Origin of the sequence: Agrococcus citreus, assembly GCF_039527715.1 — a bacterium.
Classification (GTDB): domain Bacteria; phylum Actinomycetota; class Actinomycetes; order Actinomycetales; family Microbacteriaceae; genus Agrococcus; species Agrococcus citreus.
Map to the genome: position 1 here is coordinate 82,801 of NZ_BAAAKK010000006.1, position 57,671 is coordinate 140,471.

Consider the following 57,671-nt stretch of genomic DNA (forward strand, 5'->3'; position numbering starts at 1 on the left):
GGTCGCGGCGTCCTTGCCGGTCGCGACGACGTGCACGTCGAACGGCGCGATCTCGCGCGGCCAGATGATGCCGCGCTCGTCGTGCGACTTCTCGACGATCGCCGCGAGGTTGCGCGTGACGCCGATGCCGTACGAGCCCATCGTCACGGTGACGAGCTTGCCGTTCTGGTCGAGCACCTTGAGCCCGAGCGCCTCGGCGTACTTGCGGCCGAGCTGGAAGACGTGGCCGACCTCCATGCCGCGGTCGAGCGTGACCGGGCCGGAGCCGTCGGGGGCGGGGTCGCCGTCGCGCACGTCGGCGGCCTCGACCCATCCGTCGCCGACGAAGTCGCGCCCGGCGACGAGGCCGAAGACGTGCTTGCCGGGCTCGTTCGCGCCGGTGAGCCAGGCGCTGCCGTCGACGACGCGCTTGTCGAGCAGGTAGCGGATGCCCGTCGCCGCCTCCTCGCCGAGCACGGCGCCGGCGGTCGACCACGGGCCGATGTAGCCCTTGACGAGTCCGGGGTTGGCCTTGAAGTCGTCGTCGTCGGCCGCGGTCACCTCGGCGGGCTGGAACGCGACCTCGACGCGCTTGGCGTCGACCTCGCGGTCGCCGGGCAGGCCGATCACCACGAGCTCGCGGCTGCCGTCGAGGTGCGTGAGGCGCAGCACGACGTTCTTGAGCGTGTCGGCGGCCGTCCAGGGGCGCCCGTCCTCGCGCGGGAAGCGCGCGTTCGCGTCGGCGACGAGCGTCTCGATCGTGGGCGTGTCGGGGGTGTCGCGCACGACCGCCTCGGGCTGGCCCTCGATCGCGATCGGCTCGGGAGCGACCGTCTCGAACGCCTCGACGTTGGCGGCGTAGCCGCTCGCCGAGCGCACGATCGTGTCCTCGCCGACGGGCGTCGGGTGCATGAACTCCTCCGACTTCGAGCCGCCCATCGCGCCGGCGTCGGCCGAGACGATGACGTACTCGAGGCCGAGCCGCTGGAAGATCCGCTCGTACGCGTCGCGCTGGCGCTGGTAGGAGGCCTCGAGGCCGGCGTCGTCGACGTCGAACGAGTAGGCGTCCTTCATCGAGAACTCGCGCGCACGCAGCAGCCCCGCCCGGGGCCGGGCCTCGTCGCGGTACTTGTCCTGGATCTGGAAGATCGTCAGCGGCAGCGCCTTGTAGCTCGAGACGAGGTCCTGCACGAGCAGCGTGAAGACCTCCTCGTGCGTCGGCGCGAGCAGGTGGTCGGCGCCCTTGCGGTCCTGGAGCCGGAAGATGCCGTCGCCGTACTCGGTCCAGCGGCCGGTGCGCTCGTAGGGCTCGCGCGGCAGGAGTCCCGGGAAGAGCACCTCCTGGGCGCCCGCAGCCGTCATCTCCTCGCGGATCACGCGCTCGATGTTGCGGCGCACCCGGAGACCGAGCGGCAGCCACGAGTAGAGCCCCGCGCCGGCGCGGCGGATGTAGCCGGCGCGCAGCAGCAGTCGGTGGCTCGCGACCTCGGCCTCGGCCGGGTCCTCGCGGAGCGTCGTGAAGAAGAGCTGGGAGAGGCGGATCACCCTGCGAGTCTAGGCACTCGCGAGTTCCCGGTCGTCACCAGGGCCGGTCGACGCCCGTGCCGCCGCTGCCGTCCTCGCCGCCCTGGTCGTACTGGTCCTGCTGCTGCTGCTCGCCCTGCGCCTCCTGGTTCTGCTCCTCGAGCTGCTCCTCGGGCGTCTGCGGCTCGCCCTCGCCCTCGCCGTCGCCGTCGCTCTCGTCGGTCGACTCGTCCTCGATCTTCTCCTCGATGCGCGGGGTCGCGGCCTCGAACTGCTCGGCGGTGTCGGCCTCGTCGGGCAGCGGCTCGTCGAGGCAGCCCTCGGGCAGCGCCTCGATGATCGCGAGCGCCTCGTTGTAGAACCCGTTGGCCGCCTGCGTGTCGTCGGCCTCGCGCGCGACGTCGCCCTGCTTCTCGATCGTCGTCACGAGCGACGCGACGATGACGCAGTGCTCGTGCACCTGCGTCGGCGTGACCGGCTCGCCGTGCAGCACGAGCGACTCCTCGAGCTTGGCCCTGCCCTCCTCGAGCGAGCCGGCCATGGTGAGGTTCACGCCGAGGCCGAACGGCCCCTTCCACGGCTCGACCCAGTTCCACAGCTCGAGCCCGCGAGCCGCCTCCGCGCCCTGCGAGTAGGCCCTGCCCTCGAAGCGGTCGATCGCGGTCTGCGAGAGCACGTTGACGCTGATGAGCTTCGTCGAGACGACGAGCACGGCGAGCGCGACGGGGATGAGCCCGAGCATGAGCCACCACCGCAGCGTGCGCCGCTGCCCGTCGGTGAGCACGCGCCGGCTCATCGTGCGCCCTCCCGGCGCAGGATGCCTCGGGTCGCGCGGAGCGACCGGGCGAGGCTGAGCGCCTCCCACGCGAGCAGCAGGGCGATCGGCACGCCGAGCACCCAGGCGATCTCGAGCCGCGCCTCCTCGGTGCGGTCGAGGTTCGCCTCGCCGTCGGCCGCCGCCATGGGCCCGAGCGCGTCGGCGAGCGGCAGCCCGGGGCCGCGGTGCAGGTAGGTGATGCCGAGCTGGTCGGCGATCGCGCCGAGCTGCGCCTCGTCGATCCTCGAGATCGCGTCGCCGCCCGCCGGGTCCTGCAGGTACTGCTCCTGCGCCGCCGGGTCGAAGCTCGACACGCGCATCCGCCCGCCCTGCTCCGTGCCGTAGCCGAGCACGAGCCCGCGATCGACGAGGCCCGCGACGTCGTCGAACGACTGCGGCGGCTCCTCGGCCGTGTGCTCGCCGTCGCCGAGGTAGAAGACGATCGCGGGCGAGTCCGGCTCGGCCGCCTCGCTGCGCTCGAGCTCGGTGCGCAGCAGGTCGTGCGCGACCGCGACCGAGGTGCCGCGCGACTGCTGCGCGATCTCCGGGCGGAGCGCCCGCACCATCTCGATCACCGCGGAGCCGTCGTCGGTGAGCGGCACGCGCAGGATGGGCTGCGAGTCGAACGAGATGACGGAGATGTCGGCGCCCGCGAAGGCGCGCGCGATCTCGACGACGTCCTCCTGCATGCCGGTCAGTCGCGGCTCGCTCCCCCAGTCCTCGGCCGCGATCGACTGCGACGTGTCGATCACGACGAACACGCGCGCCTGGATGGTCGCGGTCGGCACCTCGCCGCCGGGCACGGCGGGGCGGAAGGCCATCGCGACGGCGAGCACCACGAGGAGCGAGCGGCGCAGCCACGCGAGCCGACGGCCGCGCATGACGATGAGCTGCCAGACGCACAGCGCGAGCATCGCGGCGCCGAGCACGGCGACGACGACGGGGAGCGTCGGGTGGAAGGTGATCACAGTCGCACCCTCCAGGCGATCAGGCAGACGCCGGCGACGAGCAGCAGCACCATGAGCGGCAGCGAGCCCGGCCGGTCGATGATCTGCACCTGCGGGGGCGTCTCGATGTAGCCGGCCTCGATCGCGTTGACGCGGTCGACGATCTGCGGCACGGTCTGCGCGAAGTCGAGCGCGAAGTACGAGCCGCCGGTGCCCTCGGCCACGTCGCGCAGCTCCTGCGACGCCATGTCGCCGCCGAAGTCGAACGGGTTGATGGCGTACACGCGCACCTCGTTGTCGACCGCGAGCTGCCCGGCCTGCGGGAGCGAGAAGATCTGCTGCCCGTTCACGACGTTGTCGGTCGCGAGGATGATCGAGCGCGGGCGCTCGCTCGCCTCGAGGTCGGCGAAGTCGAGCACGCACGACGCGAGGCCGTCGCCGACGAGCGACGCGCCGAGCCCGCTCGCGGTGCCGGCGAGGTAGTTGAACTGCTCGTCGGGGCCGAGCGTGCCGCTGAGTGCGCGCTCGTAGCGGCCGAGCTGGCCGGCGATGTAGTCGTAGTCGCTCGTGAGCGGGAAGGCCATGACGCTCGAGGCGTCGAAGATGCGCATGCCGATGCGCTCGCCATCGAGCTCCGAGGCGATCTGCTGGTAGACGCCGAGGATCTCGGCGTCGACGTCGACCATCGAGCCGGAGACGTCGAGGCACAGCACGATGTCGCGCTTGTAGTCCTCCTCCTGGTTCGCGCTGATGCCCGAGGGCCTCGAGCCGATCGCGCCCGCGACGAGCACGCCGACGAGCGCCGCGAGCAGCGCCCCGCCGATCCACAGCCGGTAGCGCAGCAGCGCGCCGCGGAACGCGGCGAGCGACGTCATGCGGTCGACGTGCGCGACGGGCAGGCCGCGGTCGCGCCGGCGCCTCGGCAGCCACAGCCCGAGCGCGGCGAGCACGAACCCGACCGCGCCGACGATCGGCCACACCCACGGCCACAGCAGCGTCACATCCACGTGGCCACCACCTGCCGCGCGGCGGCGACGGCCGCATCCGGGTCGTGCTTCGCCGCGCGCCGGAACGACGACGGGTAGTACTGCTCGACCGCGCCGTGCACGCTCGGCAGGTCGGCCGCCTGCAGGTCGCGCAGCGTCATGACCTCGGCGACGACGCCGGTCGACTCGTGCGCGAAGAACCGCAGCACGAGGCTGAGCCGCTGCGCGAGGCCGCGCGCGTCGAGCTCGCCCTCGGCGTGCTCCTGCGCGACCTCGTCGATCATCCCGAGGTACTTCTCCTTCACGCTCCGCACGTCGATCGGCACCGGCGGCGGAGGCGGTGGCTCGAGGATGCCGCGCGGCCGCGTCCAGAGCCAGGCGAACGCGTAGGCGGCGAGCACGAGCAGCAGCGCGATCGCGCCGAGCAGCCACCACGGGCCGTAGCCGAAGGGTCCGTACGTGTCGGGTGCGGGCAGCAGCGCCAGGTCAGCGGCGCGCACGGCGGTGCCTCTCGAGCAGGCGGAAGAGGCCGCCGATCGCGGTGGCGCTGTCGCCGATGCGCACGGATGCGATGCCGAGCGTGCGCAGGCCCGTCTCGAGCCGCGCCCGGCGCTCGGCGGTCGCCTCGTCGAACGCCCTCCGTAGGCCGCGGTCGCGGCGCAGGAAGGGCGGCAGGCCGACGCCGGAGTCGACGCCCACGAGCTCGCGGTGGTCCCGCTGGCGCGACATGAGGTCGGCGTCGCCGATCGACACCCACAGCACCTCGTGGCGCGTGTGCAGGCGGCCGAGGTGCACGTCGAGGTCGTGCGTGTAGGCGATGTCGTCGGCGATCACGACGATGAGCGAGCGTCGGCGCATCCGCCGCACGGCCTGGCCGAGCACGCCCTCGAGGTCGGAGTGCGGGCCGTCGAGCCCGATCGCCTCATCCATGCGGCGCAGCATGCGCTCGAGGTGCGACTCGGAGCCGCCCTCGGGCATGCTCTCGAGCCGGTCGGCGTCGCCCATCAGCAGGCCGACGCGGTCGCCGTGGCGGGTCGCGAGGTAGCCGAGCACGCCGGCGACGAGGATGGCGATCTCGCGCTTCGTCTCGCCCGACTCCGCCGTGGCCGCCATGTTGCGGCCCGAGTCGACGACGAGCAGCACGTTGTGCTGCCGCGAGGCGATGTAGCGCTTCACGAGCGGCACGTGGCTGCGCGCGGTCGCCTTCCAGTCGATGTCCTTGACGTCGTCGCCCGGCTGGTACTCGCGCAGGTCGTCGAAGTCGTGGCTACGGCCGTGGTGGATCGAGGCGTACTCGCCGTCGAGCAGCTCGAGGGTACGACGGTGCGCGTGGATCGACATGGTCGTCTTCACCTTGCGCAGTCGTCGCTCCACGACAGGTCCTACGGGGTCCGCACAGCGGCGAAGATCGCGTCGATGATCTCCTCGCTCCTGACGCCGTCGGCCTCCGCCTCGTACCCGAGGATGAGGCGGTGCCGCAGCACGGCGTGCCGGAGGTCCTTGACGTCCTCCGGGATCACCCAGTCGCGGCCCTGCACGAGGGCGAGCGCGCGCGCGGCCTGCGCGAACGACAGCGAGCCTCGCGGGCTCGCGCCGTACTCGATGTAGCTCGCGAGCTGCGCGCCGATGTAGTCCTCGGCGTGCCGGGTCACGTACATGAGCTGCACGACGTAGTTCGTGATCGCCTGGTCGACGTAGACGCGCTTGACGAGCGACTGCAGGAACCGCACGTCGTCGAGCGACGCGACGGGCTCGTCGGGCTGCTCGAAGACGCCGCTCTCGGCGCGCCGCACGATCTCGGCCTCCTCCGTCGGCGACGGGTAGGTGAGGATCTCCTTGAGCAGGAAGCGGTCGAGCTGCGCCTCGGGCAGCGTGTACGTGCCCTCCTGCTCGATGGGGTTCTGCGTCGCGAGCACGAGGAACGGCTCGGGCAGCGGATGCGTCTCGCCGCCGATCGAGGTCTGCCGCTCCTGCATCGCCTCGAGCATCGCCGACTGCGTCTTCGCGCTCGAGCGGTTGATCTCGTCGAGCAGCACGAAGTTGGCGTGCACGGGGCCGAGCTGCGTGCGGAACTCGCCCGAGTGCTGGTCGTAGATCTGCGTGCCGACGATGTCGCTCGGCAGCAGGTCGGGCGTGCACTGGATGCGGTGGAACGACGCGGTGACGCTGCGCGCGAGCGTCGCGGCCGCCGTCGTCTTCGCGAGGCCGGGCACCGACTCCATGAGCACGTGGCCGCCGGTCAGCAGCGCCACGAGCAGCGAGCGCAGCAGCTGGTGCTGGCCCACGACCGTCGACTGGAACGACTGCTCCACGGAGCGGATGATGCGCTTCGCGCGCTCGAGCTCCTCGGGGGTGATGGGATCCCTGCCGGGGACTGCATTCGACACGCGGGCTCCTCGAGGCTGCTGACGGCTGGCGGTGGCGGCTGTCGCCTCGGTCACGGTACCCGGTGCGGGGCGGGTGTCGCTGAACGGCTGCGGGTCGCGAGCACCGCGGCGATCGCGACGGTCGCGATGACGGGCACCATCGCGAGGTTGAGGCCGCCGTAGCCGACGAGCCCGAGCACCGGCCCGGCCGACGCGCCCGCGGCCGCGCCGGCGAGCCCCATGATGAGGTCGCTCCGACCCTGCAGCACGGGTCGCAGCGGCTGCTCGACGGCGGCCGCGACGATCGTCGAGCCGGCGACGGTCGCGGCGCTCCAGCCGAGGCCGAGCAGCGCGAGGCCGACCGGCGAGAGGTCGGGACCGAGCAGGAGGTTCGCGAGGATCGCGGCGAGCAGGATGCCGGCGCCGAGCAGTACGGTCGATCGAGCGCCGACCCGGTCGGTGAGCCAGCCGAACAGCGGCGACAGCGCGTACATGCCCGCGGTGTGCGCGCTCATGGTGAAGCCGATGAGCGCGAGCGCGTGGCCGGCGTGCTCGAGGTGCACGGGGGTGAGCGCCATCACGCCGACCATGGTCGCGTGCGCCCCGGCGACCGCGACCACCGCGGCGATCGCGCGGGGATGGTCGCGCAGCCGCAGCGCGGGGCGCGCGCCCGACGACTCCGGCGCATCCGCCCGGCTCTCGAGCAGCGGGTCGGGCCGCAGCAGGAACCACAGCACCGCGGCCATGATCGCCGTGGCGGTGCCCGAGATGACGTAGGCGCCCACGAGGTGCGGCAGCCCGAGCGCCATGCCGAGCACGTCGCCGGGCGCGATGAGGTTGGGCCCGATGACGACGCCGATCGTCGTCATCCACACGACGACCGAGAGGTCGCGGCCGCGCCGCCGGGGCTGCGACAGGTCGGTCGCCGCGAACCGCGACTGCAGGTTGACCGCCGTCGCTCCGCCCAGCACGAGGAAGCCGGGCAGCACGATCCACGGCGAGCCGAGCGTGCCGCCGACGGCGAGCAGAACGGTGCCGAGCAGCGCGAGCATCGCGCCGGTCGTGAGCGCGACGCGGCGGCCTCGGTGGTGCGCGAGGCGCGCGAGCGGCACCGCGAGCCCCGCGCCGCCGAGCGTGAGCAGGGTCGCGGCGAGGCCGGCGAGCTCCGCCCGCCCGGTCACCTGCTCGACGAGCAGCGAGCCGACGCCGAGCGCGACGCCGTTCGCGACGCCGCCGAGCGCCTGCGCGGCGGAGAGCACCACGAGGGTGCGCCGCTGCGCCGGATGCGGGGGCGCCGGATGCTGTGACGCCGCGGGCGCGCCGGTCACCGCTGCCCGCGCATGTCAGGCGGTCGTGACGACCGTGGCCTCGCCCGAGGGCAGGCCCTGCTCGTCGGCGAGCTTGCGGGCCTCTTCGATGAGCGTCTGGACGATGTCGGCCTCCGGCACGGTCTTGACGACCTCGCCCTTGATGAAGATCTGGCCCTTGCCGTTGCCCGACGCGACGCCGAGGTCGGCCTCGCGCGCCTCGCCGGGGCCGTTGACGACGCATCCCATGACGGCGACGCGCAGCGGCACCTGCACGTCCTTGAGGCCCTCGGTGACCGCGTCGGCGAGCGAGTAGACGTCGACCTGCGCGCGACCGCACGAGGGGCACGAGACGATCTCGAGCTTGCGCTCGCGCAGGTTGAGCGACTGCAGGATCTGCATGCCGACCTTGATCTCCTCGACCGGCGGCGCCGAGAGCGAGACGCGGATCGTGTCGCCGATGCCCTCGGCGAGCAGGATGCCGAACGCCGTCGCCGACTTGATCGTGCCCTGGAACGCAGGGCCGGCCTCGGTGACGCCGAGGTGCAGGGGCCAGTCGCCGCGCTCGGCGAGCATCCGGTAGGTCTTGACCATGACGACGGGGTCGTTGTGCTTCACCGAGATCTTGAAGTCGTGGAAGTCGTGCTCCTCGAACAGGCTCGCCTCCCAGACGGCCGACTCGACGAGCGCCTCGGGCGTGGCCTTGCCGTACTTCTGCAGCAGTCGCGGGTCGAGCGAGCCGGCGTTGACGCCGATGCGGAGGCTCACCCCCGCCGCCTTCGCGCGCTTGGCGATCTCGCCGACCTGGTCGTCGAACTTGCGGATGTTGCCCGGGTTCACCCGCACCGCCGCGCAGCCCGCGTCGATCGCCTGGTAGACGTACTTCGGCTGGAAGTGGATGTCGGCGATCACCGGGATCTGGCTCTTCTTCGCGATGATGTGCAGCACATCCGCGTCGTCCTGGCTCGGCACCGCGACGCGCACGATGTCGCAGCCCGTCGCGGTGAGCTCGGCGATCTGCTGGAGCGTCGCGTTGATGTCGGTCGTCTTGGTCGTGGTCATCGACTGCACCGAGACCGGCGCGTCTCCCCCGACGAGCACCTTGCCGACCTTGATCTGCCGACTCTTGCGACGGGGCGCGAGCGTGAGCGGCGCGGGGCTCCCCAGGTTGATGGCTGCCATGCCGTCCAGCCTACGCGCCGCAGGTCGAGCGTCTCCTCGGCTGGCAGGATCGAGACCATGATCACCGCAGCGGCCGACGGCTCCTCCCTCGGCAATCCCGGTCCGACCGGCTGGGGCTGGTACATCGACGACGCGCGCTGGGCCGCGGGCGGGCAGCGGCTCGGCACGAACAACATCGGCGAGCTCTCCGCCGTCGTCGACCTGCTCCAGCAGACGGTCGGCGTCGACGAGCTGCTGATCCTGTGCGACAGCCAGTACGTCATCAAGTCGATCACGCAGTGGATGCCCGGGTGGAAGCGCAAGGGCTGGCGGAAGGCCGACGGCAAGCCCGTCATGAACCGCGAGCTGCTCGAGGAGCTCGACCGGCTGATGACCGAGCGCAAGGCGGCCGGCGGCGTCGTGCGCTTCGAGTGGGTGCGCGGCCACGCGGGCCATCCGCTCAACGAGGAGGCCGACCGGCTCGCGAACGGCGCGGCGACCGCGTTCCAGCGCGGCGCGGTGCCGGATGCGGGGCCGGGGTTCTCGGCGCCGAGGTCGACAGGGCCGGGGTCGACAGGGCCGGGATCCTCAGGTGGGACGCACGCTCCCGCAGCCGCCGACGCATCCGCGCCGGCCGCTTCCGCACCGGCGCCATCCGCACCGGCGCCGGCCGCGGCGGCGCCGGCCGCGGCATCCACGACCTCGGTGGGCCTGTTCGACGACCTCGACGGCTTCCTCGCCGACGACCCCGACGAGGCGACGGTCGTGCGGCTCGAGCGCGAGCTGCTGAGCGACCGGGTGCGCGCCGACCCGGCGAGCGTCGCCGCGATCCTGCACCCGGAGTGGGAGGAGATCGGCGCGTCGGGCCGCCGCTGGAGCCGCGACGAGCTGCTCGCCGAGATCGCGCCGCTCCCGTCGCCCGTCGAGCTCGAGCTGCTCGCGACGCACCGCGTCTCGGACGACGCGCAGCTGCTCGTGTGGCGCTCGGTCGGCGAGTCGAGCGCGCTGCGCAGCTCGCTCTGGGTGCGCAGCGGCGCCACCTGGCGGCAGCGCTTCCACCAGGGCACGCGCGAGGCCTGACGCCCCTCCGGCCCTTCTACGTCGCGGATGGTCGCTCGAGCGCTATATCGCGATGTCCGACCACCGGCGACGTTGAGGGTCAGTTGAAGAGGCTGACCGGCTTCACGATGTCGGCGTAGATGAGCAGCGCGCTCATGACCCCGAGCACGCCCGTCACGACGAGCGTCACGGGCACCCACTTCGCCGTGTCGAGCGGCGTCGCGACGGTGCCGCGAAGCTTCGCCCATCCGCGCCGCACCGCGTCGACGATCGCGCCGAGCACGTGGCCGCCGTCGAGCGGCATGAGCGGGATGAGGTTGAAGACGAAGAGCGCGACGTTGAGGCTCGCGAGCAGCTGCACCATGGCGCTCACGCGCTCGAGGATCGGCACCTGGTCTAGCGAGGCGATCTCGCCCGCCATGCGGCCGACGCCGACGACCGAGATGGGCCCGTCCGGGTCGCGCTCCCCCGGCCCGAAGGCGGCCTCCGCCACGGCGACGAGGCGCTGCGGCAGGTTGAGGATGAGCTCCCCCACCCGCAGGACGTTGTCGCCGACCGCGGGCAGCACGGCCGACGCGGGCTGCTGCTCGACCACGTACTGCGGCCCGACCCCGACGAAGCCGATCGTCTCGGTCACGGGCTCGCCGCCCGACTCGACCTGTCGCCCGCGGTCGTCGAAGACGTAGCGCTCGGTCGCGAGCGGCGTCACCTCGAGCGTGAGCGTCTCGCCGTCGCGCTCGACCTCGAACGGCGTCGGCACCGCCGCGCGGTCGCGGATGGCCGCCTGCACGTCGGCCCAGCCCTCGACCGGCTCGCCGGCGATGCCGATGATCGTGTCGCCCGGCAGCATCCCGGCGGCGGCGCCCGGCGCCTCGGGATCGTCGGCCGCGCACTCGCTGCGCTCCTCGGTCGCCGAGATCACGCACTCCGAGACGGTCGAGACCGTCGTCGAGGGCACCGCGATGCCGAAGGTGCACAGCACGATCGCGTAGAGCACGATCGCGAGCAGCAGGTTCATGGACGGCCCGCCGAGCATGATGACGATCCGCTTCCAGGTCGCGAGCCGCCAGAACGCGCGGTGCTCCTCGCCCTCCTGGATCGACTCCGCGCTCACCGTGCGCGCATCCGACACGAGCGTGTCGAGGAAGCCCGTCGACGCGTCCCGCGACTCCCCGCCGGGCTTGAGCGGCGGGAACATCCCCGACATCGAGATGTAGCCGCCGAGCGGGATGGCCTTCACGCCGTACTCGGTCTCGCCCTTGCGGAACGAGAGCAGCGTCGGGCCGAAGCCGATCATCCACTGGCCGACGCGCACGCCGAAGGCCTTCGCGGGCCACAGGTGGCCCAGCTCGTGCAGGCCGATCGAGACGGCGAGGCCGATGACGACGACGAGCACGCCGACGATGTAGAGCAGGACGGGTTCCATCGCCGCTCAGGCTAGTCGCACAGACCAGGTGCCTACGCTGTCGAGCATGGCAGCCGGCCCAGGATCGAGAGGCGCCGCGACCGTCGCCGAGCGCGTCCCGCGGTCGCAGTCCGATGGGCGCGGCATCGTGCTCGGCGTCATCGGGCTCGCGCTCGTGCTGCTGCTCGCGTGGATCCTCACGCGGCCCGCTCCCGATCCCGTGCAGCAGACGGCGACCGTCGAGGGGGAGCTGCCCCGCTCGGTGGGCGGCTGGAGCGGCGAGCAGCTCGAGCACGCCGCGATCGTCATGCGCGCCGGCCGCGACCTCGGGATGGCCGAGCGCGACGTGCGGGTCGCGGTGATGACCGCGATGGGCGAGTCGAGCCTGCGGGTGCTCGATCGCGGCGATCGCGCCGGCCCCGACTCGCGCGGCCTGTTCCAGCAGCGCGATCCGTGGGGACCGTACGAGGTGCGCATGGACGCCTACGGCTCGGCCGTGCTCTTCTACCGGGCGCTCGCCCGCATCGACGGCCGCGACGCGATGGCGCCGACGCTCGTCGCGCACGCGGTGCAGATCAATCGCGATCCCAACCACTACGAGCGCTGGTGGGACGACGCCGGCGAGGTCGTCGCGGCGATCGACCGGGCCGCCCCGGTCGTGGTGGTCACCCCGAGCTAGCGGCCGCGAGGGCTACCGGGCCCATGTGCACGCTACTGTCGCCCGCGCGCCCGCTGGGCCGCAACAGCGTGCACACCCGACGCGCACGCTGGCGGTGGTGTGCACACTCTTGTCGCCCGCGCCCCCGCCAGGCCGCAACAGCGTGCACACGCGTCAGCGGATCGCTAGCGGTTCACCCGGCATACCTCGTCGGCGATGCGGCGCGCCCACGCCTCCGCCTGCAGCACCCGCTCGAGGGTCAGCTCGCCCGGCTCGTGCAGCTCGAGCACGCGCTCGATCGCCGGGATGATGTCGAGGAACCCGATCTCGCCGAGGTGGAACGCCCGCACGGCCTGCTCGTTCGCGGCGTTGAAGACCGCAGGGTAGGTGGACCCCAGCCGCCCGACGCGCTTCGCGAGCGCCACGGCCGGGAAGGCGGCCTCGTCGAGCGGCTCGAACGTCCACGCGGATGCCGTGGTCCAGTCGAGCGGCGCACCGACGCCGTGCACGCGGTGCGGCCAGTCGAGCCCGAGCGACAGCGGCAGCCGCATGTCGGGCGGCGAGGCCTGCGCGATCGTCGAGCCGTCGACGAACTCGACCATCGAGTGCACGATCGACTGCGGGTGGACGGTGACGTCGATGCGATCGAGCGGGATGTCGAACAGCAGGTGCGCCTCGATCACCTCGAGGCCCTTGTTGACGAGCGTCGCGGAGTTCGTCGTGACCATCGGGCCCATGTCCCACGTCGGGTGCGCGAGCGCATCCGCAGGGCTCACGTCGGCCATCCGCTGCCGCGACCAGCCGCGGAACGGCCCGCCCGAGGCGGTGAGCACGAGCCGGCGCACCTCGCCGTGCTCGCCCGCGCGCAAGCACTGCGCGATCGCGGAGTGCTCGGAGTCGACCGGCACGATCTGCCCCGGCTTCGCGCGCCGCATCACGAGATCGCCGCCGGCGATGAGCGACTCCTTGTTGGCGAGCGCGAGCGAGCGGCCCGCGTCGAGCGCCGCGAGCGTCGGAGCGAGCCCGACCGAGCCGGTGATGCCGTTCACGACCACGTCGCACTCGACCGACTCGATCATCGTGACGGCGGCGTCGGCGCCGAGCGCCGCCTCGCCGCCGAACTCCGCCTGCTGCGCCTCGAGCCCGGCGCGGTCGCTGCCGGCGACGAGGCCGGCGACGCGGAACCGGCCGGGGTTCGCGCGGATGACGTCGAGCGTCTGCGTGCCGATCGAGCCCGTCGAGCCGAGGATGATGACGCTGCGCATCAGTGCTCCCCTCCCGCGTGGCCGCCGGCGACGACGGCGCCCGCGACGACGATCGTCGGCTCGTGCAGCACGGGGAACGCGACCGACGAGGCGATGAAGCAGTCGCGGTTCGCCTGGGCGTGCGCGTCGAGCGCGTCGGCCGCTCGCGACGCATCCGTGATCGTCACGACCGGGCGCAGCACGGCCTCGGTGAAGCGCCCGCCGGTGCCCGACGTCTCCATCGTGCCGCTCGCCGCGTCGCGGTAGTCGGTGACGACGATGCCGCGCGAGGCCGCTTGGTGCAGGTACGAGAGCATGTGGCACTGCGCGAGCGACGCGAGCAGCAGCTGCTCCGGGTTGTGGCGCGAGCGATCGCCGCGGAAGGTCGGGTCGGAGGAGCCCAGGATGTCGGGCAGCCCGTCGATCCGGATGACGTGGTCGCGGGTGTAGGAGCGGTAGGTGCGCGTGCCCTCGGCACCCGCTCCGGTCCATTCCACCTCGACGGCGTAGGCGTGGCGCATCGGCATGGCCTCAGCGTAGGCCGCCCGCTCTCGGCGCACGCTGCGCGGCGTAGGATCGGAGCATGACCGACACCGCCGTTTCCGCGCCGTCCCGCTCCGTCGTCACCGAGATCCCTGGCCCGAACAGCCGCGCGCTGCTCGAGCGCAAGGCGAAGGCGGTGCCCCAGGGGATCCCCCACCAGCTGCCCGTGTTCATCGAGTCGGCGCACGACGCGATCATCACCGACGTCGATGGCAACCGCTTCATCGACCTCGGCTGCGGCATCGGCGTCACGACCGTCGGCCACACGAACGACGCGGTCGTCGCGGCCGTCCGCGAGCAGGTCGGCAAGCTCACCCACTCGCTCTTCGGCACGACGCCGTACGAGCCGTACGTGCGCGTCGCCGAGTACCTCGCGAAGCACACCCCCGGCGACCACGAGAAGAAGACGTTCTTCGTCAACTCCGGATCCGAGGCCGTCGAGAACGGCGTCAAGGTCGCCCGCCGGCACACCGGCCGCCGCGCGGTCGCCGTCGTGGAGCACGGCTACCACGGCCGCACGAACCTGACGATGACGATGAACTACAAGCCGGCGCCGTACGCCACCGGCATGGGCCCGCTCGCCTCCGACATCTTCCACGCGCCGGGCTCCTACCCGCTGCAGGACGGCCTCAACGGCGCCGAGGCGGCCGAGCGCACCCAGTACTACCTCGAGAAGCACGTCGGCGTCACCGACCTCTCGTGCCTCGTCATCGAGCCCATCCAGGGCGAGGGCGGCTTCATCGTGCCCGCCGAGGGCTACCTCGCGGCCATGCAGGAGTGGTGCACCGAGCACGGCGTCGTCATGATCGCCGACGAGGTGCAGTCGGGCATCTGCCGCACCGGCACGACCTTCGCGTCGGAGCAGCTCGGCTGGGTGCCCGACATGGTGCTCTCGGCCAAGGGCATCGCCGGCGGCATGCCGCTCGCGGGCGTCACGGGCCGTGCCGAGATCATGGACTCCGTGCACGTCGGCGGCATCGGCGGCACCTTCGGCGGCAACCCGGTCTCGTGCGCGGCCGCGGTCGCGGTCTTCGAGCAGATCGAGGCCGACGACCTGAACGGCGAGGCCAAGCGCATCGAGCGCGTGCTGCGCCCGCTGCTCGACGCCCTGGCCGAGGAGCACCCGGAGATCATCGAGGTGCGCGGCCGCGGTGCGATGCTCGCGATCGAGTTCATCGACCCGTCCTCCGGCGCGCCCATCCCGACCGCGCCCATCGCGCAGGCGGCCGGCCTCGACGGCGTGCTCGTGCTGACGGCGGGCACCGACTACAACGTGCTGCGCTTCCTGCCGAGCCTCGCCATCACCGACGACCAGCTGCGCGAGGCCGTCGAGGTCATCGGGCGCGCGATCGCGTCGACGAAGACCGCGTAGATGCTCGTCGGGGTCCCGCACGAGATCAAGGCCGACGAGGCGCGGGTCGCCCTGACGCCGGCCGGCGCGGCCGAGCTCGTCGCGCGCGGGCACGAGGTCGTCATCGAGGCCGGCGCGGGCGTCGGCAGCGGGATCCCCGACGAGGCATACGTGGCGGCGGGTGCGCGCACCGTCGCGACGGCGGAGGAGGCGTGGGACTCCGAGCTCGTGCTCAAGGTGAAGGAGCCGGTCGACGGCGAGCTCGACCTGCTGCGCGACGACCTCACCCTGTTCGCCTACCTGCACCTGGCTGCCGCGCCCGAGCTCGCGCACGCGCTGCTCGAGCGAGGCACGACGGCGATCGCCTACGAGACGGTGCGCGCCGCCGACGGCTCGCTGCCGCTGCTCGCGCCGATGAGCGAGGTCGCCGGCCGCCTCTCGGTCGTGCAGGGCGCCTCGCTGCTCACCGCTCCCGCGGGCGGTGCCGGGCTGCTGCTCGGCGGCGTGCCGGGCACGCACGCCGGCCACACGGTCGTGCTGGGCGGCGGCGTCGCGGGCACCGCGGCGGTCGAGATGGCGGTGGGCCTCGGCTCGCGCGTGACGGTGCTCGACGTCTCGCTCCCCCGCTTGCGGCAGTTCGACACCGTCTACGGCGGGCGCGTGCAGACCCTGCACTCGAACCTCGTGACGGTCGCGGGCGCGGTGGCGGACGCCGACCTCGTGATCGGCTCCGTGCTCATCCCCGGCGCGAAGGCTCCGAAGCTCGTCACGAGCGCCATGGTCGAGGGCATGCGCCCCGGCTCGGTGCTCGTCGACATCGCGATCGACCAGGGCGGGTGCTTCGCCGACTCTCGGCCGACGACCCACCGCGAGCCGACCTTCCGCGTGCACGACGCGGTCTTCGCGTGCGTCGCGAACCTGCCGGGCGCCGTGCCGCGCACGTCGACGTCGGCGCTCACGAACGCCACCCTGTCGGCGACGACGCGCATCGCCGACCTCGGCTGGCGCGAGGCGCTGCGGGCGGATGCCGGGCTCGCGGAGGGCCTCAACACGTCCGGCGGCGCGGTCGTGCACCCGGGCGTCGCGTCGTCGCTCGGCGTTCAGGCCGTGCCCCCCGCCTCGCTGCTGGGGTAGCGCAGCCGCTCGAAGCGACCGCCCTCGAGCACCCACGCGGGCTCGCCGCGCATGGGCGGCACGGGCGGCGCGTGCCGCAGCAGCTGCCGCAGCGGCCGCTCGTCGACGCCGAGCGCGACGACGGGCCGGTCGGCGCGGAGCCGATCGAGCTCGCCCCATGCCGCCTCCCACTCGGCGACCGTGCCCGCGACGACGTCGCCCGGCTGCCCCGGGCGTGCGGCCGCGCGCGCGAGCGCGGGCAGCGGCACGCTCGGACCGAGCACGATCGCGGCGCGGCCTGTCGGCATCGCGACCGAGCGCGGCTCCCGCCGCGCTGCGCTCGCCCCCGGCAGCGCGAGCTGGATCCGCTCGTCGCGCGACCAGCCGGCTCCCGGCGGCAGCGACGCGTCGTGCAGCTGGCCCGTGCCGCCCGCGACGAGGTGCTCCTGCCGGCTCGCGATGCGCAGCAGGATGCGCAGCTCGGCGAGCGGCGCGAGCTGCCCCATCGCGCTCGAGACGCGACGCGCGGTGAGCGCGACGGGCGCGCCCTCCCGCATCCGCCTCGCGAGCAGCTGCGCGACGATCCCCTGCTGCTCCTCCCCCAGCCGCGCGAGCTGCAGGTCGACGTCGTCGACGACGAGCGGCGCGCGCTGCCGCGCGTCCTGCAGCGCATCCCACAGGGCGTCCTCGCGGTCGACGACCTCGCAGCCGAGCTGTCCCGCGACGAGGTCGGCGAGGCTCGAGCGCCCGCTCGCGGCACCGCCGATCGCGAGCAGCGGGCCGTCGAGGGCGGGTCGCCACTCGAGCGGCGCGACCCGCTGCTCGGCGGGCAGGTCGACGAGCCCGAGCCGCACGAGCGGCGCGGGGCCGAGCGGTGCCGTCGACCCGCCAGCCGTCGGCACCGCGGCGAGCGGCAGTCGGACGGGCAGCGGCTCGCACCAGGGCCGCGGCGGCCGCGGCTGACCCGCGGCGCCGGCGACGAGGCGCGCGAGGTGCGCGGGCGAGGCGACCGCCGCTTGGGCGGTGAGCGTCGCACCGCCGCTGATGCGGACGACGCACCGGCCGCGCGCGGCGAGCGGGATGGCCGCCGCCTCGGGCGTGCCGGTGATCGCGACCGCGTCGTGCTCGTGGGTGACGCGCAGCGAGATGCGGATGCCGCAGTTCGCGAGCAGCGCGTCGCGCACCGCCTCGGCCGGTCGCTGCGTGCACAGCACGAGGTGCACCCCGAGGGAGCGACCGCGCGCCGCGAGGTCGACGAAGAGGCGATGGAGGTCGGGCAGCTCCTGCAGCATCGCCGCGAACTCGTCGACGACGATCACGAGTCGCGCGATCCCGGTCGCGGCATCGATCGCGCGCACACCCTGCGCGGCGAGCAGCCGCTCGCGACGCCGCAGCTCGGCCCGCAGGCTCTCGATCGCGCGGCGGGCGCCGCCCTCGTCGAGGTCGGTCATGACGCCGACGCAGTGCGCGAGCGCGACGAGCGGCGCGAACGCGGCGCCTCCCTTGAAGTCGACGAGCAGGAAGGCGACCTCGTCGGTGGAGCGGCCTGCGGCGATCGCCGCGACCCACGCGAGCAGCAGCTCGCTCTTGCCCGATCCGGTCGTGCCGCCGACGACGGCGTGCGGCCCGTCGCGCACGAGGTCGAGCTCGATCGGCTCGTCGCCGACGAGGAAGACGGCCGCGAGCCCGCCCGCCGCCCCCGGCAGCGCGTCGAGGTCGACGTGCGCTGGCAGCCCACCCGCACGTCGGATGCCCGCGTGCTCGGCGGCGAGCGCGAGCGTGGCCGCGGCGGAGGCCGCCTCGCGCTCGGCGATCGCCTCGGGCCCGCACGAGCGCGCGCCCGCCGTCGCCTCGTCGAGCGCGATCCGCACGACGACGCGGCACTCGCGCGGCAGCGACGACGCGTGCTCCGCGACGGCGACGGTCACCTCGAGCCCGTCGCCGACGACCCGCACGGCCGACGCCGGTTCGCGGTGCAGCGGATGCGGCACGGCCTCGAGCCAGTCCCACGCGTCGTCGTCGGGCGCGATCACGTCGGCCGCGTCGGGCGGCACCGCGTCGAGCACCTGGACGACCGCCGAGCGCGCGGCCGCGAGCGCCAGGGGCCCCGGACCGACGAGTCCGATCCCCTCTCGCGCGTCGACGACGACCGGGCCGCGGAGCACGGCGGCGAAGGAGCGGAGCCGCTCGGCCTCGGCGGCGATGCCGAACGGGTCGGCGGCCGGCACCTCGCCCTCCACGACGATGCCGGAGGGCAGCGCCCCGGTGCCGAGCACGACCTCGACGGGATCGCCCCGCGCTCGACGCCAGCGATGCGGATCGTGCGGCGGTCGAGCGGCGAGCGCGCGCGGCCCGGGGTGGTCGGCCGCGAGGGCGAGCCGCCGCTCGTCGAGCGCGGCGTCGATCCTGTCGGCGACCCGTGCGAGCTCGGACTGCCAGCGCTCCTGCTCCTGCCGTCGTCGGCGCCGGCGCACCCGCTTGCCGTCGCCGACGCTCGCGAGCGCGATGAGCGGGCCGAGCAGCGCGAAGACGAGCACCGTGGGCGTCTGGAGCAGCAGCCACAGCGCACCGGCGCCGAGCACGGGCGCGAGGCTCGCGAGCAGCGGGAACGATGGCGGATCCGGCTCGGTCGGCGGCCGCGGCAGGGCGATCCGGGTCTCCATGCGGCGAGCATGCGCTGCTCCGCCCCCGACGCGTCGGCTCGGGCGCTCGCCCTGTGGAGAGCGCTCTCCCCGACGAGAGCGGTCAGCGGCCGACGAGCGACGCCGGGTTGAGGCTCGCGAGCGCGGGCCGCAGCCTGCCGTGACCGGCGTCGCGCGCGGCGAGCACGTCGTCGCTCAGCCGCCACGCATCCGCCACCTCGTCGTCCGTCGGCGGCGCGGCGGCGAACACCGCGCGATCGACGCGGTCGGCGAGCACGCGCATCCGCTCGTCGTCCCCCGCCTGCTCGAGCCGCGTGCCCTGCGGCTCGGGCGCCTCGCCGCGGTCGCGCAAGCGGTCGACGAGCTCGGTCCACGCGCCCTCGGCACGATCGCGCGGCGCGTCGGCGGCGCGGCGGCGACGACGCCGGATGACCTTGGCGACCACGAGCCCGACGGGCAGCGCCGCGACGAGGGCGACGAGGCCGAGCACGGCCGCTGTCGCTCCCAGCACGGCGAGCAGTCGCGACGCCGGGTCGGCGGCGTCCCGCGGCGCGCTCGGCGCTGCGGGGTCGGCGCCCTGCTGCTGCCCTCCGGGCGGCGGTGCGGGCGCCTGCTGGGCGGGCGGCGCCTCGACCACCGACGGCGCCCCGTCCTCCTCCTCGGGGATGGGCCGCGGCTCCGGCACGACGTCGATGCCCACCCAGCCGGCGCCGGTGCGCACCTCGACCCACGCGTCCGCGTCGCCGCCGAACACGGGCGTCGGGCTGCCGGGCACGATCGGGTCGGGCGTGTAGCCGACCACGACGCGGGCGTCGAAGCCGAGCTGACGGGCGAGGAGCATCGCGGCGGTCGCGTACTGCTCCGCGTCGCCGACCATCGGCTCGCGGAAGAGCTCGTCGAGCCGCTCGAGCGAGTGCCCGGCGCGCGAGGGCGCCTCGTCGTCGAGCACCCCGTGGCTGACGTAGCCCTGCGCCCGGAGTCCCTCGACCATGGCCGCGAGCCGCTCGCCCGCGGTGCTCGCCTCCCCGGTCCACGACGCGAGCGCGCTGAGCATCGAGTCGGGCAGCGTCTCGGATCCCTGCAGCGGCTCTGCCGGCTCGAGCGCTGCGATGCGCTCCCCGGCGGCGGTGGGCGTGCCCGGCTGCACGAGCAGCTGGTAGCCGTCGCCCGCCCCGATGCCCGGCGTCACGACCAGCGCGTTCAGCGCCTCGTCGCGATGCAGCCCGGAGGCGAGCGCCTCGGACCGGGGTCCGACGAAGCGGATGGCCGAGGCCTCCCCGACGCTCGGCAGCCACGGGCTCGACAGCCCCGCGACCGTGATGCCGACGACGCGGCCCTCCCCGGCCTCCGCGCCGGCGACGCGCTCGAACGCCGCACGCCCGACGCCGAGCACCTCGCCGTCGTAGTCGTCGAGGGCGGCGAGCCGGATGCGGTCGCCCGGCTCGAGGCCCGTGACCGTCAGCAGCGTGGCGTCGCGGGTGTCGAGCGCCCAGTTGGCTCGATAGGCCGACAGCGGCGATGCGCCCTCGAGCGCGATCGACGAGGGGCTGGCGCCGCGCAGCACGACGCGATCCGGCAGCTGCAGCAGCGCACCTGCAGCGGCCGCAGCGCCACCGGCGAGAAGGGCGACGAGCGTGCCGGCGCCGACGCGGCGCGCGAGCGACGAGAGCGCTCGGGGGGCGCGGCTGCGGCGGCGCGCCTGGCGCACGGTCGTCACGTAGGCGGCGAGCGGCACGAGCGCGACGACGCCCGACAGCCACGGCGAGGGCAGGTCTTGCGGACCCCAGAGGATCGACCAGCTCGCGAGCGCCGCCGGCACGAGCGCCGCGGTCTCGGCCCGGCGGGAGCGCAGCGCGAGCGTCACGCCGATGATCGTGCCGGCGAGCACGAGCACGACGGGCGCCATGAGCAGCGAGTCGCCCGTGCCGACGGGCAGGCCGATCGTCAGCAGCCGCCGCCACGCGAGCACGATCGCGGCGCCCGCATCGAGCAGGCCCGGCAGCCACTCCCCGCGCGGTATGCGCTGCGGCGCCGTGAGCGGCACGGCGAGCAGCGCGAGCGCGACGATGCCCATGAGCAGCAGGAGCAGCCCGCTCCAGCGCCGCCACGCGCCGAGCACGGCGATCGCGGCACCGACGAGGATCGAGACGGTGAGCGCGACGACGAGCTGCGCGGTGCCGAAGATCCACCACATCGGCACGCACGCGCTCGCGATCGCGAGCAGCAGCAGCCCGGCGCCGGGCGCGCGGCGCGCGATCACGCCGGCCTCGACTGGCGGATGCCGCGCGCGAGATCCTCGATCGCGCCGACCGTGACGACATCGGCGTCGCCGAGCCGCGAGCGCGCCGGCACGGCGCCGACCGCTGCGCGCACGACGACCGGGACGACGCCCGCGGGCATGCCGTTCGCCGCGGTGCGCAGCGTGCGCGCCGGCACGACCGAACCGGTGATGAGCCACGCGACGCTCCCCGGCGCGCCGCCGCGCGACGCGCGGGACGCCTGCGCGATGCCGTGGGCGCTGCGCGGCTCGACCACCGCGAGCGCGTCGAGCAGCCGCTCGCGCGTGGCCGAGTCGAGCGGCGGTGCGGCGCCGCGCTCGCTCGTCGGGCTCTCGACGACGCGCAGGGTGCGGCGGTCGGCGATCGCCGCGAGGCCGAGCGTGCCGACGATCGACAGCGCGAGCTCGAAGTCGTCGCCGTCGTACTCCGAGGGGTCGGTCGAGACGACGATGAGCGTGTCGGCGCGGCGCGAGGGCTCGAACTGCCGCACGAGCAGCGTGCCGTGGCGCGCGCTCGAGCGCCAGTGGACGAGCCGGCGGTCGTCGCCCGGCGAGTACTCGCGGAGGCTGTGGAACGAGACGTCCTCGGCCGTGCGCTCGGCGGCCGCCTCGCCGTCGAGGTCGCGGACGATGCCGCCAGCGCCACCGGGCAGCCGCACGACCCTGGGGTGGACGACGAGCGAGCGCGTCTCCGTCAGCTGGTGGCGCCGCTCGAGCACGCCGAACGGGTCGGTGCGCATGATCGTGGCGGGCCCGATCGTGCGCACGCCGCGCCGCGAGGTGTCGAGCGGCACGCTGCGCAGCACGCTCGCGCCCACCTCGAGCGGCGGGATCTCGAGCACGACCTCCTCGTCGCCGAGGCCGAGGTCGACCTGCCTCGGCGTGCCGGCCCGCGAGGGGCGCGCGACCTCGATGAGGGCGAGCGCGTCGGCGCCGACCGGCACCCGCTCGGCGCTCAGGCCGATGCGGGCGCGCGCCCAGCGCTCGCCGACGACCCACGGGATCGCCCCCAGGATGAGGGCCGCGGCCGCGACGGCGGCGACGACGGCCTCGCTCCAGCCGAGCGTGCGCGCGAGCACGACGCCCATGACGACGACCGCGAGCAGCGTCCACCCCCACGGGGTGAGCGCTCGCAGGGCCGCGTCCAGCCAGCGCACGTCAGCGCCTGGGCGGGGCCACGGTCAGCATGAGCTGCTGCACGACGCTCTCCGGCCGCACGTCGTCGAACTCGGCCTCCGGCTGCAGCACGAGCCGGTGCGCGAGCGCCGAGACCGCGAGCGCCTTCACGTCGTCAGGGGTCACGTAGTCGCGGCCGTGGATCGCAGCCCACGCGCGAGCGGTGCGCACGAGCGCGAGCGCCCCGCGCACCGAGACGCCCAGCCGCACCTCGTCGGCCTCGCGGGTCGCCTCGACGAGCCGGGCGACGTAGTCGACGATCGACGGCTCGACGTGCACGCCCCGGATGGTGGCCGCCATCGCCTGCACGGTCAACGCATCCGTCACCGGGGTGATGGCCTCGGGCGAGACCTCGTCGCCCGAGTCGGCGAGGATGCGCAGGGTCGACGCGTGATCGGGGTAGCCGATCGACGCCTTGAGCGCGAAGCGGTCGAGCTGCGCCTCCGGCAGCTCGTAGGTGCCGGCGTGTTCGATCGGGTTCTGGGTCGCGATCACCATGAACGGCTGCGGCACGGCGTGCGGCACGCCGTCGACGGTGACCCTCCCCTCCTGCATGACCTCGAGCAGCGCCGACTGCGTCTTGGGGCTCGCGCGGTTGATCTCGTCGGCCAGCACGACGTTCGAGAACACGGGTCCGGGCCGGTACTCGAACTCGCCTGCGCTCTGGCTCCAGACGCTCACGCCCGTGATGTCGCCGGGCAGCAGGTCGGGGGTGAACTGGATGCGCGTGGATGTCCCCGAGATCGACGCGGCGAGCGCGCGCGCGAGCGACGTCTTGCCGGTGCCGGGATTGTCCTCGATGAGCAGGTGCCCGTGGCTCAGCATCGCGGTGAGCGAGAGCTGCACGACGTGCGGCTTGCCGACGAGGACCCGCTCGACGCCCTCGACGACTCGCTCGGACAGCTCCTGGATGCTCGCGACGTCGACGCCCACGGGCGGCTCCCCTCTGTTCACAGCCCGCAGCTCGCCACGGTGGGCGACGGGTCCCGGATGGGACCGGACTCCAAGTAGGTTACGACGCCCCAGGCCTCCACCCGCGTCGCCCCGGCGGGGACGCGCGCGGTCGAGGGCTGCTCCTCGGTCCACGCGCCTCCCACGAGGTAGCGCGCGACCACGCTCCCCTGCGCCTCTGCGGTCGCGTTCGCGGGCGGCGTCGCCTCGAGCGGCACGAGCGGCCGGCAGGCGACGACGGTCGCGAGCAGGCTGAGCGGCATGCCGCTGCCGACGCGCGTCGGCCCCGAGCACACCGAGCTCGTGCCCGCCCCGGACGGCGCGCACACCCGGACGTCGACGGTCGCCTCGCGCCCGTACGTGAACGACGTCGTCGTCGGCGTGAGCCACGAGCCGACGCGCACCCGCTGCCACACGGGCTCCGTCGCCTGCGGCGACTGGCTCACGCGCGCCTCGAACCAGATGCCGTCGCTCGCGGCGGGGAGGGCGATCACCTGGAGGTCGAGCGCGTCGTCGCGCAGCTGTCCGGGGCTGCCTGCGGCGATCGTCACCTGGTCGGCGGTGATCGGCGCGGGCGTGCCGAAGACCGGGTCGGAGATCGACACCGAGCAGTGCCAGCCGTTGTCGGCCGTGACGGCGACCACCGCGCGCGAGCCGTCGGCGATCGAGAGCGTCGCGGTCGTGGCGGCCGAGCCGGCCGGGCTGCCCGTGCCCGCGCTCGAGCAGCCGAGCGTCGGCACGTCGGCGACCGGCACGATCCTGGCCGTGTAGCGCACGCCCGTGGCGCCGCCCGCGTCGACGCTCGACCATCGCGCCGTCACGGTGCCGCTGCCGCGGTCGGTGATGAGCACGGGTGTCGTGGCGGGCTGGCCGACGGCGGTGAACGGCACGGGCGCGGTTGGCCATCGCCACGCCGCGTCGGGCACGCCCGCGTCGTTCGCAGCCGCGACCTCGATCGCGTAGGCCCGGCCGGGCGTGAGGTCGGCGATCACGGCGGAGCGCTCGGCGGGGCCGACCCGGACGAGCCGGTCGGTGCCGCTGCCCGTGATGCGCAGGAGGTACGCCTCGATGGGCGTGCCGCCCTGCGGCTGCGGCACGGCGCGCCACGAGACCCGGGCGGCGCCCGGCTCGGTCGCCGGCACCGCGGTCACGCCCTGCACGAGCGCCGGCAGGCGGTCGGCGTGCACGGGCTCCGAGGGCTCGGATGCGGCGCTCTCGCCGAGCGCGTTGGTCGCGATGGCGCGCAGCCGCAGCTCGACGCCCGCCGCGAGCCCCTCGATCCTGCAGCGCGGCTCGGCACCGCACGCGACGTCGATGCCGGCGCCGGTGCCGGTGCCGACGATGCGATAGCCCGTGATGGGGCTGCCGTTGTCGGCGGGCGGCTCGATCGCCATGCTCACGACCCCGTCGACGTGCTCGTCGAAGATCTGCACGGGGGGTGCGGGGGCATCCGGCACGTCCTGCACGGTGATGGTGATGGGGCTCCACACGCCGCGGCGCGGATCGCCGGTGATGTCGAGCACGAGCGCCTGCACGATCGTCGCGCCGATCTGCGCGCTCGCGCTCGCGCTGAGCGTCACGGCGCCATCGCGGAGGCCCGCGTCGATGCCGCGGGCCGCGGCACCCGTCGCGCGCAGCGCACCGATCCGCAGCGGCGAACCGGGGAACGGGTTCGACGCCTCGTCGTTAGCGAGCGGCAGCACCTCGGCGCTCGTGCCGCGCTGCATCGTGATGGCGTCGGGCAGCGGCGCGACGAGCGGCTTCGTCGTCGAGATGACCGAGAGCACGACGGCGCCGGGCTCGCCCGCGCCGGCGGCGTCGCGGACGCCGATCTGCAGCTCCGCCATCGTGCCCGGGTCGGTGTCGGGCAGGGCGCGGACGGTGAGCTCGGAGCCGCTGATCGAGGCCTCGAAGCCCGCAGGCACGCCGTCGACCACCGACCACGTCGCACCCGCGAGCCTCGACGCATCCGGCGCTCGAGTGACGCGCGCGAGGTCGATCGTGCGCGCCGCGTCGGGCTCGAGCTGCACGAACGAGCCGAGCACGGTGAGCGGCACGTCGTCGCCCGCCGTCACCTCGATGGGCAGCACGATCGTGCCGACCCTGCCGTCCGGATCGGTGGGGCTGTCGCCGTCGGTGACCTCGAACGTGAGGCTCGCGGGACCGAAGTATCCGGCCGGCGGCACGTAGCGGAGCGTGCGCTCGTCGATGACGGGGTTCGCGCCGTCCGTCGGCGCAGCGACGACGGCGCTCGCATCGGTGAGCAGCGCGCCCTCCCCCTCGACGGTCGTGACGACGCTGTCGATCGGGATCTCGAGCGTCTCGCCCGCGCGCACCGTGAGCGGCGCGACGCCGGGCTTGAGCTGCGGGAGGGCGTCGAGGCGACCGGGCACCGCGATCACGGCGGTCGTGACGGTGCCGGGGGCGTCGGTGCGGGTGATCGAGAACGGCACGAAGCGCGTGCGGTCGCCGACGGCGACCTCAATCGAGCCGTCGTCGCGCAGCGCGACGCCCTCGGCCGGCATCGGCAGGCTCGCCTCGAGCACGTCGGTCCGGCCGTCGCGCACCGAGGCGTGGGCGAGCGGCGAGATGCGCACGGCGTCGGCCTCGGCGATCGACTCGATGGGGACCTGCACGTCGTCGACGTCGGCGGCCGGCGGGGGCGCATCCGGGTCGACGTCGACGCGGAGCCAGCTCGACGCGGTCGTGCCGGCGGCGTTCTCGACCGTCACGACGACGCCGATCTCGGTCGCGTCGGGGCTCGCGGTCACGAGCACGGCCCCGTCGCGCACCTCGGCTGCTGCGCCGGGCGACGACGTCTCGACGCGGACGATCTCGAGCGGCAGCCCCGCGGGATCGCTGTCGTTGTCGAGCACCGGCACGACGAGCGTCGAGTCGGGGCGCATGACCGCCTCGTCGGGGCGCAGCACGGGCGGCGCGGACTGGCCGGGCTCGACGACCGCGACGCGCACGGTGCCCTCGCTCACCGCGCCGAGGTCGTCGACGACGCGGTAGCGGAACTCGTCGGTGCCGAAGGAGTAGTCGCCCGCCTGGTAGCGCAGCGTCGACCTGCCCGACTGCGTGACGAAGCCGAGCGCCGGCGCGGTCGAGGGCCCGAGGAGCTGCACGGGGTCGCCGTTCGGGTCGGCGTCGGAGAGCGGCAGCGCGAGGTCGATCGACGCTCCCGCGACGACGCGCGCCTCGATCGACGGCGCGTCCGGTGCGGCGTTCGTCGTGCGGGCCTGGGCGGCGACGCGCAGCGTGAGGTCGGCCGTGGCGGTCTGCCCGTCGGGTCCGCGCACGCCGTAGGTCGCGGAGAACGTGCCCGGCTCGTCACCCGCGACGTAGCGCAACCGGTCGCCGTCGACGAACAGGAGCCCGGCATCGGGCGTCGCGACGATCTGCGGGTCGAGCGCGAGCGGCAGCCCGTCGGGCTGCTCGTCGTTCACGAGCACGGGGATCTCGACCAGGCCACCAGGGCGCAGCGTGACCTCGTCGTCGCGCGCGATCGGCGCCTGGACGGAGGCTGCGGCCGCCGACGACACGAGCAGCTCGCCCGTCGAGGTCGCGACGCCGTTCGTGACCGTGTAGCGCACGCTCGCCTGACCCTCGAGATCGTCGGTGAGGGTGAGCCGCACGCGATCCGCGTCGACGACCTCGACGCGCACGGCGTCGGTGTCGCTCTCGGCGGTGCGCACCGCGACCACCCCGCCGGCGGGGTCGTGCGCGAGGTCGTCGACGTGGAGCTCGACCGCGCCGATCGCCGGCAGCGCCGCGCGCTCGGGCATCGTGACGGGCGCGGAGGAGGCGTCGGCGCCCTCGAGCACGCGCACCGCGATCGGGCCGCTCTGCGTCGACCGGCCGTCGGTGACGACGTAGTCGAACCGCAGCAGCCCGGGCTCGGTGGGCGTGACGACGATCGTGTCGTCGGCGAAGCTCGGCTGGACCGGCTGCGCGCCCGCGACGACGTTGTGGAGGCTCAGCCCGCCGGCGCCGCCCTGCGCGGTCAGCAGCGGCTCGAGCACGAGCCGCTGGCCGACGCGCGTGACGGCGGTGATCGGCTGCGCCGTGATGGGCACCGCGCCCGCGTGCGCGGTGACGGCGAGCACGGCTGTCTCGGTCGTCTGCCCGTCCGTCACCGTCACCTCGATCTCGCGCTGCGCGCCGGCGCGGCCGTCGCGGAACTCGAGCCGTCCGTCCGGCCGCACGCTCACGCGATCGGGCGCCTCGGCGGTCGCGGCGACGACCGCGAGCGGGTCGCCGTCCGGGTCGATCCAGCCGTCGAGCGCGTCGAGCGCGAGCGTGCCGCCCGCCTCGATGACCGCTTGCGGCGGTCGCACGAGCACGGGCGGCTCGTTGCCGGTGCCGACGGTCACGGTCGCGAGCGCCTCGGCCGACGCCGTGCCGTCCGAGATCCGGTAGCGGATGCTCGTCACGCCCTGCTCCTGCGCCTCGAGCCGGATGGTGCGCCCATCCGGGGAGATCGACGCGGGCGCGTCGGCCCGGTCGGACTCGGCCTCGGTGATGACGATCGGGTCTCCGTTGACGTCGGAGTCGTTGAGCAGCACGGGCAGCAGCGTCACCGCGCCCGGTCGGGCGCCGAGCACGTCGTCCTCCGCGACCGGCGGCGCGGGCGCCGCCTCGACGACCTCCTCGACGGTCTCGCCCTCGGCGGGCTCCTCGGGGGCGGGCTCCTCCCCCTCGGTCTCCCAGCCGACGATGCGGTCGCCGTCGTGGTCGATCGCCCACGCGTCGCCCGTGCCGGCGTCGACGAGCGCGGTCGCGCTGCCGCGCTGCAGGATGCGGAGCTCGGGGTCGAGGCCGACGTCGGCGAGGCTCAGCACGACCGGCTCGGCGGCGGCGCAGTCGCGCCAGCCGACGCCGTCGCTCCATGCCGCGAACGTGCAGCCGCCCGCGACGACCGGCCGCGCCGGGTCACCGCCCGAGCCGGAGGCGAGGATCTGCTCGGCGCCGACGCCGAGCGACTGCCGCACGAGGGCGTCCGAGGTCGCGTAGAGCACTCCCGACGCGCTCGGCCCCGGCTCCTGCAGCTGCACGCCCTGCCCATCGACCGAGGTCTGCCACGTGCTCGTCGAGAGCACCCCGGAGCCGGCGTCGTAGAGCACCCAGTCGTCGCCGAGCGCGGTCAGCTGGAGGTCGGGCGCAGCGGGCGAGACGGGCGCGCGGTCGCTCCCGATCGTCTCGCCGGTCGCGTCGACGCGCAGCACGCGGCCGAGCCCGGGCGAGGCGGCGAGCAGGCTGCGCTCGCCGAGCACCGCGACGCCGCCGCGACCCAATGCGACGACCGGCTCGTCGAGCCGGGTGCCCTCCGCGAGCGCGCCCGTCGTCGTGCGCCACACGTCGCCGGTCTCGGGCGAGGTGACGACGATGCGGTCGTCGCGCACGCCGACGACGGCGCCCGCGACGATCGGCACCGCCGGCCCGGGCTGCGTCGCGCCCTCGAGCACGACCCTGACGGTGGAGGCGTCGCGGTCGACCACGACCGTGCCGCTCGGGGTGGCGTGCGCCTCGTCGACGTCGCCGACCCGCACGATCCGCTCGATGCTGCCGTTCGCCGTGTTCGCGAGGCCGATCGCCCCGGCCGCGCCGTTCGCGACCCAGACGCTCGAGCCGTCGAGCTCCGGCTGGACGGCGACGTAGCCGGGGCTCAGCACCGCCCCCGCGACGACGCCGGCGACGAGCAGGGTGCCGAGCGCCATCCCGGTCCGGCGGGTCACGGCACGGGCTCCCCGCACGCCGTCGTGACCTCGCCGGTGGCGCCGTCGCGGTTCACCGCGATGTCGATGCAGAGCCGGTCGCCCGGCGCGCCCGTCATCGCGAACTCCCGGCCGCCCTGGATGAGCGCGTCGCCCGTGGAGGTGCGCACGAGGTACGTGTCGGCACCGACGAGGCCGGGATCGGTCCAGGCGAACTCGACGCGGCCGGACTCCTCGGTGACCGCGACCTCGCTGACGACCGGGATGCGCTGCGACACGCTCGAGAGCGCGACCGCGGCGACGGCCACGATGGCGAGCACCACCACGCTCGCGACGCCGATGCCGAGGCCGACGGCGACGCGCTTCGGCGGCTGCGGCTGCCGCCTGCCCGTCGACGCGGAGATGTCGATGCGGCTGCCGGTGATGCCCGGCGACCGACGCGACCGCTTCTGCCGCAGCCGCAGCGCATCCGAGTCCTCGACGACCTCGGGCTCGGGCTGCGGTGCGGCGGCCCACGCGTCGACCTCGACCTCGATCGGCGTCTCGTCGAAGCCGAGCTCGCGCTGCACGCCCTGCAGCTCGAGCAGCATCTGCTCGACGCTCTCGAAGCGGTCGTCGGGCTTCGCCGCGAGCGCGCGGTCGAGCACGCGGCGCAGCGGCGCGGGGATCGCGCGCGAGGGCAGCAGGTCGTGCGCGATGATCCGCTCGGTGAGGGCCGCGTGGTCGTTGGCGCGACCCGGCTGCTCGGCGGGGCTGCGGCCGGCGATGAGCGAGAAGAGGGTCGCGCCGAGCGACCACACCTCGGTCGCGATCGTGCCGCCGGTCTCGCCGCGCAGCACCTCGGGCGCAGCCCACGGCACCGAGACGCCCGCCGCCTCGGTCGCGTCGTGCTGGAGGCCGGCGATGCCGAAGTCGCTCAGCACCGGGTGCCCGAACGCGGTCGTGAGGATGTTCGCGGGCTTGATGTCGCGGTGCAGCACGCCTGCGCGGTGCGCCGTCTCGATCGCGGCGCCCACCCGGATGCCGACGCGCAGCGCCGCCTCGGGCGCGAGCGGCTCGGTGCGGAAGCGCTCCCCCAGCTCGGGGCTCGCGAGCTCCATCACGAGGTAGGGTCGGCCGTCGCTCGCGACGCTCGCGCCGAAGACCGTGAGGATGCCCGGGTGCGACGACAGCCGACCCATGAGGTTGACCTCGCTGCGGAAGGAGCGGCGGACGTCCTCGTCGACGAGCTCGGCGAGCAGCACCTTGACCGCGACCGGGCGGCGCGGGAGCGCCTGCTCGTAGAGGAACACGTCGGCGTAGCCGCCCGTGCCCAGCACGTGCAGGTGCGAGTAGCCGGGCAGGACCGGCGGCGCTGAGGGGAGCCGCCTCGCCATCAGGACCGCCTGGTCTCCTCGTCGCGCAGCGTCGTCCGAGGCACGGTGCGGTCGACGTCGTCGACGGTCGGTGCCCTCGTGACGTCGACGACGATGACGGTCACGTTGTCGCGGCCGCCGTTGTCGAGCGCGGCAGCGACGAGCGCCGAGGCTGCGGCAGCCGGCTCGTCGTGCTCCCACAGGATGCGCTCGATGTCGATGTCGTGCACCTCCTTGGTGAGCCCGTCGGAGCACACCAGCAGGCGCAGCTGCGGCATGATCGGCAGCAGGAAGTAGTCGGGCACGGGGTCGATGCCGGCGCCCACGCCGCGCGTGACGACGTTCGCCTCCGGGTGCGTCTCGGCCTCCTCCTCGGTGAGGAGCCCGGCGTCGATGAGCTCCTGCACGACGGAGTGGTCGATCGTGATGCGCGTGAGCCGCTCGCCGAGCATCGCGTACGTGCGCGAGTCGCCCACGTTGAAGACGGCGAAGTGCGGCGCGCCCTCGTGCATCGCGAACGCGCAGCCCGTGACCGTCGTGCCCGCGGCGCCCTCGCCGTCGCCGAGCTTCTCGATCTCGTCGGTCGCGCGCCGGAGCGCCTCGACGACATCGATCGGCTCGACCGTCTCGAGCGAGCCGAGGGTGCCGAGCTGATCGGCGACGGCCTTGCTCGCGAGGTCGCCGTGCGAGTGCCCGCCCATGCCGTCGGCCACCGCGAAGACCGGCGGCAGCGTCACGAGCGAGTCCTCGTTGTGCTGGCGGCGGAAGCCGGTGTCGGTCAATCCTGCCCAGCGCACTGCGAACTGGCGGCCCTCAGGCCCCTGGGTGGCATGCTCGCCGGTCGCCGCTCCGATGTGGGTCACATCCTCCAGTGTTCCACGTCGCGCCCGCTCCGCTCGCATCGCGCGGCGATGCGTTCGCTAGAGGCGGCCCTTGAGGATCCGATGCCAGTACACCTGCGGCAGCCCGAACCGGTCGAGCACGAACCACACGGGGCTCGAGCGGATCTGGTCCGGCACGGGCACGCTGTGCCGCACGCGCAGCTCGCGGTCGTACTCGCCGAACGACAGGCTGCGCCGCGAGGTCGCGATCGGCGCGACGGTGTAGCCGTCGTAGCGCTGCAGCTCCTCGCCGCCGCGGGCGCGCCGGATGTTCTCGACCGCGATCTTCACCTGCTTGCGCAAGCCGCCGCCCGTGCGCGCCTCGCCGAGGTCGGCGGCGTCGCCGACCGCCCAGATCCGCGGATGCGCGACGTGCTGCAGCGTCTCGGGGTCGACGGCGACGAAGCCGCCCGTTCCCTCGGCGTCGAGGCCCGACTCGGCGATGAGCTGCGGTGCCGCATAGGGGGCGTGGAGCACGAGCAGGTCGGCGTGCTCGGTGACGGAGCCGTAGGGACCGACGAGCGAGACCGCGTCGCCCTCGATGGTCTGGATGCGCGTGCCCATGCGCACGTCGACGCCGTACCCGTCGAGGTGCCGACGGATCTCCTGCTCGATCGCCTCGACCTGGTGGAGCCTGCCGCCCTCGTGCACGAGCACGACGTCGATGCGGTCGAGCACACCCGCCTTGCGCCACGCGTCGCACGCCATGAACAGCGGCTTGAACGCGGTCTCGAGGCCCGACGCCGGCTGGGCGTGCACGTGGAAGACGGCGCGACCGCTCGTCATGGCGGCGATGCGGGAGCGCGCTCGATCGAGCTCGCTGTCGAGCCAGGTCGTGATGGCCGTGCCGTCGGCGAGCGCGCGCTCGGCGCCGGGCAGGAGCGACCAGTCGATGGTGGCGCCGGGTGCGAGCACGAGGTCGCGCCCGCGCACGACGCTGCCGTCGGCGCACCGGACGGACCGCCGCACGGGGTCGATCGAGACCGCGGCCGTGCGGTGCCACTCGACGCCCTTCGGGATGAGCGATGCCTGCGGCCGCACCATCTCGTCGGCGCTCGCGACGCCGAGCCCGACGTAGTGCTGGAGCGGCTTGTAGACGTGGCGCTCGGCTGGCTCGATGAGGCCGACGTCCTTGCAGCCCTTGCGGAGCAGGTGGGCGGCCGCCGACAGTCCACCGTTGCCGCCGCCGACCACCAGCACGTCGTGCACGCGTTCGCTCGTCATGCCGCGACGCTACTCCCTGTCCCCCGGACGGAGCCGGGAATCCGGTCGGACGTGGAGCACCCAGTCGGGCGCGCCCTTGGCGTCGACGATGTCGCGCAGCAGCGGGGCCATCGTGAGGTCCGGATCGACGGCCATCGCGAGCTCGGCGCAGCGCCCCGCCGTGCGTCCGCGGCCGACGAAGAAGTGCAGGAAGCCGACGATGACGAGCAGCGGCCCCCTCGCCTCGAGCGGGGCGACCTCGGCGATCGCGGTCCAGCGTCGCAAGCGGTCGTGGAGCCGTTCCGGATCAGGTTCGGGGCCGCAGCCGAGGAACCGCTCGGCGGCGGTGTCGCCGGCGAGCGAGCCGTGCTCGTCGATCGCCGCGAGGGTCGCCGCGGCCGTGTCGACCCCGTCGATCGCGAGCTCGATCGCGAGGTCGCGCAGCATGGGGTGGGCGACGAGGGCGATCGCGAGCGCCGCCTCCCTCGCCGGGTCGATCCCGAGCGGCCCCGGGCCGTCGTCGAGCCGGGATGCGAGCTCGACGGCGCGCTCGAGCGCCGGGATCGGCGCGTCGACCGCGGCCTCCAGGTGGACGGGATCGATCGAGTCGAGCCACCGCTCGACCGCGCGAGCCGCGGGCACGTCGCTGAAGACCGGGACGCCGGGGATCGCCGGCAGCGCCGGCACGCCAGGCGCGGGATCGTCGAGCAGGTCGAGCTCGGCGAGCGGTCCGCGGGCGCCCTCCGGCGAGGCGTAGTCGCCCCACGCGTCGGGCGCGAGCGCGAGCACCTCGAGGCAGCGCAGTCGCACGCTCGCGAGCCGGTCGACGAGGCGGTCGAGCTCGGAGCGCAGCGGGAGTGGCGCGGCGCCGATCGGTGCCTCGAGGCACGCGACGAGCACGACCGCGTCGGCGCCGCGGCTGCCGGCGCGGATCGCGCGCGCGATCGCCGCGATCGAGCGATCGTGCGGGAGGTCGAGCACCATCGGCATGCCCGACCTGCCGCGCTCGAAGGGCAGCGCGATGAGCGAGGGTGCCTCGGTCGGGCCGATGAGGCGCGGCAGCAGCCGGAGGAGCGATTGCGGGGTGCGGATGCGGACGGTCTCCATGGCGCGCACTGTGCGGCATGCCGACGGTGCCCCGTGCCGCGCGAGCGGACGGGTGTGGAGAACCGGCGCCCGCGACCCCTTGCTCGATACCCCCAGGGGGTATATGGTCGGGGCCATGTCGAGCACTCGCGAGTCCACCCACGGCGAGCACGAGCACACCGTCCACGCCGATCACGACGCGCACGCCGGGCACGCCGATCACGCCGGGCACGACGCGCACGCCGGCCACGGCGGCCACACCGCCCACGTGGCGCAGTACCGCCGCCTGTTCTGGTGGATGCTCGCGCTCGCGGTGCCCACCGTGCTCGCGAGCGACATGTTCGCCTCGATCGTGGGGTACCGGCTGCCCGACTGGCCGGGGCTCGACTGGGTCTCCCCCGTGCTCGGCTCGGTCATGTTCGTCGTCGGCGGCCGGCCGTTCCTGACCGGCGCCGCGGGCGAGCTGCGCGCGCGGAAGCCCGGCATGATGCTGCTCATCGGCCTCGCGATCACCGTCGCGTTCGTGGCGTCGTGGGCGGCGTCGCTCGGCATCGCCGACCACGAGCTCGACTTCTGGTGGGAGCTCGCGCTCCTCGTCGTGATCATGCTGCTCGGCCACTGGCTCGAGATGCGCTCGCTCGCGCAGACCTCGTCGGCGCTCGACTCCCTCGCCGCGCTCCTGCCCGACGAGGCGGAGCGCGAGGTCGACGGCCGCATCGAGATCGTCGCCCCCGACGACCTCCGCGTCGGCGACGTGCTGGTCGTGCGGCCGGGCGCCCGCGTTGCAGCCGACGGCGGCATCGTCGCCGGCAGCGCGAGCTTCGACGAGTCGATGATCACCGGTGAGTCCCGACCCGTCGTCCGCGGTGTCGGCGACCGCGTCGTCGCCGGCACCGTCGCGACCGACTCCGGCGTGCGCGTGCGCGTCGACGCGACGGGCGACGACACGGCGATCGCAGGCATCCGCCGGCTCGTCGCCGACGCGCAGGCCTCGACCTCGAAGGCGCAGCGGCTCGCCGACCGCGCCGCCGGCTGGCTGTTCTGGTTCGCGCTCGTCGCCGCCGCCATCACCGCGATCGCGTGGACGGCGCTCGGGATGCCCGACGATGCCGTCGTGCGGGCGGTCACCGTGCTCGTGATCGCGTGCCCGCACGCGCTCGGCCTCGCGATCCCGCTCGTCGTGTCGATCGCGACCGAGCGCGCGGCCCGCGCGGGCGTGCTCGTCGCCGACCGGCTCGCGCTCGAGACGATGCGCCGGGTCGACATCGTGCTCTTCGACAAGACCGGCACGCTCACCGAGGGCGAGCCGGCGGTCGTCGAGTCGATCGCCGTCGACGGCGACACCGACCGCCTGCTCGCGGTCGCGGCCGCCGCCGAGGCGCAGAGCGAGCACCCGCTCGCCCGCGCGATCGTGCGCGCGGCCGAGACGGCGTCGCTCATCGTGCCCGACGCATCCGACTTCGCCTCCTCCCCCGCCGTCGGCGTCTCCGCGGCGGTCGACGGGCACCGCGTGCGCGTCGGCGGCCCGCACCTGCTCGACGAGGAGGGCGCCCGCGAGCTGCCGCAGGTCGAGCCGTGGCGCGCGGAGGGCGCGATCATCCTGCACGTCGTCATCGACGGCGCGGTCGCCGGCGCCCTGCGGCTCGCCGACGGCATCCGCGACGAGTCGCGGCACGCGGTGGATGCGCTGCACGCGCTCGGCATCGAGGTCGCGATGATCACGGGCGACGCCGACGCGGTCGCGCGCTCGGTCGCGGCCGAGCTGGGCATCGACCGGGTTGCCGCGAACGTGCGACCCGAGCACAAGGAGCACGAGGTCGCGCGGCTGCAGGCCGAGGGCCGCACCGTCGCGTTCGTCGGCGACGGCGTCAACGACGCGCCCGCGCTCGCGCGCGCCGACGTCGGGCTCGCGATCGGCGCCGGCACCGATGTCGCGATCGCCTCGGCCGACGTCATCCTCGCGAGCTCCGACCCGCGCAGCGTGCTGTCGGTCATCGAGCTCTCGCGGCAGAGCGCGAGGAAGATGGTGCAGAACCTGTGGTGGGCCGCCGGCTACAACCTGCTGTCGGTGCCGCTCGCCGCCGGCGTGCTCGCACCGATCGGCTTCGTGCTGCCGATGTCGATCGGCGCGCTGCTCATGTCGGCATCGACGATCGTCGTGGCGCTCAACGCGCAGCTGCTGCGGCGGCTCGACCTCGACCCCGCCCGCTGGAGCTGACGCCCCAGCCGCGGTCGCTAGCCTGGCCCGCATGATGCGCACCAGACCGCCGCTGCAGGGTTCGTTCGGAGCGGTCGCGTCGACGCACTGGCTCGCCACCTCGAGCGGCATGGCCGTGCTCGAGCGCGGCGGGAACGCCGCCGACGCGGCCGCCGCCGCCGGCTTCGTGCTGCACGTCGTCGAGCCGCACCTCAACGGCCCCGGCGGCGACCTGCCCGCGATCGTGCGGCTGCCGGGCGAGGCGCCCCGCGTGCTCGGCGGGCAGGGCCCGACGCCCGCGCACGCCACGATCGAGCGGATGCGTGCGGAGGGCATCGAGCACATCCCCGGCACCGGCCTGCTCGCCGCCGTCGTGCCCGGTGCGGTGCCCGCGTGGCTCACGCTCGTGCGCGATCACGGCTCGTGGGCGCCCGCCGACGTGCTCGCGTTCGCGATCGAGCTCGCCGATCGCGGCCACCGCGTGCTGCCACGTGTCGCGAGGACGATCGGCGCGCGCGCCGACTTCTTCCGCGAGCACTGGACCGCCTCCGCCGCGCTCTGGGCCGACCCCGCCCCCGGCGACTGGGACGTGATCCGCAACCCCGCGCTCGCCGCGACGTACCGGCGGCTCGCCGACGCCGGCCGAGGCAAGGAGCGCGAGGCCGCGTGCGACGCGGCGATCGCGGCCTGGAGCGAGGGCTTCGTCGCCGAGGCCGTCGACCGGCACGCCAGGCAGCCCGCGATGGACTCGTCCGGTGCCGCCCATGCGGGCCTGCTGACGGGCGACGACCTCGCCGGGTGGCGGCCGGCCTGGGAGGACACGGTCTCGATGCCGTGGCGCGGCACGACGGTGCACAAGGCAGGCGCGTGGTCGCAGGGACCGGCACTGCTGGCCGCGCTCGGCATCCTCGACCCGCTGCTGCCGCAGCGCGCCGCGTCGTCCAGCACCGCGTCGTTCGACGCCGAGCTCGTGCACCTCGCCGCCGAGGCGATGAAGCTCGCGCTCGCCGACCGCGACGCGTGGTTCGGCGACGGCGCCGACCTCTCGCGGCTGCTCGACGGCGCCTACCTCGCCGAGCGGCGGGCGCTCATCGGCGAGACCGCCTCGCTCGAGCTGCGACCCGGCGCGCTGCGCGGCGAGCCGCGGATGCCGCGACTGCCCGAGGGCGCGCCCGCTGCCCGGCCGGCCGGCACGGGCGAGCCGACGCGCGGCGACACGTGCCACATCGACGTCGTCGACCGCTGGGGCTGCGTCATCTCCGCGACGCCGTCGGGCGGCTGGCTGCAGTCGAGCCCGGCGATCGCCGAGCTCGGCTTCTGCCTCGGCACGCGCGCGCAGATGCTGTGGCTCGAGGAGGGGCTGCCCACGAGCCTCGCCCCGCGCATCCGCCCCCGCACGACGCTCTCGCCCACGATGCTCGTCGACGACGACGGCGCCACCGCGGCGCTCGGCACGCCCGGCGGCGACCAGCAGGACCAGTGGCAGTACGCGATGCTGCTCGGGATGCGCGTGCTCGGCCTCGACGCGCAGGCCGCGATCGATGCGCCGTCGTGGCACGTGACGCACCTCGTGTCGTCGTTCGAGCCGCGCGTGTGGGAGCCGGGCGGGCTGCACGTCGAGTCGCGCCTCGGCGAGGCGACGATCGACGAGCTGCGGCGCCGCGGGCACGTCGTGACCGACGCGGGCCCGTGGTCGCTCGGCCGGCTCTCGTACGCGGCGCGCGACGCCGACGGCACGATCCGGGCGGCGTCGAACGCGCGCGACGAGCAGGGCTACGCGGCGCTGCGCTGAGCGCGCGGGCTCAGGCGAACAGCTCCGAGATCTCCTCGACCGTCGCCGCGTCGAGCTCGCCGCGGCCCGCCGCGGCGTTCTGCGCGACCTGCTCGGGGCGCGTCGCGCCCGCGATGACGCTCGTCACCGCGGGCTGCGCGAGCAGCCACTGGAAGGTCGCTGCGAGCATCGTCGTGTCGGCGCGCCGCACGATGCGCTCGTACTCGGCGATGCGCGACCAGTCCGTCTCCTCGAGCAGCTGCGGCTTGAGCGCCGTGAGGCGCGCATCCGCCGGCCCGGTGCCCTGCGAGTACTTGCCCGACAGCAGGCCGTTCGCGAGCGGGAAGTAGGGCAGGAAGCCGATGCCGATCTCGAGCACCGCCGGGAGCACCTCGCGCTCGACGTCGCGGGCGACGAGCGAGTACTCGTCCTGCGCCGAGACGAAGCCGTTCGGGGTCTCGACCTCCGCGGCCGCGGCGATCTGCTCGGGCGAGAAGTTGGAGTGGCCGTACGCGCGGATCTTGCCCTCGGCGACGAGCTCGTCGAGCGCGCGGACCGTCTCGTCGATCGGCGTCTGCTCGTCGGGCGTGTGCAGCTGGTAGAGGTCGATGCGGTCGGTCTGCAGGCGGCGGAGCGATGCCTCGACGGCCTTGCGGATGTAGGCGCGGGCGCCCTTGGGGCCCCAGTCCTCGGTGCCCTCGATCGCGAGGCCCGAGTGGCCCCACTTCGTCGCGAGCACCACCTTGTCGCGCGCCGCGCTGCCGGCCTTCGCGAGCGCGACCCCCATGAGGGTCTCGGAGGTCGTGGCCGGGTTGCCGTAGATGTCGGCGGTGTCGAAGAGCGTGATGCCCTGATCGATCGCCGCGTGGATGACCGCGTCGGTGCCCGACTGGTCCTCCGTCACGGTGCCCCTGCGGCCGAAGTTGTTGCAGCCGAGGCCGATGGGTGAGACCTGGATGCCACTGGTTCCGAGCGTGCGCGTCATGCCTCCACGCTATCGGCGCTGCTTGGGAGGCTTCGGTGCCTGCGTCGCCGCGATCGTCTGGGCGACCTCGTGCAGCCAGTCGATGTCGCGCAGCCGATCGTCGTCGACGATCCCGTAGGGCTTCGAGCCCGGATAGGCCTCGCCGCGCGGCAGCTCGGCCGTGAGCTCCTCGGCCTCGGGCACGAGCTTCAGGAGCAGCACGTCGTCGCAGACGAAGCCGAAGATCCGGTCGTCGCAGTAGATGCCGTGCTCGCCGAACATGGCTCGCAGGTCGACGGGGAGCGGCTCGAACGACTCCCGCAAGCGGTCGAGGGTCTCCGGCCGGTTGGGCATGCGTCGATGCTAGGCGGTCACCGCGGCTGCAGCACCCCCGAGCGCTCGACGGCCTCGAGGGCGAGCGTCTTGTAGCCCTCCTCGTCGAAGAGCACCGTGATGCGGTCGCCGTCCTCGCTGACGATGCTGCCGTCGCCCCACGCCTCGTGCCGCACGTCGAGCCCGACTGGCCAGTTCGCATCCGCCTCGCTCGCGCCGCGGGCCTCCTCGACGCGAGCCGCGGAGCCGCTGACGCACGTGTCGCACGCGCCGCACAGCTCGGGCAGGTCCTCGCCGAAGTAGCCGAGCAGGAAGCGCCGCCGGCAGCCGCCGGTCTCGGCGTAGCCGCGCATCATGTCGGAGCGCGATCGGTCGACGCGGCGACGCGCCTCGGCGAGCCGTGCGGCCTCGTCGACCGCGGGCTTCACGGTGCCCTCCCGCCAGACGAGGTCGCCGTCGCCGTTCGTCTCGACGGCCCCCGCTTGCTCGAGCAGGTTCACGGCCGACGTCAAGCGGCTCGCGCCCACGTCGAGCCGCTCCCGCAGCTGCTCGGGCGGCACGGGCTCCTTCGCCCGCCGGATGCGCGTCGCGACCTTCGAGAGCATGTCGGTGTCTGCGGATCCGCCGGTGCGGAAGCGATGCACGCCGAAGTCCTCCTGGCGGAAGTAGAGTGCGGCGAGCGCGGGCTCGCCGTCGCGGCCCGCGCGGCCGATCTCCTGGTAGTACGAGTCGGGCGAATCGGGGGCCGCGGCGTGCAGCACGAAGCGCACGTCGGCCTTGTCGATGCCCATGCCGAACGCCGAGGTCGCCGCGACGACGTCCGCGTCGCCGTCGGTGAACGCGTCGTGCACCCGGTCGCGCTCCGCACGCGCCATGCCGGCGTGATAGGCCTCGGCGCGCATGCCGGCGGCGCGCAGCTCGTCGGCGAGCTGCTCCGCCTGCTTGCGGGTCGCGACGTAGACGAGGCCCGGCTTCTGCTCGGCGGCCGCGCGCTCGACGACCGCCGCGCGCTGGTCGTCCTCGTCGGCGACGCGGTGCGACTCGAGGTAGATGTTCGGGCGGTCGAAGCCGCGCACGACCTGGAGCGCGTCGCGCATCCGCAGCCGCTCCACGATCTCGTCGCGCACCGGCGGGGCGGCCGTCGCCGTGAGCGCGAGCGTCGTCGGATGCCCGAGCGCGTCGATGACGTGACCGAGCCGCAGGTAGTCAGGCCGGAAGTCGTGGCCCCACGCCGAGACGCAGTGCGCCTCGTCGACGACGAAGAGCGTCGGCTCGAGCGCGCGCACGCGCTCGATGACCTCGTCGCGCGCGAGCTGCTCGGGCGCGAGGAAGAGGAAGCCCGCCTCCTCGGCCTCGAGCTCCTCCCAGGCCTCGCGGGTCTCGCTCGCGCGCTGCGAGGAGTTCAGCGCGACGGCCGGGTCGGCGCCGAGCTCCTCGAGCCGCTCGACCTGGTCGCGCTGCAGCGCGATGAGGGGCGAGACGACGACGGTGAGCCCGTCGGTGAGGCCTGCGGCGAGCTGGTAGATCGCCGACTTGCCGTGCCCCGTGGGCATGACGGCGAGCACGTCGCGGCCGTCGAGCACGCCCTGCACCGCCTCGCGCTGCCCGGGCCGCAGCTGCGGCCAGCCGAGCTCCGCAGCGGCGTCGGCGATGGCGTCGGACTGGGGTACATCGGGCATGCGTCGATGCTAGGACCGCTTGCCCGAGCAGAGGCTGGTCAGCGCGCCGCGACCAGCCGCGGGTCCCGCACCGTGAGGCGGAGACCCTCGTCGGTGCCCTCGAGCGGCACGCCGGCCGACGACGCCCACGCGAGGAGCGCATCCGCCGACGCGACCTCGACCCGGGCCTCGGCGAGCGCGCGCACGAGCGCACCCTTGCCGGCCTTGTTCCAGTGGTTGAGCGCCTTGCCCTCGGGCGAGACGATCTCCACGGGCACCGCCCCCGCGACGGGCGCGAGCGCGGCGTACGCCTTCGAGCGCAGGTCGAGCGCGAAGCCGGGGATCTCATCGCCGGCGTCCACCCAGAGGTCGCGCATGCGCTCCCCCGGCAGCCGCGTGCCGCTCGACACCTTGTAGGCCGGGATCAGGTCGCCCGCGCGCACGAAGCCGAGCAGCGCCGACTGGATCACGACGTGACCGTCGACCCAAGCGCGGGCATCGGGGTCGAGCGACGCCGCGTCGAGCGCGTCGTAGAGCACGCCCGTGTAGCGCTCGATCGCCGGCATGGTGGGCGAGGTGCGCACGGCGGCGTTGTCGGCGGCGGCGCGAGCCTTTGCGGGCGTCGAGACGTCCTGCCCCGCGGCGACGAGGCGGTCGAGCGCCGCCAGTGCCCGCGAACGGGCGACGGCCAACCCGGGGAACCCGAGGCTGGCCGTCGTGAGGCGATCGCCCGTCCCGCCTGCCGCCTTCGTCTCGCTGGGCGGCAGCAGGACGATCACGCGAGCTTGGCGTTCCTGGCGACGATCTCCACGCGGTCGTGATCGACCGAGAGGAAGCCGTCCTCGGCATCCACCCTGTGCACGGTGCCGGACGCGTCGGTGACCCGCACCTGACCCTCGGCCAGGACTGCGAGCACCGGCTCGTGGCCCGTCAGGATGCCGATCTCGCCCTCGGTCGTGCGGGCGATGACCTGCGAGGCCTCACCCGACCAGACCTCGGACGCGGCCGACACGATGCTGACGGCGAGTGCCATTACGCGTTGTCCTTCTGGATCTGCGCCCACTTGGCCTCGACGTCGGAGATGGCGCCGACGTTGAAGAACGCCTGCTCCGCCACGTGGTCGAACTCGCCCTTGGCGATCGCGTCGAACGACTCGACGGTCTCCTTGAGGGGCACGGTCGAGCCCTCGACACCGGTGAACTTCTTCGCCATGTAGGTGTTCTGCGAGAGGAACTGCTGGATGCGGCGCGCCCGGTTCACGACGATCTTGTCCTCCTCGGACAGCTCGTCGACACCGAGGATCGCGATGATCTCCTGCAGCTCCTTGTTCTTCTGGAGGATCTGCTTGACCGTGGTCGCGACGCGGTAGTGGTCGTTGCCCAGGTAGCGGGGGTCGAGGATGCGGCTCGTCGAGGTGAGCGGGTCGACGGCCGGGTAGAGGCCCTTCGACGCGATCTCTCGCGACAGCTCGGTCGTCGCGTCGAGGTGCGCGAACGTCGTGGCCGGGGCCGGGTCGGTGTAGTCGTCAGCGGGCACGTAGATGGCCTGCAGCGACGTGATCGAGTGGCCACGGGTCGACGTGATGCGCTCCTGGAGGATGCCCATCTCGTCGGCGAGGTTCGGCTGGTAGCCGACGGCGCTGGGCATGCGGCCCAGCAGCGTCGAGACCTCGGAGCCGGCCTGCGTGAAGCGGAAGATGTTGTCGATAAAGAGCAGCACGTCCTGCTTCTGCACGTCGCGGAAGTACTCCGCCATCGTCAGCGCCGAGAGCGCGACGCGCAGTCGCGTGCCCGGGGGCTCATCCATCTGGCCGAACACGAGCGCGGTCTTGTCGAAGACGCCCGCCTCCTCCATCTCGTGGATGAGGTCGTTGCCCTCTCGCGTGCGCTCGCCGACACCGGCGAACACCGACACACCGCCGTGGTTCTGGGCGACGCGCTGGATCATCTCCTGGATGAGGACGGTCTTGCCGACACCGGCGCCGCCGAAGAGGCCGATCTTGCCGCCGAGCACGTAGGGCGTCAGCAGGTCGATGACCTTGATGCCGGTCTCGAACAGCTGCGTCTTCGACTCGAGCTGGTCGAAGGCCGGCGCGTTGCGGTGGATCGACCAGCGCTCGGAGACCTCGAGGGTCTCTCCCTCGCCGAGGTTGAGCGCCTCGCCGATCACGTTGAAGACCTTGCCCTTGGTGACGTCGCCGACGGGGACCATGATCGGGTCGCCCGTGTCGCGCACCTCCTGGCCGCGGACCAGGCCGTCGGTCGGCCGGAGCGCGATGGCGCGCACGAGGTCGTCGCCGAGGTGCTGCGCGACCTCGAGCGTGATCTCCTCGGGCTCGGTGCCGTCACCGAAGTCGACGGTGGTCTTGAGGGCGTTGTAGATGCCGGGGATCGAGTCGTGGGGGAACTCGATGTCGACGACGGGCCCGGTCACGCGAGCGACGCGGCCGACGCCGGCCTGCTTCTGCGAGGCCTCAGTGGTGTCAGTGATGGTCATGGTGCTTGCCTTTCGTGGCTACTTCGCCGAGGAGAGGGCGTCCGCGCCGCCCACGATCTCGGAGATCTGCGTCGTGATCTCGGCCTGGCGCGCGTTGTTGCGCAGGCGGGTGTAGTCGGTGATGAGCTTGTCGGCGTTGTCGGAGGCCGACTTCATCGCCTTCTGCGTCGCTGCCTGCTTCGCGGCGGCGGACTGCAGGAGGGCGTTGAAGATGCGGCTCTCGACGTAGACCGGCAGCAGTGCGTCCAGCACGCCGGCGGGCTCGGGCTCGAACTCGTAGAGCGGGAACTGCTCGGCGCTGTCGGAGCTCTCGGCCTCGACGATCTCGAGCGGCAGCAGCCGCACGGCGTTCGGCTCCTGCGTCATCATGCTGACGAAGCGGTTGTAGACGACATGGATCTCGTCCACCTGCTCCGAGACGTACGCCTCGAGCACCGCTTCCGCGATCTCCTGCGCGAGCTCCGGGGACGGCGTCTCCGACTGCCCCGTCCACGCCTGCACCGAAGCGCGCTTGCGGAACCGGAAGTAGCCGACGGCCTTGTTGCCGACCAGGTAGTGGTCGACCTCCTTGCCCTCAGCCTCGAGCTTCACCCGCAGCTCGCCCGCCTCGCGCAGGATCTGCGAGTTGAACGCGCCGGCGAGGCCGCGGTCGCTCGTCAGCACGACGATCGCGGCGCGCTTGAGCTCCGGCCGCTCGACCGTCAGCGGGTGCGCCTCGTTGGAGTACGTGGCGACCGCGCTGACGGCGCGCGTGAGCGCGCGAGCGTACGGCGTCGAGGCGTGTACGCGTGCGAGCGCCTTCTGGATGCGCGATGCAGCGATGAGCTCCATCGCCTTCGTGATCTTCTTGGTCGTCTGCGCAGACTTGATCTTCTGCGTGTAGACCCGGAGCTGGGCTCCCATGTCGCCTCCTCAGCGAGCTCGCGTCAGCGTCGGCCCTTGACGATCTGCTCCTGGTTGACGTCCTCGACCATCGCCTCGGACGACTCGGTGCCCGGGTCGGTGATGCTCGACTCCGGCTTGCTCTGCCAGTTCTTGACGAAGCCGTCGACCTCGGTCTCGAGGGTCGCGAGCGTCGCGTCGTCGAGCACGTTGGTCTCGCGCAGCGTGGTCAGGACCGTGCTGTTGTTGCGCAGGTGCTCGAGCATCTCGGACTCGAACTGCAGCACCTGGTTGACCGGAACGCTGTCGAGCTTGCCGTTCGTGCCGGCCCAGATCGAGACGACCTGCTCCTCCACCGGGAACGGCGAGTACTGCGGCTGCTTCAGCAGCTCGGTGAGGCGAGCGCCGCGGTCGAGCTGGCGGCGCGACGTCGCGTCGAGGTCGGAGGCGAACATCGCGAAGGCCTCGAGCGAGCGGTACTGCGCGAGCTCGATCTTGAGCGTGCCGGAGACCTTCTTGATCGACTTGACCTGCGCGTCGCCACCGACTCGCGAGACCGAGACACCCACGTCGACCGCGGGACGCTGGTTGGCGTTGAAGAGGTCGGACTGCAGGAAGATCTGGCCGTCGGTGATCGAGATCACGTTCGTCGGGATGTACGCCGAGACGTCGTTCGCCTTCGTCTCGATCACGGGCAAGCCCGTCATCGAACCGGCGCCGAGCTCGTCCGAGAGCTTCGCGCAGCGCTCGAGCAGACGGGAGTGCAGGTAGAACACGTCACCCGGGTATGCCTCGCGGCCCGGCGGGCGGCGCAGCAGCAGCGACACGGCGCGGTAGGCCTCTGCCTGCTTCGACAGGTCGTCGAAGATGATCAGGACGTGCTTGCCCTCGTACATCCAGTGCTGGCCGATGGCCGAGCCCGCGTAGGGGGCCAGGTACTTGAAGCCTGCGGGGTCGGATGCGGGCGAGGCGACGATGGTCGTGTACTCCATCGCACCGGCGTCCTCGAGCGCGCCCTTCACCGAGGCGATGGTCGAGCCCTTCTGGCCGATCGCGACGTAGATGCAGCGCACCTGCTTGTTGACGTCGCCGGACTCCCAGTTGGCCTTCTGGTTGATGATCGTGTCGATCAGGAGCGCCGTCTTGCCGGTCTGGCGGTCACCGATGATGAGCTGGCGCTGGCCGCGGCCGATCGGGATCATGGCGTCGATGGCCTTGATGCCGGTCTGGAGCGGCTCGTGCACCGACTTGCGCTGCATGACGCCGGGCGCCTGGAGCTCGAGGGCGCGGCGGCCGCTCGAGGCGATGTCGCCGAGGCCGTCGATCGGGTTGCCGAGCGGGTCGACGACACGGCCGAGGTAGCCCTCGCCGACGGGGACCGAGAGGACCTCGCCCGTGCGGGTCACCTCCATGCCGGCGACGATGCCGCCGAACTCACCGAGCACGACGACGCCGATCTCGGTCTCGTCGAGGTTCTGGGCGAGGCCGAGGGTGCCGTCCGCGAAGCGAACGAGCTCGTTGGCCATGACGCCGGGGAGGCCCTCGACGTGGGCGATGCCGTCGGCGGCGTCGATGACCTGGCCGACCTCGGCCGTCGTCGACGTCGACGCCTCGTAGGACGAGACGAAGTCGGCGAGTGCGCCCTTGATCTCGTCGGGGCTGATGGTGAGCTCTGACATGTGTCTTCCTCTTCGCTTCCTTCGACCTAGCCGAGCTGCAGGCGGAGGTCGGTGAACTTTGAACGGACGGTGCCGTCGATGACGTCGTCGCCGATCGCGACCCGGAGGCCGCCGATGACGGCCGGGTCGACGACCTGCTGCAGCTGCAGCGTGCGGCCGTACTGCCGCTCGAGGCCGACGCGGAGCCGGTCGAGCTGTGCGCTGGGGATCTCGCGCGCCGAGGTGACCGTCGCGAGCGAGCGGCCGGCTGCGGCGGCGACCTCGGTCGCGGCGCCGCGGAGCAGCTGCCCGATGCGACGGCCGCGCGGCACGCGCACCAGGTGGTCGAGGATCGTCAGCGTCGGCTCGCTCGCGCGACCGGCCAGCAGTCGCTGCACGAGCGCCGCCTTGTCGTCGGCCTTGCCGAGCACGCCGCCGAGCGCGAGCTCGAGCTGCGGGTCGGAGCCCACGATGCGCGCGAACGACGCGATCTCCCCCGCGACGTCGGCGCCGCCGGAGGCGCGGACGGCGAGGCGGATGCCCGCGTCGTCGATCGCGGCGAGGATGTCGTCCGCATCCGACCAGCGCTGACGGGCGAGGTGCGCGACGATCGCCTTGGCCGCCGAGCCGAGCTCCCCGAGCACGCGCTCGGCCAGGGCCGCTCGCGCGTCGGGAGGCGAGACCGCGTCGCCGAGCGACGCGAGCACCTGCGGGCTGCGCTCGATGGCGCGCGACGCCCGGAAGAGGTCGCGCGCGTCGTCGAGGCCAGCCTGGGGCTGGCGCAGGAGCGCCTCGTCGATGCCGGCTCGAGCCTGGCTGGTCGCGCTGCCCACTAGCGGGTCGCCGTGTCGTGCTCGAGGTCGGCCAGGAACCGATCGACGATCGCGGCGGAGCGCGCGTCGTCCATCGTCTCGCCGACGACCTTCTCGGAGAGGCCGAGGGCGAGCGAGCCGACCTCGGTCTTCAGCGAGCTGAACGCGGCCTGGCGCTCGGCCTCGATGCGCTGGTGCGCCTGCGCGGTGATGCGCTCGGCCTCGTCGTTGGCGCGAGCCTTGAGGTCGGCCTCGATCTTGGCGGCGTCGGCGCGAGCCCGGTCCTTGATGCGACCGGCCTCGAGGCGTGCCTCAGCGAGCTGGGTGTTGTACGACTCCAGCGCGGCAGCGGCCTCGGCCTGCGCCGCCTCTGCCTTCTTGATGCCGCCCTCGATGGCTGCGGAGCGCTCGTCGAGCAGCGCCTGCATGCGCGGGAGGACGACCTTCCAGAAGATGAGCAGGAGGACGACGAAGATGACCGTCGACCAGATGAGGTCGTACGGAGCAGGAAGCAGGGGGTTGGGCTGTTCCCCCGCTTCTTCCGCGAGGAAGAGAGGAGTGATGAGCATCAGTGCCTCAGACCATGAAGAAGTACGTGGCGATGCCGATGAACGCCAGTGCCTCCGTGAACGCGATGCCGATGAACATGAGGACCGTCAGGCGGCCCTGCAGCTCGGGCTGGCGGGCGACCGACTCGATCGTCTTGCCGACGACGATGCCGACGCCGATGGCGGGGCCGATGGCAGCGAGGCCGTAGCCGACGGTGCCGATGTTGCCGTTGATCTCGGCGAGGATGGTCGTGGCGTTGTCCACGGTGGTTCCTTTCTGGAGTTCCGAAAAGACGGAAGGGTCAGTGCTCTTCAGCCAGCGCGAGCTGGATGTAGATCGTGGTCAGGATGGCGAAGACGTAGGCCTGCAGGACGCAGACCAGCAGCTCGAAGACGGTGAACGCGAAGCCGAAGGCGAGCGTGCCGATGCCGAGCACCGGGAAGAAGCCGCCGGCGCTGAAGAGGAAGAACTGCGTCGCCGCGAAGAAGAGGACGAGCATGAGGTGGCCGACGAGCATGTTCATCATGAGTCGCAGCGTCAGCGTGATCGGGCGGAGCACGAAGGTCGAGACGAACTCGAGCGGCAGCACGATGATGTAGAGCGGCCACGGCACACCGGGCGGCAGGAGCGAGTTCTTGAGGAACGCGCCCGGGTGCTTCTTGAGGCCCGCGTAGATGAACGCGATGTACGCGACGATCGCGAGCACGAGGGGCACGCCGATCACCGAGGTGCCCGCGATGTTGAGGCCCGGGATGACGGCGGTGAAGTTCATCGCCAGCACCATGAAGAAGATGGTGGTGATGAGCGGCAGGAACCGCTTGCCGTCCTTCTCGCCGAGCAGGTCGTAGGCGATGCCGTCGCGGACGAAGCCGAGGCCCATCTCGACGAGGCTCTGGCCGCGCGTGGGGATGAGGCGCAGCTTGCGGGTCCCCAGCACGAAGATCAGGATCAGCGCGAGCGCGGCGATGAGGCGCACGATGATGATCCGGTTGATGCCGAAGATCGGCTCTTCGCCGTCGACCCAGCCGATCGTGGGGTCCTGGAACAGGACGATGGGCGGGAAGAAGTCCGCGAGGGTCGGCGGGTGGAACGGCTCGGGCTCGGTTCCAGCGGCGGCCAGCGGCGTCAGCAAGGCGTTCAGCGTCTCTTCCTCAACCTCAGGGCGCCTGGCGCCGGTTCGACGTCGTGATTCCCCCTCGCGCGACCGCGCTCGATGACGAGCGGGGCAGTGGGGGGAGCGATATCTACCCTAACAGAGCGATGGGCCCTGCCGGACCTCTGCGAGGCAGCGATCAAGCGCGCGCACCCGACGCGGGACGACCCTGCGTCTCGTCGTCGGCATCGCTGTCGATCGTCGGCTGGCGGCTCGTCGCGATGACGACGCAGTCGATCACGAGCGAGCCGATCACGGCGGCCACGAGCGAGCCGAAGACGACGCCGCGATGCAGCCAGTCCTGGTCGGCGAGCACGAACACGAGCACGATGAATAGCACGAACTTCAGCAGCCAGCCGCCGAGCACGATGCCGAAGAACGCGCCCGAGATCATGACGCCCTTCGACGCCTTGAAGGCGAGCAGGATGCTCGCGCCGGTGAGCATGCAGAAGACGATCGCGAGGGCGGTGCCGACGAGCGCGGACGCGACGCCCGCGCCCTGCGCGAGGAACCATCCGATCACCCCGCCCACGACGGCGACCGCCGCTGCGAGGATGCCTCCCCAGAGCAGGATGCGCTGCATGATGGCGGTCGTGCTCACCGGGTGTCTCCCTGCGTCTGTGCGTGCGTCGTCGAGTGCTCGAGTCCCTTGCGCGCCGCGCGACGCTCGCGCAGCACGCGCATGGCCGTCTGCCAGATGCGCCGGCTGACCGGCGCGGCCGTGAGCAGAGCGCACACGAGGAATCCGACCACCATGATAGCGACCGCCACCCACCACGGCTGGATGAGGAAGAGGAGGCAGCCGATCGAGACGACCGCCGTCCACGCGTAGAAGATGAGCACCGCCCCGAGGTGCGAGTGGCCCATGTCGAGCAGTCGGTGGTGCAGGTGCTTGCGGTCGGCGGTGAACGGGCTCGAGCCGTTGACGAGCCGGCGCACGACGGCGAGCACGAAGTCGGTGAGCGGCAGCAGCAGGATGGCGAGCGGCAGCAGGATGGGGATGAACGCGGGCAGGATCTGGCTGCGGCCGCCCATGGTCGCGAGGTCGATCTGACCGGTGACGGCGATCGCGCTCGCCGCGGTCATGAGGCCGATCATGAGCGCTCCCCCGTCGCCCATGAACATCCGCGCGGGGTGCCAGTTGACCGGCAGGAAGCCGAGGCAGACGCCCACGATGATCGACGTGATGAGGCTCGCGAGCGAGAAGTAGGCGTTCGGCTGCCCGAGGTTCTGGCTGATCATGAAGATGTAGCCGAAGAAGGCGGTCGAGCCGATGATCGTCGTGCCCGCGACGAGGCCGTCGAGGCCGTCGATGAAGTTCACGGCGTTCATGACGAGCACGATGAGCAGCACCGTGAGGCTGATGGCCATCGTCGACGACGGCACGGTGAGCCCGCCGATGGGCAGGCTGACGATCTGCACGCCGAAGATGGCCACGCCCGTCGCGACCAGGATCTGGGCGCCGAGCTTCAGCATCCAGTCGAGGTCGTAGAGGTCGTCGAGCACGCCGATCGCGCAGATCGCGACGGCCCCGGCGAGCAGCGTCCAGATGCGCACCGGCTCGGCGAAGACGCCGGAGAGCTCGGGGATGAGCGCGGCGACGCCGAACGCGCCGAGCAGGCCCAGGCACATGGCGGCGCCGCCGAGCCGCGGTGTGGGGCGCGAGTGCACGTCGCGCTCGCGCACGGGCGGGTGGATGCCGAACCGGAGCGCGAGGCGCAGCACCACGCGGCTCGCGAGGAACGTGATGATCGCCGCCACCGCGGTGATGACGAGGAAGATCACGGCGTCATCCGTCGACGAGCAGGTCGCCGAGCGCGTCGGCGATGACCTCGCGCGGCAGCACTCCCTGCCGGACGATGCGCGCGACGCCTGGGGTCGAGCAGTCGAGGATCGTCGAGCCGTTCTGCGCGCCCGGGTCCGCGGCGCCGCCGACCTCGCCGGCGTCGAGCACGACCGCGACGCTCTCGCCGAGCATCTCGGCCGCGGCCGCTGCGGTGGTGGCCGCGGGCATCCCGTGCAGGTTGGCGCTCGAGACGGCGAGCGGGCCGGTCTCGCGCAGCAGGCCGATCGCGATCGGGTGGTCGGGCACGCGGATCGCGACGGTGCCGCCGGTGTCTCCGAGATCCCAGGTGAGCGACGGCTGCGCGCGCACGATGACGGTGAGCGGGCCGGGCCAGTGCGCCTCGAGCAGCGGCTCGAGCTCTGCCGGGATCGACTCGGCGAGCGCGGTGGCCATCGCGCGGTCGGCGACGAGCACGGGCGGCGGGAAGCCCCGGTCTCGGCCCTTCGCCGCGAGCAGCCCGGCGACCGCGGCGTGCGAGAACGCGTCGGCCGCGATGCCGTAGACGGTGTCGGTCGGCATCACGATGCAGCGGCCCGCGGTGATGGCCGTGCGCGCGGCGCGGACACCGTCGAGCAGGGACATCGGGTCGGCGCAGTCGTGGATGGCGGGCACGTGCCCATGGTACCGGCGCCTCCCGCCACCGCCCGATCTGCCGAGGTGGGGTCAGCGGATGGCGGATGTCACGCGGTCCCTGCCGGTGAGGTCGCGATGCGTGCGCGCGCGGTGGAACCCCGCGTCCTCGAGCATCACCCGGATGGCGGCCGACTGGTGCTCGGCGTGCTCGAAGGCGACGATCCCTCCGGGCGCGACGAGATCGGCCGCGAGGGGCGCGAGGTCGCGCACGAAGTCGAGCCCGTCGGCGCCCGAGTAGAGCGCTCCGGCGGGGTCGAAGCCGCGCACCTCGACGTCGGCGGGGATCGCGGCGTGCGGCACGTAGGGAGGGTTCGAGACGAGCGCGGCGAGCGAGCCCGGCTGCACGCCGACGGCCGAGAGCGCGGCCGGGTCGCGCGCATCCGCGTGCAGCAGCACGATGCCGGGCGCGAGCGAGGCGATGTTGCGGCGGGCCCAGACGAACGCTGCGGGGCTCAGCTCGACCGCGACGACCCGCGCGCCCGCCTCCTGCGCCAGCGCGATGCCCACCGCACCGGAGCCCGTGCCGACGTCGAGCACCATCGGCTCGCGCATGCCGCGCACGTGGTCGAGCGCGACTTCGACGAGCAGCTCCGTCTCGGGCCGGGGCGTGAAGACGCCGGGACCGACGCGCAGCTCGACGTGCCGGAAGGGCGCGACGCCCGTGATGTGCTGGAGCGGCTCGCGCGCCTCGCGGCGGTCGACGGCCCTGCGGAACCGAGCGACCGCATCCGCCGGGAAGCGGCGGCCCATCGCGATGTCGACGCGGATCTCGCCCGCGCTCGAACCGGCGGCCCACGCCGCGAGCAGCTCGGCGTCGGGGCCCGCGATGCCCGCGCGCTCGAGCCGCGAGCGAGCGGCGCGCACCTCGTCGCCCACGGTCGGATCGTCCACGAGCACACGCTATACGGCTCCGGCGGTCGCCCAGCCGCGCGGCTCTACACTGAAAGCGACGCTTCCATCGGATCAAAGGAATACGCATGGCCCGCATCTTCGATGACATCACCGCCACGATCGGCGGCACGCCCCTCGTGCGCCTCCAGCGCCTCGACGACACCGACGCCACGGTGCTCGTCAAGCTCGAGTCGTTCAACCCGGGGGCGTCCGTGAAGGACCGCATCGGGCGCGCGATCATCGACGCCGCGGAGGCCGACGGGTCGCTGCCGCCGGGCGGCACGATCGTCGAGGGCACGAGCGGCAACACCGGCATCGCGCTCGCGATGGTGGGCGCGGCGCGCGGCTACCGCGTGATCCTCACGATGCCCGAGACGATGTCGGTCGAGCGACGGGCGATCCTCAAGGCGTACGGCGCGGAGCTCATCCTCACGCCCGGTCCTGACGGGATGCGCGGCGCCGTCGAGCGCGCGCAGCAGGTCGTCGCCGAGACGCCCGGCGCGATCCTCGCCCGCCAGTTCGAGAACGAGGCGAACGTGCGCGTGCACCGCGAGACGACCGCCGAGGAGATCTGGGCCGACACCGACGGCGAGATCGACATCTTCATCGCCGGCATCGGCACCGGCGGCACCATCACGGGCGCGGGCGGACGGCTCAAGGAGCTGAACCCCGACCTCCACCTCGTCGTCGTCGAGCCCGCCGACTCGCCGCTGCTGACGAAGGGCCAGGCCGGCCCCCACAAGATCCAGGGGCTGGGCGCCAACTTCGTGCCGGCGATCCTCGACACCGACCTCTACGACGAGGTCATCGACGTCGAGCTCGACGACGCCGTGCGCGTCGGCCGCGAGCTCGCCGCCCGCGAGGGCATCTTCGCCGGCATCTCCTCCGGCGCGATCCTCTGGGCCGCGCTCGAGGTCGCGAAGCGCCCCGAGTCGGCCGGCAAGACGATCGTCGCGATCGTCTGCGACACGGGCGAGCGCTACCTCTCGATGCCCATCTACGCCGACCTGGCCTGAGGCGGGGTCGGATGGGCCTGCTCAACATCCGCGAGGACATCGAGAACGCGAAGCGGCACGATCCGGCTGCTCGCGGCGCGGTGACGATCGCGCTCACCTACTCGACCCTGCACGCGGTCTGGGCCCACCGCATCCAGCACCGCCTCTGGACCGCCGGTGCGCGCTCGCTCGCGCGCGCCGGCAGCCAGGTGGCGCGCTTCATGACGGGCGTCGAGATCCACCCGGGTGCACGGCTCGGGCGCCGCTTCTTCATCGACCACGGGATGGGCGTCGTGATCGGCGAGACCGCGGAGGTCGGCGACGACGTGATGCTCTACCACGGGGTCACGCTCGGCGGCACGGCGAACGCGGCCGTGAAGCGGCACCCGACGCTCGGCCACCGCGTGCTCGTCGGCGCCGGCGCGAAGATCCTCGGACCCATCGCGCTCGGTGACGACGTGAAGGTGGGCGCGAACGCGGTCGTGCTGCACGACGCGCCGTCGGGCTCGACGCTCGTCGGCGTGCCGGCGAAGCCCGTCGCGCGCACCGCGCCCGCGGAGCTCCCCCACATCGAGTACTCGATCTAGGGGCTGCGCTGCCTGAGTGGTCACTCGCGCGCCTGAATGGTCACTCCCGCGCCTCGCTTCAGGCCCGTGACATGCGCCCCTGAGCGCGCACCGGCAAGTGACCACTCGCGCGCCGGCCTGACCACTCACACACCGAGTTGACCGCTGACGCGCCGAACTGACCACTCAGGCGCGGAGCTGACCACTCACGCGCGGAACTGACCACTCACGCGCGGAGATGACCACTCAGGCGCGGAGATGACCACTCAGGCGCGGAGATGACCGCTCAAGCGCGGAAGTGACCGCTCGCTCGCGCGGGTCAGTGGGGCGCGGATGCGGTGGCCTCGGCGGGCGAGCCGTGCGGCCGCTCCGTGAGGGCGAGGCCGGCCACCGCCACGAGGATGCCCGCGAGGAAGAGCAGCATGAGCGGGTTCCAGGGCTGCGTGCCCATCACGAGCGCCCAGATGACCGTGAGCGCGCCGCCGACGCCGGTCCAGACCGCGTAGCCGGTCGCGAGCGGGATGGTCTGCACGGCCCGCTCGAGGCCGATGAAGCTCAGCACCGCGGCGACGGCGAACACGACGGTCGGGACGGGCTGCGAGAAGCCGGCCGATGCCCCGAGCGCGGTCGCCCAGACGGCCTCGAGCACGGCGCTCGCGAGCAGCACGAGCCACGCGGTACGGGCGCGCATCAGCTCACCAGCTTCAGGCCGACGAGGCAGCCGACGAGCAGCACGAGCAGCAGCGAGCGCACGAGCGTGAGCCGCTCCTTGCCGCGCGCCGCCTGCAGCGCCACCGTCGCGACGGCGCCGACGCCGACCCACACCGCGTACGCCGTGCCGGTCGGGATCTCGAGCATGGCCCACGCGAGGCCGCCCATCGAGGCGAGCATCGCGGCCGCGAAGAGCACGGTCGGCCGCCACTTGCGGAAGCCCTTCGACGCCTGCATCGCGGCCGCCCAGACGGCCTCCAGCAGGCCGGAGGCGATGAGGATCACCCAGGACATGACGAGTCCTTCCGGCCGTCTTGTCGCTGTGCGGGTACGGCTCCCTCGTCCGCGGACCGCTCGTCGGGTCCGCCGATCATGCTAGTCGACGGCCCCCGATCGACGCGGTGAGCCGGTCTGCGGCGGCCACGACGTCGTCGATGAGCTCCTCGCAGCGGGCATCCGTGAGCCGCAGCGTCGGCCCCATGACCGTGAGCGCCCCAGTGAGCGCGCCGTGCGCGTCGAAGACGGGCGCCGACACGCCGCTCGATGCCTCGACCCGCTCCCCCGCGGTGATCGCATAGCCGTCGGCGCGCGTGCGGGCGACCGCCTCGCGGAGCGCATCGGGATCGGTGATGGTGGAGCCGGTGAGGGCGGGCAGCGGGTCGGCGAGCACCTGCTCGAGCAGGTCGTCGCGCCACGCGAGGATGACGCGGCCGGCGCTCCCCACGTGGAGCGGCTGGATGCGGCCGACGTACATGTCGCGCTTGAGACCGTGCCTCGTCTCGGCGACGCCGACGCACACGCGCGCGCCGCGCTCGGCGATGAAGAAGCACGCGGTCTCCCCCGTCGCGTCGCGGAGCGCGTCGAGCTGCGGCGGCAGCAGGTCGCCGAGCGCTCGGGCTCGCACCGCGGGTCCGGCCCAGAACGCCATCCGAGCGCCGATCGAGTAGTCGTCGCCGACGCGGTCGAGGAAGCCGTGCTCGACGAGGTTGCCGAGCAGCCGATGGGCGGTCGACGTCGGGATGCCCGTGACCCTGCGGATGTCGGCGGCGGTCATGCTCGGACGCTCGAGCGTGAAGGCGTCGAGGATCGCGCTGATCTTCGCGAGCACCAGCAGCGGGGCGTCGGTCATGCCTCGATCCTATGGTCCCGACACGCCGAGCGCTTCCCACATCGTGGAGGGTCATCTAGCATGTGGGAATCCGTAGTGCACTCGCGCACGGCCTCAACGGAGAGGAGCCCACCGTGGCCGAATGGTCCATCCTGGTGGTGGTCGGCGTAGCGATCATCGCGGTCGTCCTGCTGATCGTGAAGTTCCACGTCAATCCCGTCATCGCGCTCGCGCTCGGCGCCGCGGGCATCGGCCTCGCGAGCGGGCTCGGCGCTGTGGGCACCGTCGAGACCATGGCGGGCGGATTCGGCGACACCATGGCCGAGGCGGGCCTCCTCATCGCGTGGGGCGTGCTGATCGGCTCGCTCCTCAACCGGATGGGCGCGGTCGAGCGGCTCGTCGAGGCGCTGCTCAAGGCGTTCGGCCCCAAGGGCGTGCCGTACGCGATCGGCCTGTCGTTCGCGACCTACCTGCAGACGATCTTCATCGACGTCATGATCGTGATCGCGGCGCCGCTCGCACGGCGCATCGCCCCGCGGCTCGGCAAGGCCGGCGCGGGCATCATGGCGACGATGTTCGCCATCAGCCTCGAGACGGGCATCGCGCTCATGGTGCCCGGCATCGGCGCCGTCATGATCGCCGCGAGCCTCGGCATCCCGATCGGCCAGATGATGCTGTGGGGGTTCGTGGTCGTCGTCCCGACGGTCATCATCTCGATCTTCATCATGACGATCGCGTTCCGCGCGGGCTTCTGGAACCCCGAGCTCGACGAGCAGGAGATCATCGACGACTCGAACGCCACCGCTGCGCCGCGCTCGGTCTCGGGCGCGACCTCGGCCGTGCCCGTGCAGGGCGGCGGCGCGCGCACGCGTCCCGCGCACGGCTCGAGCGACGGCGGCGCGGTCCTCCAGCTCGAGACGGAGACGGGGCGCGCCGGCGCGGCGGCAGGCGACAAGCAGATGCCGCTGCTGCTGCTCTTCACGCCGCTGCTCATCGCGCTCGCCCTCATCGCGAGCGGCGCGGTGCTCGACGTCATGGAGCTCGAGGTGCCCGCCATGCAGTTCCTCGGCTCGCCCGCCATCGCGCTGCTGCTCGGCGTGGTCGGCACGGCGCTCATCGGTCGATGGGCGCTCGGCGCCAAGGAGCTCGAGCGGGCGCTCGTGCACGGGTTCAAGGACGCCGGCCAGATCTTCGCCCTCACGGGCGTCGGCGGCGCGCTCGCCGCCGTCATCGGCGCGGGCGAGCTCGGACCGCTCCTGACCAGCTACTTCGGCGCATCCGCCTTCGCCCCGATCCTGCTCGTGTGGGTGATCGCCGCGATCCTGCACATCGCGGTCGGCTCGGTGACGCTGTCGGCCATGACGGCCGCGGGCATCCTCGCGCCCGTCGCCGCGTCGCTCGGCCTCGACCCCATCCTCATCGGCCTCGCCGCGGGCGCCGGTGCGCTGTTCTGCATCCACGTGACCTCGAACACGTTCTGGCTGCTGCAGACCTTCCTCGGCCAGTCGGTGCGAGGCGCGCTCAAGTCGACGACCGTCGGCGTCTCGGTCGCCTCGATCGTCGCGCTCGGCGTCGTGCTCGTGCTGTCGGTGTTCCTGTGAGCGTCGACAAGCCGCTCGACGGCATCCGCGTGCTCGAGCTGGGCAACTACATCGCCGCCCCCACCGCCGGCAGGCTGCTCGCCGACTTCGGCGCCGAGGTCGTGAAGATCGAGCGCCCGGGCACCGGTGACGAGCTGCGGCGGTGGCGGCTGCAGGCGGGCGACACGTCGATGCTCTACCGCACGATCAACCGCGGCAAGCGATCGGTGGTGCTCGACCTCCGCAGCGACGAGGGCCGCGGTGCGGTGCTCGAGCTCGCGGCGCACGCCGACGTGCTCATCGAGAACTTCCGGCCCGGCACCCTCGAGCGCTGGGGCATCGGCCCCGCGGCGCTCGAGGCCGTCAACCCCGAGCTCGTGGTCGCACGGATCTCGGCGTTCGGGCAGACGGGCCCGATGTCGGCCCGGCCCGGCTTCGCCGCGGTCGCCGAGGCGTACGGCGGCTTCCGCGAGCTCGTCGGTGAGCCGGGCAGGCCCCCGAGCCGGACCGGCTTCTCGATCGGCGACTCGATCGCGGGCCTCTACGCCGCGTTCGGCGCCGTCATGCGCCTCTTCGAGCGCGAGCGGCGACGCGGCGCCGAGGGCGGCACGCCGCGCATCCCGCTCGACGAGCGTGTGATCGACGTCGCGCTCAACGAGGCGATGCTCTCGATGACCGAGTCGCTCATCCCCGAGTTCTCTGCCTACGGCCGCCGTCGCGAGCGCACGGGCGGTCGCATGGAGGGCATCGCGCCCTCGAACGCGTACCTGTGCGCCGACGGCAGGAGCATCGTCGTGGCCGGCAACGGCGACGGCATCTTCCGGCGCTACATGGAGGCGATCGGCAGGCCCGACCTCGCGGCCGATCCCGGGCTGGTCTCGAACGAGCTGCGATGGCAGCGTCGCGACGAGCTCGACGACGCGATCGGCGCCTGGACCGCCGCTCGCCCGAGCGCCGAGGCGCTCCAGGCGCTCGACGCGGCGGGTGTGCCCGCCGGCCCGATCTACACGGCGGAGGACGTCATCGGCGACGACCAGTACGCCGCGCGCAACATGATCCAGCGGTTCGACATCGACGACGGCGCCGCGGTCCGCGAGTCGGTCGCGATGCCCGGGATCG

50 protein-coding genes and 1 riboswitch (1 of these 51 running past the window's edge) are annotated in these 57,671 nt (G+C 73.3%); of the genes, 10 read left to right on the forward strand and 40 right to left on the reverse strand.

The genetic code is table 11. The features are described 5' to 3' along the window. From ABD106_RS13555 to ispG, 9 genes are all read right to left on the reverse strand, one after another. The coding region (locus ABD106_RS13555) for a proline--tRNA ligase (RefSeq protein WP_343921263.1) at nt 1–1,524 on the reverse strand (1,524 nt) is incomplete at its 3' end. 34 nt (nt 1,525–1,558) lie between these two features. Continuing rightward, nucleotides 1,559–2,299: a hypothetical protein gene (locus tag ABD106_RS13560; RefSeq protein ID WP_343921265.1), complete on the reverse strand. Its 741-nt coding sequence runs from the start codon at nt 2,297–2,299 to the stop codon at nt 1,559–1,561. Next, on the reverse strand, nt 2,296–3,288 hold the full coding sequence (locus tag ABD106_RS13565) for a VWA domain-containing protein (protein WP_343921267.1): 993 nt from the start codon (nt 3,286–3,288) through the stop codon (nt 2,296–2,298). Before ABD106_RS13565 ends, ABD106_RS13560 begins: the two co-directional genes overlap by 4 nt. Next, nucleotides 3,285–4,274, reverse strand: coding sequence for a vWA domain-containing protein (locus ABD106_RS13570; RefSeq protein ID WP_343921269.1), 990 nt, complete (start codon nt 4,272–4,274; stop codon nt 3,285–3,287). The genes ABD106_RS13565 and ABD106_RS13570 overlap by 4 nt, the downstream gene beginning before the upstream one ends. Next, nucleotides 4,265–4,753 carry a hypothetical protein gene (locus ABD106_RS13575; RefSeq protein ID WP_343921271.1) on the reverse strand — a complete coding sequence of 163 codons (489 nt, stop codon included), beginning with the start codon at nt 4,751–4,753 and terminating at the stop codon, nt 4,265–4,267. The genes ABD106_RS13570 and ABD106_RS13575 overlap by 10 nt, the downstream gene beginning before the upstream one ends. Further along, a complete protein-coding gene (locus ABD106_RS13580; protein WP_343921273.1) occupies nt 4,740–5,627 on the reverse strand; it encodes a DUF58 domain-containing protein in 888 nt (295 codons plus the stop codon). The genes ABD106_RS13575 and ABD106_RS13580 overlap by 14 nt, the downstream gene beginning before the upstream one ends. A gap of 8 nt (nt 5,628–5,635) precedes the next feature. Beyond that, the gene (locus ABD106_RS13585; RefSeq protein ID WP_343921275.1) at nt 5,636–6,640 is read right to left on the reverse strand and encodes an AAA family ATPase; all 1,005 of its coding nucleotides are present in this window, start codon (nt 6,638–6,640) and stop codon (nt 5,636–5,638) included. Nucleotides 6,641–6,690: 50 nt separating this feature from the next. After that, the gene (locus tag ABD106_RS13590; RefSeq protein WP_343921277.1) at nt 6,691–7,947 is read right to left on the reverse strand and encodes an MFS transporter; all 1,257 of its coding nucleotides are present in this window, start codon (nt 7,945–7,947) and stop codon (nt 6,691–6,693) included. Between the two features lie 15 nt (nt 7,948–7,962). Further along, nucleotides 7,963–9,108 (reverse strand): flavodoxin-dependent (E)-4-hydroxy-3-methylbut-2-enyl-diphosphate synthase, encoded by a 1,146-nt coding sequence (gene ispG / locus ABD106_RS13595; RefSeq protein ID WP_343921279.1) that lies wholly within the window; start codon nt 9,106–9,108, stop codon nt 7,963–7,965. 57 nt (nt 9,109–9,165) lie between these two features. On the opposite strand from ispG, the gene ABD106_RS13600 reads away from it, so the two are divergent. Beyond that, nucleotides 9,166–10,167, forward strand: a complete 1,002-nt coding sequence (locus ABD106_RS13600; RefSeq protein WP_343921281.1) for an RNase H family protein — start codon at nt 9,166–9,168, stop codon at nt 10,165–10,167. Nucleotides 10,168–10,246: 79 nt separating this feature from the next. Here ABD106_RS13600 and ABD106_RS13605 read toward each other — a convergent pair whose 3' ends face one another. Next, nucleotides 10,247–11,572, reverse strand: a complete 1,326-nt coding sequence (locus ABD106_RS13605; protein WP_343921283.1) for a M50 family metallopeptidase — start codon at nt 11,570–11,572, stop codon at nt 10,247–10,249. A 46-nt stretch (nt 11,573–11,618) separates the two neighbouring features. Between ABD106_RS13605 and ABD106_RS13610 the strand changes: the two genes are divergently transcribed. Continuing rightward, nucleotides 11,619–12,230: a peptidase M23 gene (locus tag ABD106_RS13610; RefSeq protein ID WP_343921285.1), complete on the forward strand. Its 612-nt coding sequence runs from the start codon at nt 11,619–11,621 to the stop codon at nt 12,228–12,230. Between the two features lie 164 nt (nt 12,231–12,394). On the opposite strand, the gene dxr is transcribed toward ABD106_RS13610, so the two are convergent. Together dxr and ABD106_RS13620 are read right to left on the reverse strand one after the other, a co-directional pair. Further along, the gene (gene dxr, locus ABD106_RS13615) at nt 12,395–13,474 is read right to left on the reverse strand and encodes a 1-deoxy-D-xylulose-5-phosphate reductoisomerase (protein WP_343921287.1); all 1,080 of its coding nucleotides are present in this window, start codon (nt 13,472–13,474) and stop codon (nt 12,395–12,397) included. Continuing rightward, entirely contained in the window at nt 13,474–13,980 is a 507-nt protein-coding gene (locus ABD106_RS13620) for an OsmC family protein (protein ID WP_343921289.1), read from the reverse strand. Before ABD106_RS13620 ends, dxr begins: the two co-directional genes overlap by 1 nt. A 56-nt stretch (nt 13,981–14,036) precedes the next feature. On the opposite strand from ABD106_RS13620, the gene ABD106_RS13625 reads away from it, so the two are divergent. Then, on the forward strand, nt 14,037–15,368 hold the full coding sequence (locus ABD106_RS13625; RefSeq protein ID WP_343921291.1) for an aminotransferase class III-fold pyridoxal phosphate-dependent enzyme: 1,332 nt from the start codon (nt 14,037–14,039) through the stop codon (nt 15,366–15,368). Continuing rightward, entirely contained in the window at nt 15,369–16,481 is a 1,113-nt protein-coding gene (gene ald / locus ABD106_RS13630; protein ID WP_343921293.1) for an alanine dehydrogenase, read from the forward strand. Here ald and ABD106_RS13635 read toward each other — a convergent pair. From ABD106_RS13635 to ABD106_RS13675, 9 genes are all read right to left on the reverse strand, one after another. Further along, entirely contained in the window at nt 16,448–19,123 is a 2,676-nt protein-coding gene (locus tag ABD106_RS13635; protein ID WP_343921295.1) for an FtsK/SpoIIIE domain-containing protein, read from the reverse strand. The two genes, ald and ABD106_RS13635, sit on opposite strands and share 34 nt — an antisense overlap. Before the next feature lie 82 nt (nt 19,124–19,205). Beyond that, complete coding sequence (locus ABD106_RS13640; RefSeq protein ID WP_343921297.1) at nt 19,206–21,362, reverse strand: transglutaminase-like domain-containing protein; 2,157 nt, start codon at nt 21,360–21,362, stop codon at nt 19,206–19,208. Further along, nucleotides 21,359–22,537 (reverse strand): DUF58 domain-containing protein, encoded by a 1,179-nt coding sequence (locus tag ABD106_RS13645; RefSeq protein ID WP_343921299.1) that lies wholly within the window; start codon nt 22,535–22,537, stop codon nt 21,359–21,361. Before ABD106_RS13645 ends, ABD106_RS13640 begins: the two co-directional genes overlap by 4 nt. Before the next feature lies 1 nt (nt 22,538). Further along, nucleotides 22,539–23,489, reverse strand: a complete 951-nt coding sequence (locus ABD106_RS13650) for an AAA family ATPase (RefSeq protein WP_343921301.1) — start codon at nt 23,487–23,489, stop codon at nt 22,539–22,541. 17 nt (nt 23,490–23,506) lie between these two features. After that, complete coding sequence (locus ABD106_RS13655) at nt 23,507–29,245, reverse strand: Ig-like domain-containing protein (protein WP_343921303.1); 5,739 nt, start codon at nt 29,243–29,245, stop codon at nt 23,507–23,509. Beyond that, complete coding sequence (locus ABD106_RS13660; RefSeq protein WP_343921305.1) at nt 29,242–30,600, reverse strand: serine/threonine-protein kinase; 1,359 nt, start codon at nt 30,598–30,600, stop codon at nt 29,242–29,244. The genes ABD106_RS13655 and ABD106_RS13660 overlap by 4 nt, the downstream gene beginning before the upstream one ends. Continuing rightward, entirely contained in the window at nt 30,600–31,442 is an 843-nt protein-coding gene (locus tag ABD106_RS13665; RefSeq protein WP_343921307.1) for a PP2C family protein-serine/threonine phosphatase, read from the reverse strand. The genes ABD106_RS13660 and ABD106_RS13665 overlap by 1 nt, the downstream gene beginning before the upstream one ends. 57 nt (nt 31,443–31,499) lie before the next feature. After that, a complete protein-coding gene (locus tag ABD106_RS13670; RefSeq protein ID WP_343921309.1) occupies nt 31,500–32,684 on the reverse strand; it encodes an NAD(P)/FAD-dependent oxidoreductase in 1,185 nt (394 codons plus the stop codon). Nucleotides 32,685–32,693: 9 nt separating this feature from the next. After that, nucleotides 32,694–33,770 (reverse strand): DUF4192 family protein, encoded by a 1,077-nt coding sequence (locus tag ABD106_RS13675; protein WP_343921311.1) that lies wholly within the window; start codon nt 33,768–33,770, stop codon nt 32,694–32,696. Nucleotides 33,771–33,885: 115 nt separating this feature from the next. Between ABD106_RS13675 and ABD106_RS13680 the strand changes: the two genes are divergently transcribed. Both ABD106_RS13680 and ABD106_RS13685 read left to right on the forward strand, forming a co-directional pair. Then, nucleotides 33,886–35,967, forward strand: a complete 2,082-nt coding sequence (locus tag ABD106_RS13680; RefSeq protein ID WP_343921313.1) for a heavy metal translocating P-type ATPase — start codon at nt 33,886–33,888, stop codon at nt 35,965–35,967. Between the two features lie 31 nt (nt 35,968–35,998). Further along, nucleotides 35,999–37,738 (forward strand): gamma-glutamyltransferase family protein, encoded by a 1,740-nt coding sequence (locus tag ABD106_RS13685; protein ID WP_343921315.1) that lies wholly within the window; start codon nt 35,999–36,001, stop codon nt 37,736–37,738. Nucleotides 37,739–37,748: 10 nt separating this feature from the next. Here the strand turns inward: ABD106_RS13685 and ABD106_RS13690 are convergent, their stop codons facing one another. The 16 genes from ABD106_RS13690 to prmC all read right to left on the reverse strand — a co-directional run bounded on the left by ABD106_RS13690 (nt 37,749) and on the right by prmC (nt 51,592). Further along, entirely contained in the window at nt 37,749–38,702 is a 954-nt protein-coding gene (locus ABD106_RS13690; RefSeq protein WP_343921317.1) for an aldo/keto reductase, read from the reverse strand. 9 nt (nt 38,703–38,711) lie between these two features. After that, nucleotides 38,712–39,035, reverse strand: coding sequence for a TfoX/Sxy family protein (locus ABD106_RS13695; RefSeq protein WP_343921319.1), 324 nt, complete (start codon nt 39,033–39,035; stop codon nt 38,712–38,714). 17 nt (nt 39,036–39,052) lie between these two features. Continuing rightward, on the reverse strand, nt 39,053–40,693 hold the full coding sequence (locus tag ABD106_RS13700; protein WP_343921321.1) for a RecQ family ATP-dependent DNA helicase: 1,641 nt from the start codon (nt 40,691–40,693) through the stop codon (nt 39,053–39,055). Nucleotides 40,694–40,731: 38 nt separating this feature from the next. Further along, on the reverse strand, nt 40,732–41,451 hold the full coding sequence (locus ABD106_RS13705) for a YaaA family protein (RefSeq protein ID WP_343921323.1): 720 nt from the start codon (nt 41,449–41,451) through the stop codon (nt 40,732–40,734). Beyond that, the gene (locus ABD106_RS13710) at nt 41,448–41,705 is read right to left on the reverse strand and encodes a F0F1 ATP synthase subunit epsilon (protein WP_343921325.1); all 258 of its coding nucleotides are present in this window, start codon (nt 41,703–41,705) and stop codon (nt 41,448–41,450) included. Before ABD106_RS13710 ends, ABD106_RS13705 begins: the two co-directional genes overlap by 4 nt. Then, complete coding sequence (gene atpD / locus ABD106_RS13715) at nt 41,705–43,168, reverse strand: F0F1 ATP synthase subunit beta (RefSeq protein ID WP_343921327.1); 1,464 nt, start codon at nt 43,166–43,168, stop codon at nt 41,705–41,707. Before atpD ends, ABD106_RS13710 begins: the two co-directional genes overlap by 1 nt. Before the next feature lie 18 nt (nt 43,169–43,186). After that, nucleotides 43,187–44,071, reverse strand: a complete 885-nt coding sequence (locus tag ABD106_RS13720) for a F0F1 ATP synthase subunit gamma (protein WP_343921329.1) — start codon at nt 44,069–44,071, stop codon at nt 43,187–43,189. Between the two features lie 23 nt (nt 44,072–44,094). Beyond that, a complete protein-coding gene (atpA, locus tag ABD106_RS13725; RefSeq protein WP_343921331.1) occupies nt 44,095–45,729 on the reverse strand; it encodes a F0F1 ATP synthase subunit alpha in 1,635 nt (544 codons plus the stop codon). 26 nt (nt 45,730–45,755) lie between these two features. Then, on the reverse strand, nt 45,756–46,541 hold the full coding sequence (locus tag ABD106_RS13730; RefSeq protein ID WP_343921333.1) for a F0F1 ATP synthase subunit delta: 786 nt from the start codon (nt 46,539–46,541) through the stop codon (nt 45,756–45,758). Then, nucleotides 46,541–47,089, reverse strand: coding sequence for a F0F1 ATP synthase subunit B (locus tag ABD106_RS13735; protein WP_343921335.1), 549 nt, complete (start codon nt 47,087–47,089; stop codon nt 46,541–46,543). The genes ABD106_RS13730 and ABD106_RS13735 overlap by 1 nt, the downstream gene beginning before the upstream one ends. A gap of 7 nt (nt 47,090–47,096) precedes the next feature. Next, on the reverse strand, nt 47,097–47,333 hold the full coding sequence (gene atpE, locus ABD106_RS13740) for an ATP synthase F0 subunit C (RefSeq protein WP_343921337.1): 237 nt from the start codon (nt 47,331–47,333) through the stop codon (nt 47,097–47,099). A 37-nt stretch (nt 47,334–47,370) separates the two neighbouring features. After that, nucleotides 47,371–48,210: a F0F1 ATP synthase subunit A gene (atpB, locus tag ABD106_RS13745; protein WP_425545762.1), complete on the reverse strand. Its 840-nt coding sequence runs from the start codon at nt 48,208–48,210 to the stop codon at nt 47,371–47,373. 151 nt (nt 48,211–48,361) lie between these two features. Then, a complete protein-coding gene (locus ABD106_RS13750) occupies nt 48,362–48,823 on the reverse strand; it encodes a Cg1360 family ATP-synthase-associated protein (protein ID WP_343921340.1) in 462 nt (153 codons plus the stop codon). Next, nucleotides 48,820–50,007, reverse strand: coding sequence for an MraY family glycosyltransferase (locus tag ABD106_RS13755; protein ID WP_343921342.1), 1,188 nt, complete (start codon nt 50,005–50,007; stop codon nt 48,820–48,822). Before ABD106_RS13755 ends, ABD106_RS13750 begins: the two co-directional genes overlap by 4 nt. Before the next feature lie 4 nt (nt 50,008–50,011). Then, on the reverse strand, nt 50,012–50,680 hold the full coding sequence (locus ABD106_RS13760) for an L-threonylcarbamoyladenylate synthase (protein ID WP_343921344.1): 669 nt from the start codon (nt 50,678–50,680) through the stop codon (nt 50,012–50,014). A 51-nt stretch (nt 50,681–50,731) separates the two neighbouring features. Continuing rightward, nucleotides 50,732–51,592 carry a peptide chain release factor N(5)-glutamine methyltransferase gene (gene prmC, locus ABD106_RS13765; protein ID WP_343921346.1) on the reverse strand — a complete coding sequence of 287 codons (861 nt, stop codon included), beginning with the start codon at nt 51,590–51,592 and terminating at the stop codon, nt 50,732–50,734. 86 nt (nt 51,593–51,678) lie between these two features. Here prmC and cysK point away from each other — a divergent pair, with 86 nt between their 5' ends. Together cysK and epsC are read left to right on the forward strand one after the other, a co-directional pair. Beyond that, nucleotides 51,679–52,608, forward strand: coding sequence for a cysteine synthase A (gene cysK / locus ABD106_RS13770; protein WP_343921348.1), 930 nt, complete (start codon nt 51,679–51,681; stop codon nt 52,606–52,608). A gap of 11 nt (nt 52,609–52,619) precedes the next feature. Then, nucleotides 52,620–53,174: a serine O-acetyltransferase EpsC gene (epsC, locus tag ABD106_RS13775; protein ID WP_343921350.1), complete on the forward strand. Its 555-nt coding sequence runs from the start codon at nt 52,620–52,622 to the stop codon at nt 53,172–53,174. Between the two features lie 298 nt (nt 53,175–53,472). Here epsC and ABD106_RS13780 read toward each other — a convergent pair whose 3' ends face one another. From ABD106_RS13780 to ABD106_RS13790, 3 genes are all read right to left on the reverse strand, one after another. After that, nucleotides 53,473–53,844 carry a DMT family transporter gene (locus ABD106_RS13780; RefSeq protein WP_343921352.1) on the reverse strand — a complete coding sequence of 124 codons (372 nt, stop codon included), beginning with the start codon at nt 53,842–53,844 and terminating at the stop codon, nt 53,473–53,475. Further along, the gene (locus ABD106_RS13785; RefSeq protein ID WP_343921354.1) at nt 53,844–54,158 is read right to left on the reverse strand and encodes a DMT family transporter; all 315 of its coding nucleotides are present in this window, start codon (nt 54,156–54,158) and stop codon (nt 53,844–53,846) included. The genes ABD106_RS13780 and ABD106_RS13785 overlap by 1 nt, the downstream gene beginning before the upstream one ends. A gap of 10 nt (nt 54,159–54,168) precedes the next feature. Further along, a riboswitch (guanidine-III (ykkC-III) riboswitch) is annotated at nt 54,169–54,234 on the reverse strand. Continuing rightward, on the reverse strand, nt 54,235–54,993 hold the full coding sequence (locus ABD106_RS13790) for an IclR family transcriptional regulator (protein WP_343921356.1): 759 nt from the start codon (nt 54,991–54,993) through the stop codon (nt 54,235–54,237). It lies immediately after the preceding riboswitch. Between the two features lie 113 nt (nt 54,994–55,106). On the opposite strand from ABD106_RS13790, the gene ABD106_RS13795 reads away from it, so the two are divergent. Both ABD106_RS13795 and ABD106_RS13800 read left to right on the forward strand, forming a co-directional pair. Then, the gene (locus tag ABD106_RS13795; RefSeq protein WP_343921358.1) at nt 55,107–56,573 is read left to right on the forward strand and encodes a GntP family permease; all 1,467 of its coding nucleotides are present in this window, start codon (nt 55,107–55,109) and stop codon (nt 56,571–56,573) included. Further along, nucleotides 56,570–57,671: the 5' portion of a CaiB/BaiF CoA transferase family protein gene (locus tag ABD106_RS13800; RefSeq protein ID WP_343921360.1), read on the forward strand. It continues 143 nt past the right edge of the window; 1,102 of the gene's 1,245 nt are visible here — the first part of the coding sequence; it begins with the start codon at nt 56,570–56,572; the stop codon falls past the right edge of the window. Before ABD106_RS13795 ends, ABD106_RS13800 begins: the two co-directional genes overlap by 4 nt.

Excerpts from the sequence above, each read along its gene's own strand:
- ABD106_RS13560 (WP_343921265.1), bottom strand. The coding sequence starts at position 2,299 with ATGAGCCGGCGCGTGCTCACCGACGGGCAGCGGCGCACGCTGCGGTGG.
- ispG (WP_343921279.1), bottom strand. The coding sequence starts at position 9,108 with ATGGCAGCCATCAACCTGGGGAGCCCCGCGCCGCTCACGCTCGCGCCC.
- ABD106_RS13600 (WP_343921281.1), top strand. The coding sequence starts at position 9,166 with ATGATCACCGCAGCGGCCGACGGCTCCTCCCTCGGCAATCCCGGTCCG.
- ABD106_RS13605 (WP_343921283.1), bottom strand. The coding sequence starts at position 11,572 with ATGGAACCCGTCCTGCTCTACATCGTCGGCGTGCTCGTCGTCGTCATC.
- ABD106_RS13610 (WP_343921285.1), top strand. The coding sequence starts at position 11,619 with ATGGCAGCCGGCCCAGGATCGAGAGGCGCCGCGACCGTCGCCGAGCGC.
- dxr (WP_343921287.1), bottom strand. The coding sequence starts at position 13,474 with ATGCGCAGCGTCATCATCCTCGGCTCGACGGGCTCGATCGGCACGCAG.
- ABD106_RS13620 (WP_343921289.1), bottom strand. The coding sequence starts at position 13,980 with ATGCCGATGCGCCACGCCTACGCCGTCGAGGTGGAATGGACCGGAGCG.
- ABD106_RS13625 (WP_343921291.1), top strand. The coding sequence starts at position 14,037 with ATGACCGACACCGCCGTTTCCGCGCCGTCCCGCTCCGTCGTCACCGAG.
- ald (WP_343921293.1), top strand. The coding sequence starts at position 15,369 with ATGCTCGTCGGGGTCCCGCACGAGATCAAGGCCGACGAGGCGCGGGTC.
- ABD106_RS13635 (WP_343921295.1), bottom strand. The coding sequence starts at position 19,123 with ATGGAGACCCGGATCGCCCTGCCGCGGCCGCCGACCGAGCCGGATCCG.
- ABD106_RS13660 (WP_343921305.1), bottom strand. The coding sequence starts at position 30,600 with ATGGCGAGGCGGCTCCCCTCAGCGCCGCCGGTCCTGCCCGGCTACTCG.
- ABD106_RS13670 (WP_343921309.1), bottom strand. The coding sequence starts at position 32,684 with ATGACGAGCGAACGCGTGCACGACGTGCTGGTGGTCGGCGGCGGCAAC.
- ABD106_RS13675 (WP_343921311.1), bottom strand. The coding sequence starts at position 33,770 with ATGGAGACCGTCCGCATCCGCACCCCGCAATCGCTCCTCCGGCTGCTG.
- ABD106_RS13680 (WP_343921313.1), top strand. The coding sequence starts at position 33,886 with ATGTCGAGCACTCGCGAGTCCACCCACGGCGAGCACGAGCACACCGTC.
- ABD106_RS13685 (WP_343921315.1), top strand. The coding sequence starts at position 35,999 with ATGATGCGCACCAGACCGCCGCTGCAGGGTTCGTTCGGAGCGGTCGCG.
- ABD106_RS13690 (WP_343921317.1), bottom strand. The coding sequence starts at position 38,702 with ATGACGCGCACGCTCGGAACCAGTGGCATCCAGGTCTCACCCATCGGC.
- ABD106_RS13695 (WP_343921319.1), bottom strand. The coding sequence starts at position 39,035 with ATGCCCAACCGGCCGGAGACCCTCGACCGCTTGCGGGAGTCGTTCGAG.
- ABD106_RS13700 (WP_343921321.1), bottom strand. The coding sequence starts at position 40,693 with ATGCCCGATGTACCCCAGTCCGACGCCATCGCCGACGCCGCTGCGGAG.
- ABD106_RS13710 (WP_343921325.1), bottom strand. The coding sequence starts at position 41,705 with ATGGCACTCGCCGTCAGCATCGTGTCGGCCGCGTCCGAGGTCTGGTCG.
- atpD (WP_343921327.1), bottom strand. The coding sequence starts at position 43,168 with ATGACCATCACTGACACCACTGAGGCCTCGCAGAAGCAGGCCGGCGTC.
- ABD106_RS13720 (WP_343921329.1), bottom strand. The coding sequence starts at position 44,071 with ATGGGAGCCCAGCTCCGGGTCTACACGCAGAAGATCAAGTCTGCGCAG.
- atpA (WP_343921331.1), bottom strand. The coding sequence starts at position 45,729 with ATGTCAGAGCTCACCATCAGCCCCGACGAGATCAAGGGCGCACTCGCC.
- ABD106_RS13735 (WP_343921335.1), bottom strand. The coding sequence starts at position 47,089 with ATGCTCATCACTCCTCTCTTCCTCGCGGAAGAAGCGGGGGAACAGCCC.
- cysK (WP_343921348.1), top strand. The coding sequence starts at position 51,679 with ATGGCCCGCATCTTCGATGACATCACCGCCACGATCGGCGGCACGCCC.
- epsC (WP_343921350.1), top strand. The coding sequence starts at position 52,620 with ATGGGCCTGCTCAACATCCGCGAGGACATCGAGAACGCGAAGCGGCAC.
- ABD106_RS13780 (WP_343921352.1), bottom strand. The coding sequence starts at position 53,844 with ATGCGCGCCCGTACCGCGTGGCTCGTGCTGCTCGCGAGCGCCGTGCTC.
- ABD106_RS13785 (WP_343921354.1), bottom strand. The coding sequence starts at position 54,158 with ATGTCCTGGGTGATCCTCATCGCCTCCGGCCTGCTGGAGGCCGTCTGG.
- ABD106_RS13790 (WP_343921356.1), bottom strand. The coding sequence starts at position 54,993 with ATGACCGACGCCCCGCTGCTGGTGCTCGCGAAGATCAGCGCGATCCTC.